Origin of the sequence: Streptosporangium sp. NPDC050855, from assembly GCF_044456585.1 — a bacterium.
Classification (GTDB): domain Bacteria; phylum Actinomycetota; class Actinomycetes; order Streptosporangiales; family Streptosporangiaceae; genus Streptosporangium; species Streptosporangium longisporum.
Map to the genome: position 1 here is coordinate 131,228 of NZ_JBITFY010000012.1, position 57,671 is coordinate 188,898.

Genomic DNA, 57,671 nt, shown 5'->3' on the forward strand with positions numbered 1-57,671 from the left:
CGCAGGACGGTGCCGGCTCGCAGGACGGTGCCGGCTCGCAGGACGGTGCCGGCTCGCAGGACGGTGCCGGCTCGCAGGACGGTGCCGGCTCGCAGGACGGTGCCGGCTCGCAGGGCGGCTCCGATCTCCTGCAGGGCACCGTCGACGGGAACGTGCCGGTGATCTCGCTGGAGGGCGTCGCCGACGGCCCGTCCGTCGGTGACACCACGACGTCCAGCGGGGACACGGCCACCGGCCTCCGGGTCCCGAGCTCCGCGAGTTCCGCGAGCTCCGCGAGCCCGGCGAACCTGGCGTACGTGATCTACACCTCGGGTTCGACCGGCCGCCCCAAGGGCGTGCAGGTCGAGCGGCGGGCGCTGGACGCGCGGGTGGCGTGGATGCGCGCCGAGTACGGTGTCGGGCCCGACGACCGGGTGCTCCAGTTCGCCTCGGTGGGCTTCGACACCCACGCCGAGGAGATCTACCCCGCGCTCACCTCGGGGGCGGAGCTGGTGCTCGCCCCGGACGAGCCGCTCCCCGACTTCCTGCGGACCCCGGCGGGCGCGTCGCTGACCGTGATGGACCTGCCCACCTCCTACTGGCAGGAGCTGGTCGCGGCCCGGATCGCCTGGCCCGCGGCGCTGCGCCTGCTGATCCTGGGCGCCGACCCGCTGCCCGCACCGGTGCTCGCCACCTGGTACGAGACGCACGGCGAGCGCGTCACCCTGGTCAACAGCTACGGGCCGACCGAGACGACGATCATCGCCACCGCCGGGGAGCTCGACCCCTCCGAGGCGTCCAGGCGGCCCACCGTGGGCCACCCGCTCTCCGGCACCCGCGTCCACGTGCTGGACCGCGACGGGGCACCGGTCCCGGTGGGCGTACCGGGTGAGCTCTGCATCGGCGGCGACGGCCTCGCCCGCGGCTACCTGGGCTCGCCCGCGCTGACGGCCGAGCGCTTCGTTCCCGACCCGTACGGCCCGGCCGGGGCGCGTCTCTACCGCACCGGCGACCGGGCCAGGTTCCGGCCGGACGGCCGCCTGGAGATCCTCGGCCGCCTCGACCGCCAGGTGAAGATCCGCGGCTACCGCGTGGAGCCCGGTGAGATCGAGGCCCGGCTGCTGGCCCACCCCCGGGTGGCGCGGGCCACGGTGACGGTCAGGGAGGACACCCCCGGCGACCGCCGCCTGGTCGCCTACGTCGTCCCCCGGGACCTCGTCCCCGGCGAGCCCGTCCCTGACGGGTCCGTCCCTGACGGGTCCGTCACGAGCGGGCGCCCCCCGGGTGAGCCGGACGCGGAAGGCCCGGAGACCGCTCCGCCGGTCGGCGGACGGCCCGGTGGCGAGGACCTGCGCGAGCACCTCACCGCGGAACTGCCGCCGCACCTGGTGCCGAGCGCCGTGGTGGAGATCGCGCACATCCCGCTCACCCCGAGCGGAAAGGTCGACCAGGCGGCGCTGCCCGCCCCCGAACACCGCTCCGACGAGGGGTACCTGGCCCCGGAGAGCGCCACGCAGGAACTGGTCTGCGCGGTCTGGGCCGAGGTGCTGGGCGTCGAACGGGTCGGGGTGCTTGACGACTTCTTCCAGCTCGGCGGTCACTCACTGCTCGCGACCAGGACCATCGCCAGGCTCTCCGCCGCGACCGGGCTGGACGTCCCGCTGAAGCTGGCCTTCAGCCACTCGTCCGTACGGCGGCTGGCGCAGGCGCTCGACGAGCTGGCCCAGGAGGGTCCCGGCACCGCCGCGGGGCCCGGCCCGGTCCGGCGTCCGGAGGGCACGGCACCGCCGCTGTCGTTCGCGCAGGAACGGCTCTGGTTCATGGAGCAGTTCAGCCCCGGCACGGGCGCCTACGTCCTGCCCGCGGCGGCACGGCTGCGCGGGCCGCTGGACCTCGCGGCGCTGACCGCGAGGCTGGACGCGGCCGTGACGCGGCACGAGAGCCTGCGGATGCGTTTCCCCGCCGCCCCCGACGGGCGTCCCGAGGTGAGGATCGTCCCCGCGGACGACCCCGCGGCGCGGGTCACGCTCCGCGTCGTCGAGGCGGTCCCCGCGCCCGGAACCGGGACGAAGGCCGGAGCGGGCACGGAGACCGGACCGGGCACGACGACCGACACCGGAGCCGGAGCCGGCACCGACACCGGAGCGGGCACGACGGCCGACGCCGGAGCGGAGGCCGAGGCGCGCCGGATCGTCAGCGACGACGCGGCACGCCCCTTCGACCTCACCGAGGGCCCTCCGCTCCGGGCGACCCTGGTCAGGCTCGGCCCGGACGACCACGTGCTGCTGGTCGCCGTGCACCACATCGTGGCCGACGGCTGGTCGGCGGAACTCCTGCTGGACGAGCTGCTCTCCGGCCGCACCGGCCGCGCGGACCCGTCCGTCGGGTACGGCGACTACGCGCTCTGGCAGCGGGACCGCCTGACCGGGGAACGCCTGGAGGGGCACCTGGAGTTCTGGCGGCGGGAGCTGGCCGCGCTGCCCCCGCTGGAGCTTCCCCTCGACCGGCCCAGGCCCGCCCGGCAGGGGCACCGGGGAGCCTGGTACGACCTGCGGCTGGACCCCGGGCTCACCGGCGACCTCGGCGCGCTGGCACGCGAGAACGGCGCCACCCTCTACATGGTGCTGCTCGCCGCCTACCAGGCCGTGCTCTCCCGCTGGTCGGGACAGCGGGACTTCGCGGTGGGCTCGCCGGTGGCCGGACGGGACCGGGCCGAGTTCGAGGACGTGGTCGGGTTGTTCGTGAACCTGCTCCCGCTCCGGGCCCGACTGGAGGGCGACCCCACGTTCGCCGACCTGCTCGCCCGTACCCGTGAGGCCGCCCTGGAGGTGTACGCCCACCAGGAGCTGCCGTTCGAGAAGCTCGTCGCCGAGCTGGACCTGGCCAGGGACGCCACCCGGTCGCCCGTGGTGCAGGCCCTCTTCGCGCTGCAGAGCTACCTGGGCGGCACGGTCCCGGCCGTGAAACCGTCCGCGACGGTGGCCGGGACGGCGACCGGGACGGCGACGGTGACCGAGCCGTTCGCGCCCGACACCACCTCCACCCGCTTCGACCTGGAGCTCTACGTCTCGGAGACCGGGGGCGCCCTGGCCGCGAGGTTCGTCTACGACCGCGACCTGTTCGCGGCCGGGACCGTCGAGCGCATGGCCGCGTCCTTCGAGACGTTCCTGCGTTCGGCCGTCGCCGCCCCGCACACCCGGGTCGGCGACCTCGAACTCCTCTCCCCCGCCGAGCGGGACCTGGTGCTGACCGGCTGGAACGCCACCGGCACCGCGTACCCGCCGCCGGAGACGTTGCACGGCCTCATCGAGGCCCAGGTGACGCGCACCCCCGGTGCCCCCGCCGTGGTCTTCGAGGGGGAGACCCTCACCTACGCCGAGCTGGACGACCGGGCCGAGGCCCTGGCCGCGCGGCTCCGCGCCGCGACGGGCGCCGACGGCACCGGGAACGCCGGGGTGTTCGCCGTACGGGCGGAGCGCTCGCTCGACCTGCCGGTGCGGCTGCTCGCCGTGCTCAAGGCCGGGGCCGCCTACCTCCCGCTCGACCCGGGCCTGCCCGACCGGCGCGTGGAGGCCATGCTGGCCGACGCCGGGGCCGTGGAACTCGACCGCGCCGTCCGCTCCCCCGCCCCCACCGGCGCCGGGGAGGAGGACCGCCGGGCGGGGACCCCGCCGGACGCGCTGGCGTATGTGATCTTCACGTCCGGGTCGACCGGGCGTCCCAAGGGGGTCGGGGTCTCGCACCGGGCGATCGTCAACCGGCTGCGCTGGATGCAGGAGACCTACCGGCTGGACGCCGGTGACGCGGTGCTGCAGAAGACCCCCGCCGGGTTCGACGTGTCGGTGTGGGAGTTCTTCTGGCCGCTGATCAGCGGCGCGCGCCTGGTGCTCGCCCGCCCCGACGGCCACCGCGACACCGCCTACCTGCGCGACCTCGTCACCGCGCAGGCGATCACCACGATGCACTTCGTCCCGTCGATGCTGGCGGCCTTCACCGCCGAGGAGCGGATCGAGGAGTGCCGCTCGCTGCGCCGGGTCATCTGCAGCGGCGAGGAGCTCACCGCCGCGGCGGCGGAGCGGCTGACCGGCCGGCTGCCCGGGGTGGAGCTGCACAACCTCTACGGCCCCACCGAGGCCGCGGTCGACGTCTCCTGGCACCGCTACGCGCCGGGCGAGCCGACCGTGCCGATCGGCCGTCCGGTGGCCAACACCCGCCTGTACGTGCTGGACGGTTCGCTGCGCCCGGTGCCCGCGGGGATGCCGGGCGAGCTGTTCATCGGCGGGGTGCAGGTGGCCCGCGGCTACCTCGGCCGCCCCGCCCTGACCGCCGAACGCTTCCTGCCCGACCCCTACGGACCCCCCGGCTCCCGCCTGTACGCCACCGGAGACCGCGCCCGCTGGCGACCCGACGGCGAACTCGACTACCTCGGCCGCCTCGACACCCAGACCAAGATCCGCGGAATGCGCGTCGAACCCGGCGAGATCGAGGCCGCGCTCGCCCGTCACCCGGAGCTGGGCGCCGCGGCGGTCGGCGTGACCGACGGGCCCGGCGGGGCCCGGCTGGTCGGCTACGTCGTGCGCAGGCCCGCCCCCGACGTGCCCGGCACCCCCTCCGGGCGGGCACCGGGCGGCGGGCAGGGCGGGATGGACGCGGACCTGCACGAACGCCTCCGGGACCGGCTCCGCGAGGAGCTGCCCGAGCACATGATCCCCTCCCTCTGGGTCGAGCTGGAGGCCCTCCCGCTCACCCCGAACGGCAAGCTCGACCGGGCGGCGCTGCCGTCGCCGTCGCAGCACTCCGGCGGCCCGGCCTGGGAACCCCCGCGTCCCGGCGCCGAACAGGACGTGGCCGAGGTCTGGCAGGGGGTGCTCGGCCTGGACAAGGTGGGGCGCCACGACGGCTTCTTCGCCGTCGGCGGTGACTCCATCCTCAGCCTCTCGGTGGTGGCGGGACTGCGCCGCCGGGGCTACACGCTGGACCTGCAGCGGCTGTTCACCCACCAGACCGTGGCCGAGCTGGCCTCCGTACTGGACACACCAGGCGCAGAACCCGCCGCCGAGCCGGAGCCGGAGACCCCTGCCGGGGCGTTCGGCATGCTCAGCGCCGCGGATCTGGCCAAGCTCAGGAAGGGCGAACGATGATCGAGGACGCGTACCCGCTGGCGGCGCTGCAGGCGGGGATGCTGTATCACAGCGAACTCGAACCCGGCAGCCCCACCTACCACGACCTGATGACCGTCACGCTGCGCGGCGCCCTGAACGTCCCGGCGCTGACCGGGGCGCTGGCCGGGGTCGCGGCCCGGCATCCGGTGCTGCGCACCTCCTTCGACCTGACCGGGTTCAGCGAGCCGCTGCAGCTCGTGCACGACACCGTGACGATCCCGCTGGAGGTCGTGGACCTGCGTGACGGCGCCGCGACGACGGTCGTCCCCGGCGCGCCCGGCACGGGTACCGGCGCGGCCGTCGCGAGCGGTACGGGCGTCGGCGGGAAGAGCCCGCGGGAACGGCTGGCGGCCTGGCGGGAGGCGGAGAAGCACAACGCGTTCGACTGGTCGTCCCCGCCGCTGCTGCGGGCGTACGCGCACGTGCTGGACGACGAGGAGTTCGCGCTCAGCCTCAGCTTCCACCACGCGATCCTGGACGGCTGGAGCGTCGCGGCGCTGGTCACCGAGCTGCTGGGCCGCTACGACGCGGGCTGCGCGCAGGCCGGCGGTTCCGCGCCCGCGCCCGAGCCGGCCCCGCCGCGTGCCCTGTTCCGCGACCTGGTCGCGGCCGAGCGGGCGGCCACGGCCTCGGCGCAGGCGCGGGAGTTCTGGCGCGAGCGCGTCGAGGACGCCCCGGAGAGCCGGTTGCCCCGGCTGCCCGGGTACCCGACCGGTGGCCCGCGTGCCGCGCAGGTGGTGGCCGTGCCCGTACCGGACGGGACCGTGGCGGAGCTGGAGCGGCAGAGCCGCGAGCTGCGGGTGCCGCTGCGCACCACGCTGCTGACGGCCTACCTGACGGCGCTGGGGCACGTCACCGGGGAGCGGGACGTGATGGCCGGCGTCCTCGGCCACGGCCGCCCGGAGAACGAGGGCGGCGGCGAGGTGCTGGGGCTGTTCCTGAACACGCTGCCGCTGCGGGTGCGCCTCGACGCGGGCGACCGGGCCGGGCTGATCCGGCGGGTGTTCGACGCCGAGGTGGCCGCGGTGCCCCACCGGCACTACCCGCTGTTCGAGATCCAGCAGGCCGCCGGGCGCTCGCCGCTGCTGGACACCCTGTTCGACTTCCGGGACTTCCACGTGTACGGGGGCCGGTCGGCCGACGGCGTGGCCATCACCGGGCAGGAGTTCTTCGAGCAGACCGACATGCCGTGCACGGTGGCCTTCGTCCGCCTGCCCGGGGGCGGCCTGACCCTCACGCTGTCCTACGACGCCTCGCAGTTCCCGCGCGAGCAGATGGAGTCCCTGGCCGGACGGGTGATCGCCGCGCTGACCGGCGAGCCGGGCGAGGACCCGGCGGAGAACGAGACGATCGACCGGTGGAACGCCACCGGCCGCGCCCACCCTGCGGGCGGCACCCTGCACGGCCTGTTCTTCGCGCAGGCCGCGCTGACCCCCGACGCCCCGGCGGTGGGCTTCGAGGGCTCCTGGGTCACCTACCGCGAGCTGGCCGCGCGCGCCTCGGCGATCGCCGCCGAGCTGTACCGGGCCGGGGTGTCGCACGACCGTCCGGTGGGGGTGCTGCTCGAACGGAGCGCGGACCTTCCGGCCGCCCTGCTGGGCGTGCTCGCGGCCGGGGGCGCCTACCTGCCGCTGGAGCCGGGCCATCCGGTCGCCCGGATGCGCGGCATGCTCGACGACGCCGGGGCCTCGGTCCTGCTGACCTCCGCCGACCTCGCCGACGAGGCGCCGGAAGGGGTGCGCGTCGTCGTGCTGCCGCCCGTGTCGACCGGCCGGGCCGCCGATCTCGCCGACCCCGCCGACCTCGTCGCCGGCCTGGCCGAGGACCTGCCGGACGCGCTGGCGTACGTGATCTTCACGTCCGGGTCGACCGGGCGTCCCAAGGGCGTCGGGGTCTCGCACCGGGCGATCGTCAACCGGCTGCGCTGGATGCAGGGGACCTACCGGCTCACCGCGGCCGACCGGGTGCTGCACAAGACGCCGATCTCGTTCGACGTGTCGGTGTGGGAGCTGTTCTGGCCGCTGCTCACCGGCGCGGGCATGGTGGTGGCCCGGCCGGGCGGGCATTACGAGCCCGGTCACCTCCTCGACCTCATCGAGACCGAGAAGGTCACCACGGCGCACTTCGTGCCGTCCATGCTGGACGCGTTCCTCGACACCCCCGACCTCGGCGCGGACCCCGTCCCCGCCGCCGGCGCGGACGCCCAGGGCACCCGGGACACCCGGGACACCGGGAACGTCGGGGAGACCGCGACCGCGCTCCTGGTGGACATCGCCAAGGCGTCCGTCGCGGACGCGCCGGGCGAGCCGGGCGACGCAGGCGAGCCGGTCGAGCCGGCCGAGCCGGTCGCTGCCCGTACGGGCAGCCTGCGCCGGGTGGTGTGCTCGGGCGAGGCGCTCCCCGCCGACCTGGTGCGGCGCTTCGCCGAGCGGCTGCCCGGGGTGGAGCTGTACAACCTCTACGGCCCCACCGAGGCCGCGGTCGACGTCTCCTGGCACCGGTGCGACCCGTCCGAGCCGACGGTCCCGATCGGCCGCCCGGTCGACAACACCCGCCTGGAGGTGCTCGACGAGCGGTTCGGCCGGACCCCGGTGGGAACCCCCGGGCAGCTGTTCATCGGCGGGGTGCAGGTGGCCCGCGGCTACCTCGGCCGCCCCGCTCTGACCGCCGAACGCTTCCTGCCCGATCCCTACGGACCCCCCGGCTCCCGCCTGTACGCCACCGGAGACCGCGCCCGCTGGCGACCCGACGGCGAACTCGACTACCTCGGCCGCCTCGACACCCAGACCAAGATCCGCGGAATGCGCGTCGAACCCGGCGAGATCGAGGCCGCGCTGCTGGCCGAGCCCGAGGTCCGGGCCGCGGCCGTCGTCGCCGAGGGCGACCGGCTGATCGGTTACGTGGTGACCGCCGAGACCGTCGACTGGCGTGCCCGGCTGCGTTCCCGGCTGCCCGAGCACATGATCCCCTCGGCCTGGGTGACGCTGGACGCGCTCCCCCTCACCCACAACGGCAAGCTGGACCGCAAGGCCCTGCCCGCGCCGGAGCGGACGGGCGGCGACGCCTTCCGGGTGCCGCCCAGGGACCCGGTCGAGGGACGGGTCGCGGCGATCTGGGAGGAGCTGTTCGACGTCCCCATGGTCGGGGTGTTCGACGACTTCTTCGACCTGGGCGGGCACTCGCTGCTGGCGCTGCGGCTGGCCGTGCGGATCAGGCGGGAGTTCGGCAGGGACCTGCCGGTGGCCACCGTGCTGGCCTCGCCGACCGTGGCGGGCCTGGCGGACGTGCTGCGCCGCCCCGAGGACCTGAGCGAGCAGCGGCTGGTGACGCTCAACGCCGAGGGGGACCGCCCGCCGATCGTCCTGGTGCACGCCCTGGGCGGGCAGGTCTTCCGCTACCAGCCGATGGCCCGCAGGCTCGGTCCCGACCAGCCCGTCTACGCGATCGCCGCCGCCGGGCTGGCCCCGGGCGAGGACCCGCACACCACCATGGCCGACATGGTCGAGGACTACGTCGAGCGGCTGCGCGCCGTCCGGCCGCACGGCCCGTACGTGCTGGGCGGTTTCTGCATCGGCGGGAACATCGCGATGGAGATGGCCCGGCGGCTGCGCGACCTCGGCGAGGAGGTCCCGCTGCTGGTGCTGTTCTACTCCGACGCCGACGAGCCCGTGATCAACAGCTCGCTGGAGGACGACGCCTCCCTGATGACCCACGCGCTGGCCGGGGGGCCGCTGGAGGCCGACGCGGCGGAGTTCGCCGGGCTCGGCCCGGAGGAGATGCTGGTGGCCGTCATCGCCGCGGCGAGCCGGGAGCAGCGGCTGGCCCCCGACACCGCCGACGTCGAGCAGGCCCGGCGCTTCCTGCGGGTGTTCCGGGCCAACGCGCACGCGGTCGGCCGCTACCGGCACGAGCCGTACGACGGTGACGTGGCGCTGTTCGCCCCCACCGGGGACCGGCCCGACCTGGGCTGGGGCGACGTGGTGAAGGGGAACCTCGCGATCGAGGCGATCCCCGGCGAGCGCGTGGTCATCCTGTTCGAACCCCTGGTCGCCGAGGCGGCCGCCAAGCTGAGGAGTTGGATCGACCATGGTGTCACCGGACACTGAGAGCACCCGGGGCGCCGGGAACGCGGGACCGCCCCGGCTCGCGGACGGCGCCGAGAGCCCCGGCGGCGCCCCGTCCGCCGGACCGGCCGCGCCCGCGACCGTCACCGGCCCTCCCGGGGAGCCCGCGGGACCGGCCGCGCCCGCCGGGGTCGTCGGCCCCGCCGGAGAGGCCGCGGGACCGACGGACCCGGCCGCGCTCGGGGACGGCGGCGCTCCCGGCGCTCCCGGCGGCCCCGACGGGCCCGCGGACCCCAAGGACACCGGGGAGGGCGAGCGACCCGGTCAGGGCGGCGGAAGCCTCTGGAGCAACCAGGACTTCCTCCGGCTGTGGACCGGCCAGACCCTCTCCCAGTTCGGCTCGCAGATCTCCTACCTGGTGATCCCGCTGATCGCCATCGTCACGCTGGGCGCGAGCTCGACCGAGATGGGCATCCTCGGCGCGCTGCTCCGGCTGCCGATGCTGGGCTTCCTGCTGTTCGGCGTCTACATCGACCGGATGCGCAAGCGGCCGGTGCTGATCTGGTCGGACCTGGGCCGGGCCGCGGTGCTCGCCCTGGTGCCGCTGCTGTACGTGATGGACTCCCTCACGCTCGGCGTGCTGTACGTCGTCGTGTTCTTCCTGAGCCTGCTGTCGGTGCTGTTCCAGGTCGCCTACCGCTCCTACTTCCCGCTCCTCGTCCCGCTGCACCAGCTCGGCGAGGGCAACGGCAAGCTGCAGCTGAGCGAGTCGCTGGCGCAGACGGCCGGTCCGGGCGTCGGCTCGGCACTGCTCAAGGTGGTGGCCGCGCCGCTGCTCATCATGATCGACGTGCTCACCTACCTGTTCTCCGCGATCGCGATCATGCTCATCCGCAAGCGCGAGGACGCCCCCGTCCCCGACGAGGAGACGGCCGGGAGCGTGCACCGGGCGATCTGGGCGGGCTTCAAGTGGATCATGGACCAGCCGATGATCCGGCCGCTGGCCATCGCCAGCGGGCTGTACTCGTTCTTCGTCATGGGCGCGATGCAGTCGATCTACGTGCTGTTCCTGCTGCGGGGCGGGCCGAACCTGCCCCCGGAGTGGGTGGGCATCGTGATGGCGACCGGCGGTGTCGGCGCCATCCTCGGCGCGACCATGTCGGTGAGGACCATGCGCGGCATCGGGATCGGCCCGACGCTGCTGTGGAGCACGGTCGTCGGCAACTGCGCGTTGCTGCTGATCCCGTTCGCGTCCGGGCCGGTCTGGCTGGCCGCCGGGATGCTCGGCCTCTCCCAGTTCATCGTCTGGGCGAGCAACCAGGTGTTCTTCGTCAGCAACATGACCCTGGTCCAGTCGATCACGCCGCCGCACCTGCAGGCCAGGGTGATCGGCACGATCTACTCCCTCGGCCTGATCCCTGCACCGCTGGGCGCCCTGGGCGCGGGCCTGCTCGGCGAGACCCTGGGCCTGCGCACGGCCATCCTGTTCGCGGTCGTCGCCGGGGCCATCCTGCCCATCCTGCTGCTGGTCTTCTCCCCGATCCCGAAGGTGAAGGAGATCCCCGGCACCTGACCGGTCGCGGGCCCTTCCCACCGGGAGGGTCCGTCACCGGCCGGTCCTCCCCACCGCGGGAGAACCCGTCACCGGCCGGTCCTCCCCACCGCGGGAGGGGCCGTCACCGGCCGGTCGTCCCGGCGGCGCGCCGGTGGGCCGGTACGATGCACGCGGCCGGCCGGCCCGGCCGTCCCGGCCGCCGTGTCCCGCGCCACCCCGTCAGGAGACCCATGACCACCCTCGCCGACAGGACCGTCGCGGCCCTGCGCACCACCCATGACGACCTGACCGCCTTCGTCCGCGACCTGGACGCCGCCGACCTCACCCGGCCCTCGGCCTGTTCGGAGTGGACCGTCGCCCAGGTGCTCAGCCACCTGGGCAGCGGCGCGGAGATCGGCCTGGCCACGCTGCGCGCGGCACAGGAGGGCCGGGACGCCCCGGACTCGGACTTCATGAACTCGGTCTGGGACCGCTGGAACGCCAAGGGCCCCAAGGAGCAGGCCGAGGACTTCGCGCCCGCGGACGCCGAGCTCGTCTCCGCGTACGAGAGCCTGGACGCCGCCGCCCGCGAGGAGCTGCGGATCAAGCTGGGCTTCCTGCCCGAGCCCGGTGACGTCGCGCTGGTGGCCGGGATGCGCCTGAACGAGACCGCCCTGCACACCTGGGACGTGCGGGTCGCCTTCGACCCCGCGGCCGCCCTCGCGCCGGAGACCGCCGGGGTGCTGACCGACCTGCACGCCGGGCCGCTCGGTTTCCTCATCGGTTTCATCGGCAGGTCCGACGCCCTGGACCCGCGCCTGGCCACCACCCTGCGGGTGGAGACCACCGGCCCCGAGCGCGTGCTGGGCCTGACCCTCGGCGAGACCGTCGGCTTCAGCGAGGCCCCCGAGCGGGCCGACGTGGTGCTGTCCCTGCCCGCGGAGGCGTGGATCCGCCTGCTCACCGGCAGGCTGGCGCAGGAGCACACCCCGGCGTCGGTGACGGTGACCGGCGACGGGGTCACCCTGGAGGACCTGCGCCGGGTGTTCCCGGGCTTCTAGCCCGTCCAGGCCGGAGGTCTCCCAGGATCGCTACACGGCACCGATGCCGTGAGGTCCGCGGGAGTACCGGGCCGTCAGGGGGTGGCCGTGCCCCCGTCCACGCCGATCGGTGAGAGCGGCCGCGTCGCCTTGGCCGCCGTCCCCGCGTCGGGCCCGCACGCCGCCTCCAGCAGGTGGTCCCCGATCGCGAGGTCGATGGCGTGCGTGACCGGAGCACCGTTCTCGTCGAGCCGCTGGTAGTTCCTCAGGTTGACGCCGAAGGCGAACTGGCGGCCGCCGCCGGCATCGGAGAACGCGAAGGTCTGCATGCCGGGGACGCTCCCGTCGTGCCCCCAGAACCTGCCGCACGGCAGGTCGACGGGAAAGATCCCGAGACCGTAGTCGATCACGGCGCCCGAGAACGACCGGATGGACACGGTCTTCTGCATCTCGGCGAGCAGGGCCGCGTCGAGCAGTTCGCCGCGCAGCAGCAGCCGGAAGAAGCGGTTGAGGTCCTCCATCGTCGAGACGACCGCACCCGAGGTCCAGGCCCAGGACATGTTGTAGACGCTGTAGTCCCTGGGCGGGTCGAAGAACCCGAAGAGCGCCTCGTACGCCTTGGAGTTCGGCCCGGGCAGGTACGGCGTCCGCGGGAACGACGTGTGCCGCAGCCCGGCCTTCCGGAAGACGTGGTCGGTGATGTACCGCTCGGCGCTCATGCCCGTCACCTTCTCCAGCAGCAGGCCGGCGATGACGAAGTTCGTGTTCGAGTACGCCCCGGGTGTCACCCCCGGCCGCCCGGTCGCGGGGGCGCCGAGCCCCGCCCGCGCCAGCTCCTCCGGCGGGAAGGCACGGAAGCGGTTGGCGTCCAGGCTCTCGACCGTCGGGAAGATCACCCCGGTGTGGTTGGCGATGTGGCTGGTGTGGTCGAGCAGCATGCGTACGGTGATCTGCCGCCCGCGCTCACCCGGGATCACATCCGGCAGATAGCGGCCGACGGGGGCATCGAGCTCGATCGTGCCCTTGCCGACCTGCTGTAACACGGCCACCGCGACGAACGACTTGGTGATGCTCCCGGCCCGGTGCACCATCTCGGGACGCATCGGGCGGCGGGTCTCGACGTCGGCGACGCCTGCGGCGCCCTTCCAGCTCCGCCGTCCGTCCACGACGTTCGAGTGGATGCCGTACATGCCGGCCTCGTGCACGGCGTCCAGCGTCCGGCGCAGCCGCTGCCGGTCGAGGCCGCCGTCCGCGACGGCGACTGCGGGGTCCGCCGCGAGCAGCGCGGCGGCCAGGGTCGCGGCTCCCAGCCGCGAGGCGAACGTACCGGGTCGACGAATGGTCATGGCGCCCAGCATGCGTCTTCCGCTTCATGTACCGGCTTGCTCCGCGGCGCGACTGCCGTAGGCACGTGGTAAGGCGGGCTTACCCGGCGGTCAGGCGGGCCTGCTCACCGCGCGCCACCGGCCGCACGGTGGTCGATGTCACGGACTTGTACGCGTTCGGCCACGCTGTTCATCACGGTGGCCCGGTGCCGTCCGGCGCGGCAGCTGGACGGCGGTTCGCGACGGGGCGAACGTCACCTGACGCGGCACTGGGCCGTGTGTCACAAGTGGCGTTCGATACGACGGACCCAGGTGTCGATCATGTTGATGATTACGATGGTTTCGTACCGCACGGCAAGTCTGTCGTAGCGGGTCGCCACGCTGCGGTGTTGTTTGAGCAAGTTGATGCCGCACTCGACGGCGTGTCGTAGCCGGTAGGCGACCTTGTCGAAGGCTGGTGGTCGCCCACCCCGTGAGCCACGGGTGCGGCGGTGGGCGACCTGGTCGGCCTTGATCGGGATGACGCAGCGGATCGACCGTTGGCTCAGGTAGGCACGGTTGGCCCTGCTGCTGTACGCCTTGTCAGCCAAAACCCGGTCCGGGCGGCTGCGCGGCCGACCACCACCAACGCGCGGGACCCGGATCCGGCCGAGCACCGTGATGAATTGCGGACAGTCTCCGCGTTGTCCGGCAGTGAGCACCATCGACAGCACCTTGCGCCCCTGCTCGCAGGCCAGGTGCAGCTTGGTCGTCCAACCGCCCCGAGGCCGGCCCAACGCGTGATCGTCCGGCTCCGCGCCACCAGCACCACCCGGCGGCTCACCTTGCAGGTGCGACTGTCGCCCGGCGCCGGCGGCGTGCTGATGCGCCCGAGCGATCGTGGAATCCACACTTATGTCCCAGTCGATCAGACCCGACGTGTCAGCATGACCCCGCAACCCGGCCAGGATCCGAGTCCAGATACCCTCGCGCTGCCACCGCCGGAACAGCCCGTACACCGTGCGCCGGTGTCCGTGACAGGCCGGCACGTCCCGCCACGGCGGACCAACCCGGATTCGCCACCGGATTCCGTCGATCAGCTGTCGTCTACTCCACTTCGGTGGTCGGCCAGGCTTCTTCCTCTTGGGCAGCAGCGGTTCCAGTACCGCCCCTGCGCGTCGGTCACATCGAACCGCCTCGTCACCGCCACGCCGGCCACGCTGAATGGCACGTCGAGCCGTACCGCAGGCGCGGTCAGTGCACGATCTTGTTCGATGGGTACCACTCCTCGCCGGCGGGCTCACCCGCGAGATTCCAGCTCCACGACACGGTCGGCGTGATGCGCAGGTAGGTGCCGGGGCCGATCAGGCCGACCCGCTCGAAGGGCTGCTCGGCGTCGCCGTACACGCGGATGCCCTGGGCGATGAACGGTTCGAGCGACACGAGGTCGTCGACCACCAGCGCCACCTTGTGGTTTCCGGAGGCGATGTTGCGGAACTTGCGGGTGTCGCGCACGGTACCGGCACCGCCGACCCACAGGAAGGTCCCGTCGAACTCGACGGCCACGGGTACGACATCGGGCTGTCCGCCCTCGCCGAGGGTGGCCAGCCGTCCGAGCGGCTGCGAGCGCAGGTACGTGATCTCTTCATCGGTGAAAGCCATTACGGCAAACTACACCGTTCAGTTTAGTCTTGCGCAATGGGTGAGAACCGCTCCGACCGTAAGCACCGTGCCATCCTCGACGCCGCGACGGAGGTGTTCCTGCGCAACGGCTACCTGGGCACCACCGTGGAGGAGGTGGCCGCGGTCGCCGGGGTGTCGAAGCCGACCGTCTACAAGCACTTCACCGACAAGCGGCGGCTGTTCCTCGAGATCGTCGCCGCCACCGTCGACGAGGCCGGCCAGGTCGTCCAGGACGCGGTGTCCGGCCTCGCCGACACCCAGGATGTCGAGGCGGACCTGCGCGAGCTGGCCCGGCGGCAGCTCGCGCTCGTGCTGCGCCCGCGCGTCCTCCAGCTCCGCCGGCTGGTGATCGGCGAGACCTCTCGCTTTCCCGAGCTCGGCCGCACCTTCTACGAACGCGGTCCCGGACGAACGATCGCGGCGCTGGCCAAGGCGTTCGCCGACCTCGACGCCCGGGGGGCGCTGCTGGCAGCCGACCCGGTCACCGCCGCGACCCAGTTCAACTGGCTCGTCATGTCCGCACCGGTCAACCAGGCCATGCTGCTCGGTGACGACCGCGCTCCCACCGCCTCGGAGCTGGACCACCATGTCGAGGGCGCGGTACGGGTCTTCCTCGCCGCGTACGGCCCGGCGGCACGCCCACGGGAATCACCTCGCTCATCTGAAGACGTTCACCGCGTCGGATCCGGGATCGTCCGCACGGAACACCAGCGGTAGTCGCCGTAGCCGTCGAGCCGGACGAGAGACGGCCGCCCGTCCAGAGGCGCCTGTCCGCCGATCCGGAACCTGCCGTGTCCACTGTCATCACGTCAGGCGGGCAACTGTCCCCAGCCACTTACGACACACGGCCTAGACCGCCTCGGCGGGCGCGATCGCCGACGGCGTTCTCAGGGAGCGCAGGCCTCGGTCGGTGAAGGCGATCAGCCACTCGAAGCTCTCGTCGACGTCGGCGCTCCACTGGAAGCCGCCGGCCACCTGCAGCGTGGCGAAGCCGTGGAAGAGGCTGCGGAGCATGCGCAGGGCGTGGTCCATCTCGGACTCCCCGATCTCGTAGCCGCGCAGGACCGCCGTGAACGCGCCGAGCGCCCGCAGACCGGCGGTGACCAGCGGGTCGTCCGGGCCGGACGGTTCCACGCCGATCGTCGCGGCGTACCGGCCGGGGTGCTTCAGGACGAAGGCGCGGAAGGCGCGCGCCGCGGCAGCCAGTGCGTCGCGGCCCGCGTACCCCTGGACCGCGTCGCCGATGGCGTCGGCGGCCTCGCCCAGCGCCAGGACCGCGATGCGCCGGTTGAGGTCCTCCAGGCCGTCCACGTGCTTGTACAGGGACGGGGCGCGCACGCCCAGCCGCTCGGCCAGCGACCCCATCGTCAGGCCGGTGAGGCCCACCTCGTCGGCGAGGGCGGCCCCGGCCGCGACCACGGCCGCCGGGTCGAGACCGGCCCTAGGCACGGGCGCCCTCCGATCGGAGGAAGGCCAGCACGAGCTCGGCCACCCGCTCGGGGAACTGGTCGTGCGGGTAGTGCCCGGCGCCCTCGATCATCTCCAGGCGGCCGAGGCCGGGCGGCAGGGCGTCGACGATCGCCGACCCCTCGGCGTGCGGGTCGGTCCAGTCGGGGTCGAGCGTGCCCATCACGACCAGGACCGGGCAGCGGACGTTGCCGAGCTGCGCACCGGCGTCGGCCGGGGCGCTGCCGCCCATGCCCCGCAGGGCCTTCATCCGGCCCGGCTCGCGCAGCAGGGAGTCGATGCGGTCGAGCCGCCCGGCCCAGCCGGCCGGCTTCACGCCGGGGTAGGCCACGTCGAGGTAGGAGCGCCAGAGCGCCACGCTGCCGAACGCGGCCGTGCCGAGCAGACGCAGCATGCCCCGCCGGAAGCGCTTGACCCGCAGGTCGCCGAGGCGGATCGACTGCCTGCGGGTGAACGGTGCCAGCTCGACGACTGCGGTGACCAGCGAGGGCTCCGTCGCCGCGGCGATGGTGGCGGCGCCGCCGGAGATCGAGTGGCCGACGAGCACGGCCGGGCCGCCCAGGTGGCGGATCACGGCGAGCAGGTCCCCGGCGATGTCGGTGCGGCTCCAGGCCGGCCAGCCGACGCTGGACTCGCCGCAGCCGCGCAGGTCGACCGCGGCGACCCGGTACCCCGCCGCCACCAGCCGCGGGATCACGGCATGGTACGCGGCCCGGCTGTCGCCCATGCCGTGTGCGAGGACGATCAGCGGGCCGGACCCCGCCACCTCGTAAGCGATCGTGCCGCCGTCGACGGCAAGGTGTTCGGTCACGACGTCCTCCAGGTTTGGCTAATTCGATTAGCTAAAAGCTACTGTCATTAGCCAAACCTGTCAACGCCGACGCCCCGGCACAGCCGGAAGTGACGGCCTCCTCCTCGGGGAACGTTCCCTGAGCCGACTCCGACGACCCGGGTCCGAAACCATGTAAAGAGCCTTGACAGCGAATGTCAGTGCAATCACCCTTGCTGCGGGAGCGCTCTCTTCACGGTTAAAAATAAGTGGTGATCCATGTCCCGGGGGATGTCCCGGAAGCCCCATCGCCACTCGCCGCGCCCACCGGCGGGCATGCCGGTCGCCCCCGCCTCACACCCCCCGTGTCCGGAAGGAATCCCCGTGCGAAGACCACAGGTCCTGTTGCGCACTCTGACGGCGGTCGTGCTCGCCGCCGGCGGCGCCGCCGCCCTCACCCATCCCGCCGCGCAGGCCGCCACCGCCGTCGTCCAGGCGGAGTCGTACGCCGCCCAGTCCGGCGTGCAGGTGGAGGCGACCGCCGACACCGGTGGCGGCCAGAACGCCGCCTACCTCGCCTCGGGTGACTGGATGCGCTTCGACGGCGTCGACCTGGGCACCGGTCCGCTGACGGTCTCCGCCCGCGTCGCCTCCGCCGTCGGCTCGGGCACGGTCGAGCTGCGCACCGGGTCCCTGACCGGGCCGCTGCTGGCGAGCCTCCCGATCACGACGAACGCGGGCTGGCAGAACTGGGTCACCGCGACCGCGACCGCCGCCACCCACCCGCCCGGCGCGCAGACGGTGTTCGCCGTCATGCGCAACACCACGGCCGGCGACTTCGTCAACATCAACTGGTTCTCCTTCGCGACCGGCGCCCCCTCCGGCAACGGCTGGGTCGGCATCGACCAGGCGGCGTGGAACGCCCAGCTCACGGCGTTCAGGGCGATGACCCCGGCCCCGGTGCCCGGCCACGTGGTACGGGTGCCGGAGTTCAACGCCACCTGCGCCTACAGCCACTCCAGGCCCGACGACCCGATCGTCTTCCCCGGCCTGCCCGGCGCCTCCCACATGCACACCTTCGTGGGCAACCGCGGCGCCGACGCCTCCACCACCACGCAGAGCCTGCTCGCCGACACCGCGACGAGCTGCGCACCGGCGGCGAACCCGTCGGCGTACTGGATCCCGACCCTGTACGAGCGCGACAAGGCCATCGAGCCCAAGGACGTGATCGTCCACTACGGCTCGCGCCTGGCGGACGCGACGAAGACCGTGCCGTTCCCGACGGGCTTCCGCATGATCGCCGGAAGCGCCACGTCGCAGGTGCCCACCCCCAAGGGCTCGGTCAACCAGTTCTACTGCGCCGGACCCGGCGGCGAGATCGGGCGCAGCGCCGACGGCAACTGGCCGGTGTGCGCCCCGACCGCCAACCTGATGTTCCAGCTCGTCTTCCCCGACTGCTGGGACGGCGCCCACCTGGACAGCCCGAACCACAAGTCGCACGTGGCCTACGCCCACACCGGCGCGTGCGGCGGTGACCACCCGGTCGCCATCCCCTCGGTCTCGTTCGTCATCTCCTACCCGACCAGGGGCAGCGCCGACGGCTTCCGCCTGGCGTCGGGCATGGCCTCCTCGATGCACGGCGACTTCTTCAACGCCTGGAACGAGAACGCGCTCGGCCACCGGGTCAGGGACTGCATCGTGCAGAGCGCCAAGTGCAACACCGCGGGAACCTTCTGAACCACCCTGCGGCTCTGAACCACCCCGCGGCCGGGGTCCTGCCCCCGGCCGCGGCCCCCGCCTGAGCGGGCGAGGTGGGGTCGTGCCCGGGTTCCGTATCTGTCGGTGGCGGCAGGCAGCATGACGGCATGACCATGCAGCCCCCCGACACCTCCTGGCTCCGCGGCGAGTACGGCGAGGAGTGCTACAGCTTCGTCTACGTCCGTGCCACACCGGAACAGGTGGTCACCCGCCTCGGCGGCCGATGGCAGGACTTCACCCCGGGCCCCTTCCCCGACGACCCGGACCACCACCCGCACCCCGGAGAGCCTCTCGGCGTCACCTCCATCGGCGACTGGACGTTCGTCTTCGACTCCGGCTGGCTCTGCACCCTCGAAGACGTGATCACTCGGCTCTCCGAGGGCACCCGCCTCGTCTCCCAGGCCGCCCTCGCCATCAAGGGCCTGGACTACTTCACCTGGTGCGAGAACGGCGAGATCCGGTTCTCCTGGGGATTCGACGAGGAACATCCTCCGGAGGACCCGGGCGAACTCCTGGGCACGCTGGTGGAGATCGGCAGGCTCTACCCGTCGTTCTCCTACCTGTACGAGGGGCCGGCGTTCCTGCTCGTCGAGCACCTGACCGGGATCAGGGTGACGGAACGACTGCTGAAGGGCTCCACGTTCATGTGGGGCGTCGTCCCGGCCCCGGCCCCGGCCCCGGCCACGTCGTGACGTCGTCCGGCAGCGGGCCCTTTCCGTCCCGAAGCCGCAGCTCGGAGCAGGTGGAGCGGCAGACCTGACCACCGCCGCGTGGCGCAGGAGCTCGCTCGGCGGAGCCGACGGTGACCGCGTGGAGGTCACGCACCTGGAGGACGTCGTGGCCGCCCGCGATTCAAGAAACCCGGCGGCCCCGGGGTCGTCCTCACCCGCGCCGACCGGTCGGTCCTCGGGGCAGGACCTGAAAGCGACGCGTGAGTCCCGGCGGGGCCCCTCGCCGTCAGGACCGGGGACGCGCTCGAACGCCGCGTGTTCTCCCGGTGTCCCCCGCCGTCACCGGAGCCGGTGTCCGGCGGTCCGACGACGGCGGGGGCCGAAAGGTCAGGTCACCAGGTCGGCGACCAGTTCGAGCTGTTCCATGCGCAGCCGCAGGGTCGGGGTTACCAGGCCGACGACCAGGCTGGTGGCGCCCGCCTCGCGGTAGGCGGCGACGCGCTCGCGGAGCTTGCCGGGCGGCCCGCACATCGTCATCGCGTCGACCAGGCCGTCCGGGAGCAGCGACATGGCCTCGCCCTGGCGTCCGGCCAGGAACGCCTCCTGGATCGCCTCGGCCTCCTTCTCGAAGCCCAGGGAGCGGGCCAGCCGGTTGTAGAAGTTGGTCCGGCGCGAGCCCATGCCTCCCAGGTAGAGGGCGAGCATCGGCCGCATCATGTCGAAGGCCAGCTCCTCGTCCTCGTCGACGAGGGTGAGGATCATCGGCGCGACGTCGAAGCCGTCCAGACTGCGGCCGGCCCGTGCCGCACCGGCGCGCAGGTGCGCCGTGCGCTCGGCCAGGTGCTCGGGCGGGAAGTGGATCGCCAGCCAGCCGTCGGCCAGCTCCCCCGCCAGGGCGGTCGTCTCCGGGCCCATCGCGCCCAGGTAGACGGGAAGGTGCTTCTGCACCGGGGAGACGCCCAGCGAGAGCTCCTTGCCCTGGCCTCCGGGGAGCGGCAGCGTCATCGTCTCGCCCGCGTAGCTCACCGGACGGCCCTCCAGGGCCAGGCGCAGGACCGACAGGTAGTCGCGGGCGCGGGCCAGCGGGCGGTCGAACCGCTCGCCGTGCCAGCCCTCCACCACCTGCGGCCCGGACACGCCCACGCCCAGGCGGGCCCGGCCGCCGGAGACCTGGTCGATGGTGGCGGCCGTCATCGCGGCCACCACGGGCTTGCGGCCCGACATCTGCAGCACGCCGGTGCCGAGCCCGATCCGCTCGGTCTGCCCGGCGATCCAGGCCATCAGGCTCGCCGGGTCGGTGCCGTAGGTCTCCGCGGCCCACACCGACTCGTAGCCCAGCCGCTCGGCCTCGCGGACCAGGGCGAGGTGGTCGGCCGGTCCGAGACCGGCCCCGCCCCAGTAGCTCATGCTGTAACCGAGACGCATCCGATCTCCTCTGCTATGACGGCGGCGAGCAGGTCGGGGACCTCCTCGGCCAGCCAGTGTGACGCCTCCAGCTCGCGCAGCGCGAGCGGCCGGGCGCTCTGCCTGCGCCAGCCGAGCAGCCCGCCGCGCGACACCGAGCCGTCGCGGCTGCCGTACAGGACGGTGATGGGGGTGGGCAGCGGCGGCCCGGGGCGGTGCCGGTACCCGGCGAGCATGCCGAAGTCGGCGCGCAGGGCGGGCTCCAGGAGGGGCCGGAGCACCTCGCGCTCGGCGACCTCCGCCGGGACCCCGCCCAGCTCGATGAGCTGGTCCCAGAACAGCCAGGAGGGCAGGGACGGCAGCCTGCGCAGCAGCAGCGTGACGTCCGGCGCGGCGAAGGAGCCCACCAGCAGCCGCACCGGCCCGGCACCGGCCGGAGCCTCGCCGGCCCCCGGTGCCGCCCCGGAGACCGGACCCGAACCCGGACCAGGGGACGGCGCGAGCTCGGCCAGGCGGCGGCAGACCAGGTAGGCCAGCAGCGCGCCGCTGCAGTAGCCGAACAGCGCGTACGGCTCCCGTGCCGTCGCCAGCAGGTCGCGGGCCAAGGCGTCGACGAGCGCGTCGAGGTCGTCCGGCGGCGGTTCGGCCAGCCTGGCCTGGCGGCCGGGCAGGTTCAGCCCCCACACCTCGACCTCGTCGGGGAAGCGCTCGGCCAGGCCGGTGAGCGAGGCCGGGCCGCTGCCCGCGTTGGGGAAGGTGTACAGGCGGATGCGGCCCTCCCGCCGCTCCCCCACCGGCACGAACCACGGGGAGGAGGTCACGACCTGGCCCCTTCCTGGATGTAGGCGGCCAGTTCGGCCGGGGTGGGATGGTCGAAGACCGCGCGCACGCCGATCGGGTGACCGGCGAGGTCCTCCAGGGGGGCGATGAGCCGCACCGCGAGCACCGAGTGGCCCCCGTTGAGGAAGAAGTTGTCGTGCTCGCCCAGGTTCGGGCGGCGCAACGCCTCCCGCCAGAGCCGCAGCACCCCCTCGGCGAGCTCCGAGCTCGCCGGGGCCTGCGGGGCGGCGGGCGAGTCGTCCTCGGGAACGGTCAGCGCCCGATGGTCGATCTTGCCGTTGGCCGTCATGGGGAGCTCCCCGGCCAGCACGATCCCCGAGGGCACCGCGTAGTCCGGCAGCCGCGTCCCGGCGTAGCGCCACAGCTCCTGGTGCAGGGCCGCGCCCGTCTCCTCGTCGGGCATGGACGTGGGCTGCACGAACGCCACCAGCCGCTCGTCGTGCACGATGACGGCCGCGACCTTGACGGTGTCGTGGTGGTGCAGCACCGCCTCGATCTCGCCCAGCTCGATCCGGTGGCCGCGCAGTTTGATCTGGCGGTCGTCGCGGCCCAGCAGTTCCAGGGCCCCGTCGTGCCTGAGCCGGGCCATGTCCCCGGTGCGGTAGAAGCGCCCGTGGCGGGGGTGCTCCCCGAACCGCTCCGCGGTGAGCTCGGGCCGGTTGACGTACCCGGCGCTCACCCCGTCGCCGGCCACGCACAGCTCGCCCGGCACCCCCGGCGGGGCCTCGCGCCCGTCCGCGTCCCGGACGAACAGGCGCGTGTTGGCGAGCGGCACCCCGATCGGCACCGGGTCGGACGGCGGGGCGGTGATCTCCGCGGCGGTGGACCAGATGGTCGTCTCGGTCGGGCCGTAGACGTTGAACAGCCGGCAGCCCAGGCCGAGCAGGTCGGCGGCGAGCGCGGCGGGCATGGGCTCGCCGCCGCAGAGCACGATCCTGCCGTCCAGCTCGTCGCCCGCCTCCGGGGCGATGAGCCGCCACGCCGTCGGGGTGGCCTGCACCACCCGTACGTCCCGGGCCGCGATGAGCTCCAGGAACCTGCGCGGCTGGAGCTGGTCGTCGTCGGAGGCGACGACCAGGGTGCCGCCGACGACCAGCGGCAGCATCAGCTCCAGCGCGGAGATGTCGAACGAGGTGGTGGTGGACCACAGCACCGCGTCCGACGCCCCGGCCCCGAGCCGGTCGGCGAAGTCCAGCACGAGGTTGGCCAGGTTGCCGTGGGTGACGGCGACCCCCTTGGGACGGCCGGTGGAGCCCGAGGTGTAGATCACGTACGCGACGGAGCCGCCGGTGATCGCCGCGGCGAGCTCGGCCGGGTCCGGCCGGTGCGCGGACGCGCCGTTCGCACCCCCCGCGTCCTGGGCGCCGGTCACCGGGGACGCGGGCATCGCGATCACCGGGACCTCCCCCGCCCAGGGGGCGTCGGCGTCGGAGATCACCAGCCGGGCGCGGCAGTCCTCCACCTGGTAGGCCAGGCGCAGCTCGGGCTGGCGCGGGTCCAGCGGCAGGTAGGCGGCCCCGGCCGCCCAGACCCCCAGCACGGCGGCGACCGTCTCGGCCGAGCGGGGCAGGCCGAGGGCCACGATGTCGCCGGTCCCGACGCCGTGCGCGGCCAGCGTGTCCCTGACCGTGACCGCCCAGGCGAGCAGTTCGTCGTAGCCGACCTCCCGCTCCCCGTCGCGGATCGCGGTCCCGGTACGGGCGGCGATCCTCTCCGGCAGCGTGGGCGGGCCCTGCCAGGTACGCGCGGTGTCGTTGAGCCGGTCGAGCAGGTCGCGGTCGGAGGCGGCCATCGCCTCCAGTGCCCGCTGCGGGCGCCCGCCCTCCTCGGCGGCCCGGCGCAGCAGCGCGGTCATCCTGGCGACGAACGCGGCGATCTCGGCCTCGTCGTGGACCTCGGTGCTGTGCCAGACGCGGATGGTGAGCCTGCCGGGCTCCTGCACCGCGATGCACTGCAGGTCCAGGCGGCTGCGGTCGAACAGGTCCTCGACGTACTCGGGGACCGAGCCCTGGATGCTCACCTGCTCGTCGGTCCACGGCCGGTAGTTGAACATGTGCCGGAACAGCGGCACCCGCCAGTCACCGGTGTCGTGCCCGCGCTCGACCAGTACCGCCTCCACCGAGGCGTCGGCGTGCTCGACCGCCTCGAAGAAGGCGTCCTCGACCCGCCGGACCAGGGCCGGGAAGTCCTCGTCCGGGTCGGCGAGCACCCGGATCGGCAGCGTGCTGACGCCGTAGCCGACGTGTCCGCGCATCGCGGCCGTGCGGGTGGTGACGGGCATCGCGGCCACCAGGTCGGGGCCGGCGCCGTGCGCGCGCAGGGTGAGCATGAACGCCGCCGCCAGCACGATGTTGTCGGTGGTGCGCAGGCCCGTCCGGAGCGTGTCGAGGGCCCGGCGGGTGTCGGCGTCCACCTCCCACGAGCAGGTGTGCCCGGCGAAGGTGGGCCGGGCGGGCGAGGGCCTGCTGCCGGGCAGCACCATCGCGGCGGGGTCGACGTCGCGGAGCCGGTCCAGCCAGTACTCCAGCGAACCGCGTGAGGCCCGTCCCGGCTCCAGCATGGGCGCGGTGCCGGTGAGCGCGGCCGGGAGCGGCTCCTGGCTGGTCTGCGCGTCGTAGAAGCCGCCCAGCTCCTCCACGAGGAACTGCATCGAGGTGGCGTCCACGATGATGTGGTGCGCGACCAGGCAGACCACGCTGCCGCCGCCGTCGGGCAGCGTGAAGTGCCCCGCCCGGAACAGCAGGTCGCGGTCCAGGTCGAAGGGCACGTCCAGGAACGCCTGCAGGTCGGCGACCAGCGTCTCCTCGGTGGTGGCCGCGTTGACCAGCTTGATCTGCGCGTCCTTGGGGGCGGTGAGGTGCCGCACGGGCGCGCCGTCCACCTCGGGGAACCGCAGGCGCAGCGCCGGGTGCCGCTTGAGCAGCCGGTTCACCGCGATCTGCAGCGGGAGCCTGCGCAGCGGCTCGCGGGTCCTGAACGCCACCGCGAGGTTGGACACCCCGCTCGACCCGGCGAGCTGCTCCAGCACCCAGAACGAGTACGGGACCGCCTCGGGCCTGCGCAGCGGCTCCTCGGGTTCGGGCAGACCCTCGGGCGAGGGCAGCGGGGGCCCGGCAGTCGCGGGCCGCTCCCCCGGCTCCAGGCCGGAGTCCCCGGCCGTCCCCGCGTCCCCGGTCTCGCGGCCGGTCGGGGCGGGCGCGGGGGCGACGGTCCCCGGTGCCGCGGCGGGCACCCGGGCCGGTACGGGGTCCGGCGTCCGGGCCGGTGCGGCGGTGCCGTACCGGCCGGGGACGGGCAGGCGCTGCAAGGGGTGGTCGGGGTCGAGCGCGACCCAGTCCACCGGGCAGCCGAGGGTCCACAGCCGGGCGACGGCCGCGAGCAGGCCGTGCCGGTCGTCACCGCAGTCGAGGGTCGTCCCGGCGGCGGCCCGTCCGGCGCGCTCCCCGGCCGTCCCGACCAGCAGGGACGGTGACGTCGCCGGATCCGCGGCGGAGGTCCCGGAGGTGGCGACCGGCCCGGGGACCGGTGTGGAGGAGGCCAGGCGGGCGATCGCCTCGTCGAGGTCCACGGCTCCGGACAGGACCGCGGCGGTGAGCTCGCCGACGCCCTCCCCCGAGCAGGCGAGGGGGGTGATCCCCCAGCCGGTCAGGGTCGCCGCCAGCGCGTGGGTGACCGCGAACGTCACCGGGTCGTCGTCGCGTTCCCCGGCGAGCCAGGCGTCGTGGAGGTCGACGCCGTGCCGCTCGAAGCCCTCCAGGCAGACGTCCATGGCCTCGCTGAACAGCCGCTCCGTCCCGTAGAGGGAGGCGCCCAGCCGTCCGGCGCCACCGGAGGGGAAGACGAAGGCGGCACCGGCCGCGCCGTCCGCCACTCCGGCGGAGGCCGAGGCCAGGGCCCGCGCGGCCTCGGCCGGGGTCGCGGCCACGACCGCTCCCCGTACCGGGTGCGCGGTGCGGCCCCGCTGCAGGACGGCCACGGCGTCGGCGAACCGGTCGGCCGGCAGGGCGGCGAAGAACTCCGCCAGCCCGGCCCGTACGGTCTCGACCTCCTCGTCCGTGCGGCCCGACCACACCACGGCGCGGGGCCGGGAGTCGGCGGGCAGGTGGACCGGCGGGAAGCCGTCCCGCACGGTCGGCGACGCCCCGGACGCGGACGGCTCCCGGCCGGACGATCCGGGCCCGCTGCGGGCGGGACCGGAACCTGTCGGGGAACCTGCCGCGGAACCGGAACCGGAACCGGAACCGGAACCGGAGCCGGTCACGGTGTCGATCGGGACGTCGATCACGGCGCGTACCAGGTCGCCGTCGAGCAGGGCGTCGTCCAGGCGCCGGAGCACGATCCGGACGCCCGGTCCGGCGACGCCGCGCAGGTGCGGCCCGGCCGGGGCCACCGCGAGGTCGCAGGCGCCCGAGGCCAGGGCCAGGCAGGCGGCCTCGGCGGTGTCGTGCAGCGCGAGCACGCCGGGCGGGCGGGCCGGGTCGTGCCCGGCGTCCTCCAGGGCGGCCTCCACGGCCGCGTCCAGGACCCCTGGAGCGTTCTGCGGCCCGTTCCCGGCGCCGGTGGCGCCCGTGACGCCACCGGCCCCCCGGGCGTCCTGTCCGCCCCCTGCGTTCCGTACCGCCGCGGTGTCCCCCGCCGTCCCGGCGCCGCGTACGGCCTCGGCCGGGTCGGCGGGGAGCGACGCGTGTGAGCCCGTGCCGATCACGGCGATCGGCGAAGTGTCCGTCACCGAGGCGACCCGCCGTCGCGGCGGATGCGGGAGCGCACGTCCCGGCGGCTGCCGCCGACGGGACGCAGGCGCGGGGGCTCGCTCTTCACCGGTTCCTGCGCGCCCTCGACGAGGCGGCTCAGCGCCCGCACGTTGGGCCGGGTGAACATCGACGTGACCGGGAAGTCGAGGCCGAGCACGCCCGTGAGGTCGGCGTGCAGCTCGACCAGTGCCATGGAGTTCAGCCCGGCCTCGAAGAAGTTCTCGTCGGGGTCGACGGGCCGTCCCAGGCGCGCCTCTATCATCTCCGCGACCGTGTCGGCGGCCGAGACGCGGTGCCCGGGGAGGCCCGGCGGTCTGCCCGCCGCCTCTTCGCGTCGCGACTCCGCTCCTCCCGGCCGACTGCCCTGGATCATCCGGTGCCTCTCGTTCAGTTCGTGGGGCGGCCCGATTCCGGGCACGCCATGGACCGATCCTCTGACACCTATTCGGACACGACAAGGGTATATTTTTCGCCTTTTTGAATCGTGACCGGACGGAGGCCCTCGAACACGCGTACGGCCACCGCCGAAGCGGTGGCCGTACGGGTCGGAAACGGGTCGGAGCGGGTCGGAAGGAATCAGGCGGGGTTGGAGACCGCCGCACCGATGGTGTGCACGCGCAGGGCGTTCGTGGAACCGGCGGTGCCGGGAGGTGAGCCGGCGACGATGACGACCTTGTCGCCCTTCTCCAGGCGGGAGTTGGCCAGCAGCGAGGCCTCCACCTGGCGGACCATGTCGTCGGTGTGGTGCACGAACGGCACCTCGAAGGTCTCCACGCCCCAGGTCAGCGCGAGCTGGTTGCGGACGTGGGGGGCGGAGGTGAAGGCCAGCAGCGGGATCGGCGAGCGGTAGCGGGCCAGGCGCCGGGCCGTCTCGCCCGACATGGTGAACGCCACCAGCGCCTTGGCGCCGACGATGGCGCCGACCTCGGCCGCTGCGCGGGCGATGGCGCCGCCGGTGGTCTCCGGCAGCCGGTGGAGGCTGTGCGTGGCCTGCAGCGAGCTCTTCTCCGCGGTCGTGGCGATGCGGCTCATCGTCTCGACGACCTCGATGGGATAGTTGCCGACCGAGGTCTCCCCGGAGAGCATCACCGCGTCGGCGCCGTCCATGACGGCGTAGGCGACGTCGGACGCCTCGGCGCGGGTGGGGCGCGGGGCGGTGATCATGGATTCGAGCATCTGGGTGGCCACGATGACCGGGCGGGCCTTCTCGCGGCAGAGCTCGATGGCGCGCCTCTGCACGATGGGCACCTCCTCCAGCGGCAGCTCGACGCCGAGGTCGCCGCGGGCGACCATGATGCCGTCGAAGGCCTCGATGATCTCGGGGAGCCGCTCCACGGCCTGCGGCTTCTCGATCTTGGCGAGCAGCGGGAGGCGGATGCCCTCCTGCTCCATGATGTTGCGCACCACGTCGGCGTCCGAGGGGCGCCGGACGAAGGAGAGGGCGACCAGGTCGAAGCCGGTGCGCAGGGCCCAGCGCAGGTCGGTCTCGTCCTTGTCGGTCAGGACCGGGGCGCTGACGTTGACGCCGGGCAGGTTGAGGCCCTTGTTGTCGGAGATCATGCCGCCGACGACCACGCGGGTGGTCACGCGCTGGCCGTCGACCCGGGTCACCTCGAGACGGACGCGGCCGTCGTCGACCAGGATGTTGTCCCCGGGCCTGACGTCCTTGGGGAGTCCCTGGTAGGACGTGGAGACCTGCTCGCGGTCGCCCGGGACCTCCTCGGTGGTGATCGTGAAGACGTCACCGAAGCCGAGGCGGACCGGGCCGTCCTCGAACTTGCCGACCCGGATCTTGGGACCCTGCAGGTCGGCCAGCAGCCCCACGCCCCGCCCGAGCTCGGCGGCGGCCTCCCTCAGCCGGTCGTATACCTCCCTGTGCAGCTCGTGGCTGCCGTGGCTGAGGTTGAAACGGGCCACGTCCATCCCCGCCACGATCAGTTCGCGTAGGCGTTCGGGAGAGGAGGTGGCAGGGCCGAGAGTGCAGACGATTTTCGCGCGACGAGTCACGGATCCCACCCTAATTGGTACAGACCACTTGGTCGTGACGTTGGTCAGAGCGCCGATGAAAAAATCGGTGACATCACGCTACCGTCGGTGAACGCCAGGTTGCGAATCGACGCCGGGCACCCGCGGCGACCTGCCCGTACGCCGGCCGGGCCCTCCATGGGGACCGGCCCTGCCGGCAGCCGGGGCGCCCGCGGGAAACGTCCCGCCCCGGAGGCCGTGGCGCGCGCGAGGACCCGGGCACTCCGGAAAGGAACGCGAGGCGGTGCGGGCGCGTCAGTCGCGGGTGATCTCCTCCACGACCAGGCCGGTGCCGATGCCCAGCAGCCAGACGTCCTTGGCGATCGTCAGGCCCTGCTGGGAGGGGCGCAGGGTGCCCTCCTCGCGCATGCCCGGTGTCCTCAGGTACAGGCCGAGCAGTCCCCCGGCGAACGCGGTCAGCGCGGCGCCCGCCAGCAGCGACGGCACCACCGGGACCAGCAGCGCGGCCCCGAGGGCGATCTCGGCGGTGGAGAGCAGCCGCACGAACCTGGCCGGCTCCAGGTCCTTCAGGAAGGGGTAGGTGCCCGCGGCCATGCCGTGCAGTCCCTCGGCGGCCTCGGGCCCGGCGGAGCGTTTGGCCAGCCCGGAGTTCAGGATGATCACACCGGCGGCGATCCTGGTCGGGAGCTGGTGCGGGCGCGACAGGAGTCTCATGGGTCCCCCAGTGACGAGACGGAGCCGGAACCGTTCTCCTTCCCGCTCACGCCCGGGGCATCCGCCCGTTGGTCCTCTCTTGAACCTGGCGCCCCCGCCGGGCGCGCGGGGTGACGACCCCGCGCGCCCCGGAACTCAGCGGGACTCAGCGGGCGACGGTGGCGGCCGCCTTGGCGTTGACGATGCCGTGGCCGTAGAAGCCGTTGCGCGTCGCGGGCCCCTCGCACCGGTGCGTCTCGTCCTTCACCAGGTCGATCTTGTACGTGTAGGCGCGCGGGGAGGGGCAGGCCTTCTCCGTGGCGGTGGAGTACAGCAGGCGCTGGACGTCCCCGGGGGCCATGGTGACGCCGTCCTTGGCCTTCTTGCCGAAGCGGCCGATCAGGATGGCGGCGACGCCGGTGGCGTGCGGGGCGGCCATGGAGGTGCCGACGAGGTACTGGTAGTAGGCGCAGGTGCCGTTCGCGCACTGCCGGACGACCGAGTCGTCCTTCGGCGTGCCGTCGGCGCCGATCTGGCCCTTGGCCTGGAGCGCGTTCTTCGGCGCGGCGGCCAGGATGCCCTTGGCGGGGTCGTAGGTCCTGCCGCCGTCGAACTCGTCCCCGCCGGGGGCCGACAGGTCGGTCTGCTCGAGGCCGTAGTCGGAGTAGTAGGCCTTGCGCGTGGTCGGGCCGACCGAGGAGACCGAGATGACGCCCTTGGACTCGGCCGGGACGTTGAGGCAGGAGTTGTCGACCTTGCGGGTGCGCTCGGTGTCCTTGGGATAGTCGGGGCTGGTCGTGTCCTTGCTGGGCCTGCCCAGGTCGGTGGAGCCGTTGCCGATGGCGCTGATCAGGGTGACGCCCCGCTTGCGGGCGTAGTCGAGGGCGCGCTGCATGCCGGTGATGATGCCGCGCTGCTCGGCCTGCTCGGCCTTGGAGTCGCCGGGGTTGGCCTTGCAGTTGAACAGCCACGGGTCGACGTAGAAGCTCATGTTGACCACGTCGATGCCGTTGTCGGCGGCGTAGGTGAGCGCGTCGATGCTGGGCTTGAGGAAGAACAGCCCGGAGTCCTGGCCCGCGCGCAGGTTCACCAGGGAGACCTTGGGGGCGACGCCGGCGATGCCCACGCCGTTGATCGGGGAGGCGATGGTGCTGGCCACGTGGGTGCCGTGGCCGTCGTCGTCCCGGTCGACCGGGTCCTTGCAGCTCGCGACCTCGCACGGCCCGTCCAGGACCTTGCCGTTGGGGTCCTTGGGCCGGTCGGTGACGAAGTTGCGGCTCAGGGCGCGGTTGAAGTTGGGCGCGATGTCGGGGTGGGTGCCGTCGATGCCGGTGTCGATGACGCCGACCAGCACCTCCTTCCTGCCCGGCGCGGTGGCGTAGGACCCGCTGGTGGTGGCGCCGATCAGCTTCATGTCCCACTGGCGGCCGGCCAGCGGCTCCGGCGCGGTGCCGGCCGAGGTGGAGCCGCCGGGCGTGCCCGCCTGCCCGAGGATGTCGGACGGCGGGAAGGACAGCGGCGCACCGCCCCCGGAGGTCGCGGAGACCGCAGAGACGACCGTGGAGGTTCCGGTGGACGTGGCGGGGGTGAGCCCGGTGGTGAGCCCGGTGGTGAGCGCTGTGGCGGTGCCGATCCTGCGGTCGGAGGAGACGCCCTCGACGGCGGCGCTGGCCGCCAGCCCCTCCACGAAGCGCGTCCCCGGGCCGCCGGCCACGAGGTAGCCGAGCCTGGGGTCGCCCGACAGCACCGTGCCGCCGTTCGCGGCGATCGCGGCGGCGGCGCCGTCACGGGCGCCGTCGGCGTAGAAGACCAGGTACTCGCGGGTCTGGCCCGCCGCGGCCGTGGCCTCGCCGCCCAGCGCTCCCGCCGTGAGGGTCGCCGCCAGGGTCAGCGTGGTCGCCGCCCCCGTCAGGCCTCTGATACCGCGCTTCATCCGTCCTCCGCACCTGGCCCGACCAAGATATTTATTTTTCCGTCATATTCATCATAAATAGCGGAAGTCGTACTTTACGCGCTTTCGTCGGTGGGGCGCTCCGGACGCGCGAGGGGCCGGCCCGGCGAGCGGACCGGCCCCCGCACGATCTAGACCATCGGCCGCGCGGTCGGCGGGATCGCCACCGGCAGCGCCGTACGGCCGGTGAGGTAGCCGTCGGCGGCCGAGGCCGCCGAGCGTCCCTCGGCGATCGCCCAGACGATCAGGGACTGGCCCCGGCCCATGTCACCGGCGACGAAGACGCCGTCGACCGAGGACATGTAGCCCCTGTCCCTGGCGACGTTGCCCCGGGCGTCGAAGAACTCGCCCCCGGCGGCCTCGGCGAGCTCGTCCAGCAGGCCGCCGCGCTCCGGGCCCACGAAGCCCATGGAGAGCGTGACCAGCTCGGCCGGGATCTCCCGCTCGGAGCCGGGCACCGGCTTGAACCCGTTCGCCGGCCCCTCCACCTCGACCAGGCGCAGCGCCCGGACGTTGCCGTCGGCGTCGCCGACGAACTCGGTGGTGGAGACCGCGTACACCCGGTCGCCGCCGCTCTCGGCCAGCTCCTCGTGGGCGCTCTCCATCTTGAACAGGATGGGGAACGTGGGCCACGGCTGGCTGCCGGGACGCGCCTCCGGGGGCCGGGGCATGATCTCCAGCTGGGTGACCGAGGCGGCCCCCTGGCGGATCGCGGTGCCGATGCAGTCGGCGCCGGTGTCACCGCCGCCGATCACCACGACGTGCTTGCCCTCGGCGCTGATCGGCGAGACCGGGAAGTCGCCCTCCTGGACCTTGTTGGACGGCGGCAGGTACTCCATCGCCTGGTGGACGCCCTTGAGGTCGCGCCCGGCGACCGGCAGGTCCCGCCACTGGGTCGCGCCACCGGCGAGGATGATCGCGTCGAACTCCTCGCGCAGCCGCGCCGCCGTGATGTCCACGCCGACGTTGACGCCGGTACGGAACTCGGTGCCCTCGGCCCGCATCTGGGCCAGGCGGCGGTCGATGTGGCGCTTCTCCATCTTGAACTCGGGGATGCCGTAGCGCAGCAGGCCCCCGATCCGGTCGGCGCGCTCGAACACCACCACGTCGTGACCGGCCCGGGTGAGCTGCTGGGCGGCGGCCAGGCCCGCGGGGCCCGAGCCGACGACCGCGACGCGCCTGCCGGTCTTGGACGCGGGGATCTGGGGGGTGACCCAGCCCTCGTCGAAGGCACGGTCGATGATCTCGACCTCGACCCGCTTGATCGCGACCGGGTCGGAGTTGATGCCGAGCACGCACGCGGCCTCGCACGGGGCCGGGCACAGCCTCCCGGTGAACTCCGGGAAGTTGTTGGTGGCGTGCAGGCGCTCGATGGCCTCGCGCCAGTCGTCCCGGTAGACCAGGTCGTTCCACTCGGGGATCAGGTTGCCCAGCGGGCAGCCGTTGTGACAGAACGGGATGCCGCAGTCCATGCAGCGCGCGGCCTGCTTGGCCAGCGCGGGCTTGGGGAAGTCCTGGTAGACCTCCCGCCAGTCGCGGATGCGCACGTCCACCGGGCGGCGGGCCGGCAGCTCGCGTCCGTGAGTGAGAAAACCCTTGGGGTCAGCCATCGGTCGTACCTCCCCGATATCCCTTTTCGAGCTGGACGGTGTGGACCCGGCGGGAGCGGCCGCGCGCGGCCGTTCCCCTCGCCGGTCCGGAGCCGAGGGGGCGGATCCGCCCCGGTGCCGGCCTCATGCCTGCACCGCGGCGGTCATGACGGCCTCGTCGATGTCGCGGCCCTCCAGCCGGGCGGACTCGGCGGCCCGCAGGACCCGCTTGTAGTCCGTCGGCATGATCTTGCGGAAGCGGGACGGGTCCCAGTCGGCCAGCAGCGCCTTGGCCACGGTGGAGCCGGTCTCGGTCAGGTGCGCCTCGACGATCTCGCGCAGCGCCTCGGAGTCGGTCTCGTCGAGCTCCTCGACCTCGACCATCTCGCGGTTGACCCGGTCGGTGTCCAGGTCGAGCAGGTAGGCGACGCCGCCCGACATGCCGGCCGCGAAGTTGCGTCCGGTCGCGCCCAGGACGACCACCTTGCCGCCGGTCATGTACTCGCAGCCGTGGTCGCCGACGCCCTCGACCACCGCGGTGGCACCGGAGTTTCGGACGCAGAACCGCTCCCCCGCGACGCCGCGGATGAACGCCTCGCCGGAGGTCGCCCCGTACAGGCCGACGTTCCCGGCGATGATGTGGCCCTCCAGCGGGGCCACGTCGTGCGGGGCGACCGAGATCCGGCCGCCGGACAGGCCCTTGCCCACGTAGTCGTTGGCGTCGCCGGTCAGCCGCAGCGTGATCCCCCGGGGCAGGAAGGCGCCGAAGGAGTTGCCCGCCGAGCCGGTGAAGCGGACGTCGATGGTGTTGTCGGGCAGGCCCGCGCCGCCGTACCGCTTGGTCACCTCGTGGCCGAGCATGGTGCCGACCGTGCGGTTGACGTTGCGGATCGGCAGGTCGAGGGTGACCCTGCTGCCGGTCTTGAGCGCGCCCTCGGCGAGCTGGATCAGCGTGTTGTCCAGCGCCCGGTCCAGCCCGTGGTCCTGGGCCACCGTACGGCGCAGCGAGGCGCCCTCGGGCAGCTCGGGCATGTGCAGGATCGGCGCCAGGTCCAGCCCGGCGGCCTTCCAGTGGTTCTCCGCCGGGGTGGTGTCGAGCAGCTCGGCGTGGCCGACGGCCTCCTCCAGGCTGCGGAAGCCCAGCGCGGCCAGGTACTCGCGGATCTCCTGGGCGACGAACTCGAAGAAGTTGACCACGAACTCGGGCTTGCCGGTGAAGCGCCGGCGCAGCTCGGGGTTCTGGGTGGCGACGCCGACCGGGCAGGTGTCCAGGTGGCAGACGCGCATCATCACGCAGCCGGAGACGACCAGCGGTGCGGTGGCGAAGCCGTACTCCTCCGCGCCCAGCAGGGCGGCGATGACCACGTCGCGGCCGGTCTTGAGCTGGCCGTCGACCTGCACCGTGATGCGGTCGCGCAGCCCGTTGAGCAGCAGCGTCTGCTGGGTCTCGGCCAGGCCGAGCTCCCAGGGCGAGCCCGCGTGCTTGAGCGAGGTCAGCGGGGAGGCGCCGGTGCCGCCGTCGTGGCCGGAGATGAGCACCACGTCGGCGTGCGCCTTGGACACGCCCGCCGCGACCGTGCCGACCCCGACCTCGGCCACCAGCTTGACGTGCACGCGGGCGGACGGGTTGGCGTTCTTCAGGTCGTGGATGAGCTGGGCGAGGTCCTCGATGGAGTAGATGTCGTGGTGCGGCGGCGGCGAGATGAGGCCGACGCCCGGGGTGGAGTGCCGGGTCTTGGCGATCCACGGGTAGACCTTGTGGCCGGGCAGCTGGCCGCCCTCGCCGGGCTTGGCGCCCTGCGCCATCTTGATCTGCACGTCGTCGGCGTTGACCAGGTACTCCGAGGTCACGCCGAACCGGCCGGAGGCCACCTGCTTGATGGCCGAGCGGCGGGCCGGGTCGTGCAGCCGCTCGGGGTCCTCGCCGCCCTCACCGGTGTTGGACTTGCCGCCCAGCCGGTTCATCGCGATGGCCAGGGTCTCGTGCGCCTCCATCGAGATGGAGCCGTACGACATGGCGCCGGTGGAGAAGCGCTTGACGATCTCGCTGATCGGCTCGACCTCGTCGATCGGGACCGGCTCGCGGACGCCCTCCCTGAGCCTGAACAGGCCGCGCAGCGTCATCAGCTTCTCCGCCTGGGAGTCCACCAGGCCGGTGTACTCCTTGAAGATCTCGTAGCGGCGCGAGCGGGTGGCGTGCTGCAGCTTGAAGACGGTCTCGGGGTTGAACAGGTGCGGCTCGCCCTCGCGGCGCCACTGGTACTCGCCACCGACCTCCAGGCGGCGGTGGGGGTTCTCCGCCCGGGGGTAGGCGCGGCGGTGCCGCAGCGCCGCCTCCTCGGCCAGCACGTCGAAGCCGACGCCGCCCAGCCGGGAGGTGGTCCCGGTGAAACAGGCGTCGACGACCTCCTGGCTCAGGCCCAGCGCCTCGAAGATCTGAGCGCCGGTGTAGGAGGCCACCGTGGACACGCCCATCTTGGACATGACCTTCAGCACGCCCTTGCCGTACGCCTTGATCAGGTTGCGCACCGCCTTGTGCCGGTCGGCCTGGAGCACGCCCGAGTCGACCATGTCCTCGACGGTCTCGATGGCCAGGTACGGGTTCACCGCGCCCGCGCCGTAGCCGATCAGCAGCGCCATGTGGTGCGCCTCGCGCGCCTCGCCGGTCTCGACGACCAGGCCGACCCGGGTACGGGTCTTCTCGGCGATCAGGTGGTGGTGCACGGCGCCGGTCAGCAGCAGCGACGGGATCGGCGCGAGCGCCTCGGACGAGCCGCGGTCGGAGAGCACGATGATCCGCGCCCCGCCCTCGATCGCCGCCGAGACCTCGGCGCGGATCTCCTCCAGGCGGTGCAGCAGCGCCTCGCCGCCGCCCGCGACCGGGTACAGCCCGGAGATCACGCGCGGGTGGAAGCCCGGCAGCGCGCCCTCGTCGTTGATGTGGATGATCTTCGCGAGCTCGTCGTTGTCGATCACCGGGTAGGGCAGCACGAGCTGGCGGCAGGAGGCCGGGCCGGGTTCGAGCAGGTTGCCCTCGGGGCCGATGGTGCTGGCCAGGGAGGTGACGAGCTCCTCGCGGATGGCGTCCAGCGGCGGGTTGGTGACCTGCGCGAACAGCTGGCTGAAGTAGTCGAACAGCAGCCGGGGCCGCTCGCTGAGCACCGCGACGGGGGTGTCGGTGCCCATCGAGCCGATCGGCTCGGCGCCCGCCTTCGCCATCGGCGCCAGGATGATCCGCAGCTCCTCCTCGGTGTAGCCGAAGGTCTGCTGCCGCTTGATCAGCGCCTCGTGCGTGGGCACCTCGTGCGCGCGGACCGGCAGCTCCTCGAAGCGGACCAGCCCGGCGTGCAGCCAGTCCGCGTACGGCAGCTCGGCCGCGAGCTCGGCCTTGATCTCGTCATCCTCGATGATCTTGCCGAGGGAGGTGTCGATCAGGAACATCCGGCCGGGCTGCAGGCGGCCCTTGCGGACCACGTCCTGCGGCGCGATGTCGAGCACGCCGGCCTCGGAGGCCAGCACGACCAGGCCGTCGGCGGTGACCCAGAACCGTCCCGGGCGCAGGCCGTTGCGGTCGAGGACCGCGCCGACCAGGGTGCCGTCGGAGAAGGTGATCGAGGCGGGGCCGTCCCAGGCCTCCATCATCGTGGAGTGGAACTCGTAGAACGCCCGGCGCGCCGGGTCCATCTCGGTGTGGTTCTCCCACGCCTCCGGGATCATCATCAGCACCGCGTGCGGCAGCCGGCGACCGGCCAGGTGCAGCAGCTCCAGCGTCTCGTCGAAGGAGGCGGTGTCGGAGCCGTCCGGGTCGCAGATCGGGAAGAGCCGCGCCAGGTCGCCCGGCAGGTTCGCGGTCTGCAGCATGGCCTCGCGGGCCCGCATCCAGTTGCGGTTGCCCTTGACCGTGTTGATCTCGCCGTTGTGCGCGACGTAGCGGTACGGGTGGGCCAGCGGCCAGGAGGGGAAGGTGTTGGTGGAGAAACGCGAGTGGACCAGCGCGATGGCGGACTCGTACCGCTCGTCGGTCAGGTCGGGGAAGAACCGCTCCACCTGCAGCGGGGTGAGCATGCCCTTGTAGACGATGGTCCGGCAGCTCAGCGAGGGGAAGTAGACGTCCGCCTCGTGCTCGGCCCGCTTGCGCAGGCAGAAGACCAGCCGGTCCAGCTCCAGGCCGGTCTCACCGTTCGGTGAGGTCACGAACAGCTGGGCGAAGAAGGGCATGACCGCGCGGGCGCTCGGTCCGGGCAGGTCGGGGGTGGTCGGCAGGTCCCGCCAGCCGAGGACCGTCAGGCCCTCCTCTGCGGCGATCTCCTCGATCAGCCGCACGGCGGTCCCGCGGGCCTGGGCGTCGGCGGGCAGGAACGCCGTGCCGACCGCGTAGGCACCGGCCTCGGGCAGCGGGAAGTCCGCCACCACCCGCAGGAAGGTGTCCGGGATCTGCGTGAGGATGCCGGCCCCGTCCCCGGTGTCCGGCTCGCTACCCTGGGCCCCCCGGTGGTCGAGATTGCACAGCGCGGTCAAGGCCTTCGCGACGATGTCGTGACTGCGGCGACCGGCCACGTCGGCGACCATGGCGACGCCACAGGCGTCGTGCTCGTGCGAGGGGTGGTACAGGCCCTGAGGCTCGGGAAAGCCGAGGTGGGCAGCAGGCATTGAATCCCTCCCGTCGTCTTGCTTCTTTGGAACAAGCAAGGGACGACGTTGGCCCTGCTGCGTGGTGGGTAGAGGTTACCGTACCCTGCCGGATAACTGCCTACCCGGTCTTGGTAGCGCGAATTAAGGGCGATTCGCCCGTTTCATTGAACGCGCTCCGGCGGCACGACATTCCAGGTCGGGGCTCTAAGGTGGCCTGATGGAACCGAGCGTCCCCGTGCCGTCGGGCGAGCCCGCCGATCTGACAACCGCCACCACCGCGGGCCCCTCGGGCGTGTCGGGGAACGCCCCGGACTCCGCCTCGGGTCCCGCGCCCGATCGGGCCTCCGCGTCCGATCCCGATCAGGTCTCCGCGTCCGGTTCCGGCCAGGCCCGCCCTTCCGATCCCGATCGAGCCCCCGCCGCGCCCGGTCCCGCTCCGGCGCTCGCCGCCCTCGCGGCCTCCGCCGCCGCCGGCCCTCCCTGCGCCTCCGGGCCCGGCGAGGGGGCCATGGCGCTCGTCGCGCGGGCGGGCATCGACGGCAGGCGGCTGCGGAACGCGCTGGTGGCGCTGTCGGACGGCCGCTGGTGGACGCTCGCCGACCTGGTCAGGGAGACCGCGACGTCCCGGCGGACCGTCGAGGAGCTGCTGCGCGAGGTGGACGAGCGGCTGGAGAGGTCCGGGGCCCGCTTCCGGCTCCCCTCCGCGCCCGCTGCGCCGTCCGGGACGCCGGGCACATCGGGGACGCAGAGGACACAGGGGCCGGGGCCCGGCGCCGTCTCCCCGGCGGACCCGGTCGCGCATCTCCTGCCCGGCCACGCCGACCTGGTCGCGCTGATGGACGAGCTGATCGCCAAGGCGCCCCGGGGCCGCCACGCGCTGGACCACGTCGCCGCCACCGGGGAGACCGTGGTCCGGCGGGCCCTGCTGCTGGACGCCCGGTTCTGGCTGGACGGCGCCCGGCTGCTCTGCGTGGGCGACCACGACCTGACCTCGCTGGCCACCGCCCTGCTGCACCCGGGCGTCGAGGTGACCGTGGCCGACATCGACGAGCGCATCCTCGCCTACATCTCCGACCAGGCCGACCGGCTGGGCCTGGCCGTGCGGACCCGCTGGGCCGACCTGCGGCTGGGCCTGCCCGCCTCGGCGCACGCCTGGGCGGACCTGGCGATCACCGACCCGCCCTACACCCCCGAGGGGGTCGCGCTGTTCGTCGCCCGCGGCGCCGAGGGGTTGCGCGACCGCGACCGCGGCCGGATCCTGCTGGCGTACGGGGCCAGTGAGCGCACCCCCGCGCTCGCGCTGAAGGTGCAGCAGGCCCTGTCCGGGCTCAACCTCGTCAACGAGGCGATCTACCCGGACTTCAACCGCTACCTCGGCGCCGAGGCGATCGGCTCGGCCGCCGACCTGTACGTCCTGCGTCCCACCACGAAGACCTGGCCCGCCGTGGCGTCCCGCGTCGAGGCCGCCGCCACCGCGATCTACACCCGGGGCCCGCAGTCGGTGGAGTCGGCCGGCTCCCCCGGCGCGTCCTCCCCCGCCACGGCGCCCCCTTCCGCGCCCGCCTCCGCCACGGCCGCCGGCGGGCGGGACCCCGGCGCGGACGACGGTTTCGTGCCGGAGGTGCTGGTGGGCGACTGGCCGCGGGACGTGCTGCCCAGGCTCCCCCGGGCGCGCCTGACGACCTGGCTGGCCAAGCCGTACGCCAGCGACCCGGCCCGGGTGGCGATCTCCGTCCCGGCCGGGCTGGAGGCCGCGCTGCCCCGGCTGCTGCTGGCCACCCGGGCCCGGGAGGTGCGCGTCACCCTGGCCTCGGCCGTCCGCGAGCTCCCCGCCGACCTGCTCTCCCCCGTCTACCGGCTCACCGCCGAGGGCACCGGCGTCCGCGCCGTACGGGTGGCACCGCCCGTCCCGGGAGCCGGAAGGCCCGGGAGCACCACGACCGCGCCGGACACCGCGCGGGACCGGGACGCCGAACCGGCCGGGGACACCGCGCGGGCCGGGAACGCCGCGCGGGCCGGGAACGCCGAGCCGGCCGGGGACGCCGAGCGGATCCTGCGCCGGATCCTGGACAACGCGCACGGCAAGCTCGCCAACACCTGGCGCGAGGCCCTGATCGGCGCCCGGGGCGACCTGACGAAGAAGCAGGCCAGGGCGGTCGTCACCGCCGTCGCCCCCTGGGCGGCCGACGTCACCGTGCTGGAGCTGCCCGCCCACCGCCTGCTGGAGCTCCCGGCCGCGGTGCGGGACTCCCTCAGCGCACCAGCCGTCGCTGGATCACCAGGCTGAGGCCGTCCAGCGCCACCTGTGGGTAGGTGAGGTCGGGCCGCTTCCCCTGCACCACGGGGCCCACCCAGCTCACCGTGACGAAGTGGCCCAGCGCACGGACCTGGGCCCAGCCGTGCGCGCCGTCGAGGCCCCCGGGCGCGCCGGGGGCCGGGCGGACGAAGCCGTCGCGCCCGAGCGCCGCCACCAGGGCGTCCGCGGCGGCCGAGTCGGCGAGGTTGAAGATCACGAACTGGCCCCAGACCGTGCCGTCCTCGGTCTCGTACCGGGCCCGCAGCACCTGGGTGCAGCCGCCGAGCGCGTCCCGCGCGCCTCCCCAGGCGGCCTCGGCGCAGTCGGCGAGGTCCTCGGTGCCCTGGAGGGCGAGCCGGGTGGTGCCCGCCGACACCGTCGGCCGGTCGAACAGCTCGGCGACGGTCAGCGGCCGGGGGTCGAGGACGCGGGTGGCGATGGGCGCGTAGTGGGCGGTGCCGGTCTCGGCGCGCAGGACGGCCGCGCGCGGTGCGGGCTCGTCCCCCAGCCACAGGAAGATCCCGGCCCCCGCGACCACGGCCAGGACGACGACGGTGATCCACGTGCGCATGACGACAGAGCCTACTGTGACGCGCGGTGCATCGGTGACTACCTGGAGGGAGCCGGGACCGGGGCCACGGCGACGATCCGGCGGAAGATCGCCTTCTCGGTGCCGCGGACCGTCAGGGCCAGGGAGACGAAGTCGTCCCTGGGGGTCGGCTCGGCGCCGTCGGCCCGGCTGAACCAGACCAGCCCGGCGTAGTGGCCCATGGCGTGACCGCTGGACTCGGTGTGGCCACCGGAGGGGAACGCGGCCCTGGCCGACTCCAGCGGCCGTACCCAGCCGCCCCGGTGCAGGGTGGTCAGGCCGTTCACCAGCGCGTCGGCCGAGGCGGCGTCGCGGAGGTTGAACAGCGTGTACTGGGCGACGTATCGGCCGTCGGCGCTGGCGTACAGGCCCCTGGCCACCTGGGTGCAGCCGCCCCGGACGAGCAGGTCGACGACCCCCTGCCCCCAGACCGCGCCCGCGCAGTCGCTCTCCAGCCGGGTGCCCGCCAGCCGCAGCGTGGTCCTGCCCTCCTTGAGGGTCCGGGCGGGGAAGAGCTCCTTGAGCGTCAGCGGCCGGGGGTCGGCCTTGCTCTGCGCGATGGGCCCGAACACCGCCGAGGAGGGCCAGCCCCGGTAGGCGTCGGGCCGCGGCTCGGTGCCGATGACCGAGGCGGTGGCCCGCTCGGGCTCGAAGTCGTTGCCGATCGCGGAGATCCCCATGGTGAGGGCGACCGCGGCGATCAGCACGCCCGCCACCGAGCCGAGGATCAGCAGCAACCGCTGCTGGGTGCGGGTCAGGCCCCACTCCTCCAGCCGGGGGATGCTCCACGACTCCGCGGGGCCGGAGGAGCGGCGGCGTTTGCGGGCGGGGGCGGGAGGGGGGGTGGCGGGGGTGGTCACAGTCCGGTTCCTCCCAGCAGGGTGCCCAGGGCGAAGGTCAGGGCCGCGGCGACCACGCCCACCACGAGCTGGCGCAGCCCGCTGTACCACCAGCTGCGCGCGGTGACCCGGGAGACGAGCGCGCCCGCGCCGAACAGCGCCAGGCACGAGATCACCGCCGAGGCCACCAGGCTGGTGACGCCCAGCAGGTACGGCAGGAGCGGCAGGAGCGCGCCCACGGCGAACGACAGGAACGAGGAGACGGCCGCGGTCCTGGGCGAGGGCAGGTCCCGGGAGGTCACCCCCAGCTCGGCCTCGGAGTGCACCTCCAGCGCCGTCTCCGGGTCCATCGAGATCTGCCGGGCCACCTCGGCGGCCACGGCCGGGTCGACGCCCCGGTCCCGGTAGAGCTTGGCCAGCTCCTCCTGCTCGGCCTCGGGGTGGCGTTCGAGCTCGCGCCGCTCGATGGCGATCTCGGCCAGGGCCAGCTCGCGCTGACTGGCCACCGACACGTACTCGCCTCCGGCCATGGAGAACGCGCCCGCCGCCAGGCCCGCGACGCCCGCCAGCACGATGACCCGGGTGCCGGCGCCGCCGCCGGCGACCCCCGCGATCAGGGCGAAGTTCGAGACCAGGCCGTCCATCGCGCCGAACACCGAGGGACGCAGCCAGCCGCCGTTGACGTCACGGTGCTGGTGGTGCATCTCGGCGCCCTGCCGGGGGGCCTCCTCGTTCATCCCGCCCTCCGGCGCGCGGGGCGCCCGTGCCGTGCCCGGCACGGGAAGGTCCCCGCGCCGGGCGATCCGGTGACCCGGACCATGGATGGACGGAACGTCAACGTCGTTCTTTCCCGCCCTCGGGAACGGTCTCGGCCGCGTCCTGCTCACCGCGGTCGCCCCCGGCCACGGCCGGTACGGCGTCACCGCGCACCGCCCCGGAACCGGTGGCACCGTCGGCCGTGGCGGGACCCGCGACCGTGGCGGACCCGCCGGTCCCCGCGGGACCGTCGATCCCAGGGGTGCCGGCGATCCCGGCGGAGCCACCGGCCGTGGCGGGACCGCCGGTCCTCGCGGGCCCGTCGATCTCGGAGGCCTCCGCCTGGTCGGCCGGGTGGGCCGGATCCGCGGACGCCGGATCGGCGGGGGTTGCCGGGACGTCTGCGGCGAGCGTGCCCGGTGACGGCACGGACGCGCTCGAAGCGGACGCGGGCGTCCCCTCCCGGGCCGCCGCGCTCACGGCCTTCTCGGCGGGCTCGGCCTGGTCGGAGGGGTGCGCCGGGTCGACGAGGCCCTCCTCGCCGGGAGTGGCCAGGGCCGTGGCGGTGCCGGTGGTGCCGGTGGTGGTGCCCGGAGAAGTGCCGGTGGTGCCGGTGGTGCCGCCTCCCGGGGGCGTCCCCGTGGCGGTGTCGTCCCCGGCGCCCTCCCGGACGCCGCCGGCGGTGAGGTCCTCGGGGTTCTCGTGGTCCTCGCGGTCCTCGTCCGACGCCACGGCCCCGTCCGGGACGCCCCCGCCGGTCCCCGCGGGGAGCACCGGCTCGTCGTCGGTCCTGTTCCTGGCGTACCAGAAGTAGATCATCGCCCCGATGAACACGATGATCGAGGTCCACTGGTTGAGGCGCAGGCCGAGGATGTGGTGGGCGGTGTCGACCCGCAGCCCCTCGATCCAGAAGCGGCCCACGGTGTAGCCGGCGACGTAGAGCGCGAACAGGCGCCCGTGGCGGAGCGCGAACCTGCTGCCCGCCCAGATGAGGATGACCCCCAGGCCCAGGTCCCAGATCGACTCGTACAGGAACGCCGGGTGGTAGGTGTCCTCGCCCGGCACCGTGCCCGGCCGGTCGGGGTCGATCTCCAGGCCCCACGGCAGGTCGGTGGGGCTGCCGAACAGCTCCTGGTTGAAGTAGTTGCCCCAGCGGCCGATGCCCTGGGCGATCACGATGCCGGGGGCGATGGTGTCGGCCACCGCGGTGAGCGAGAGGCCCGCCCGCCGGCAGGCGATCCAGACGCCCACGCCGCCCAGCGCGACCGCGCCCCAGATGCCCAGGCCGCCGTTCCAGATGAACAGCGCCTCGTACGGCTCGTTCGGCGCGTCCGCCCCGAAGTAGAGCTGCCAGTCGGTGAGGACGTGGTAGATGCGCCCGCCGACCAGGCCGAACGGCACGGCCCAGACGGCGAGGTCCACGATCGTTCCCGGCTGGCCGCCGCGGGCTCGCCAGCGGCGTTCACCGATGACGACCGCGACGACGACGCCGAGCACGATGCACAGTGCGTAGGCCCGGATGGGGACCACGCCGAAGAGGTGCCAGACCCCCTGGGAGGGGCTGGGAATCGAGGCGAGGGGCATGTCAGGTGACGTTACCGTGTCGCGCGCTACTTGGCGGCATCCAGAACGGCCTGGCGTAGCTCGGCGGGTTTGAAGGCGACCTCGATGTCCACCTCGCTGCCGTTGAGCTTCAGCGTCGGCGTGCCGCTGAGCTTCTGCCCCTCCATGACCTTGGTGCTGTAGGCGGCGTGCGCGGCCGCCTTCTCCTGGCTGGTCACGCAGGCGTCGAACCCGGCGTCGGTCACGCCGGCCTCCTTGCCCCAGGCGATCAGGTCCGGGATCGCGAAGCCCTCCGCGGTCTCCGAGGGCTGCTCCTTGAACAGCTTGTCGTGGAACGCGCTCCAGGGGGCTCCCCCGGGGATGCAGCGGGCCGCGGCGGCGGCGCGCACCGAGTTCGCCCGGGTGACGCCCTTGTTGGTCTGCTGCGGGAAGATCGTGATCGGGTGGAAGACGACCTTGGCCTTGCCCTCGGCCGCCAGGTTCTTGATCGTGGGGCCGCTGGTCTCCTCCAGCGCCCTGCAGGCCGGGCACTGGAAGTCCTCGTAGACGTCCAGGACCGGCTTCTCCACGCCGGGCCTGGCCATGACCACCGAGCCGTCGGCGGCCACGGTGATCGGCGCGAGAGTGGCGGCGACCTGCTCGGACCTGCTGCTCTGGGCGGCGAACCACCAGCCGCCGCCGACCGCGGCCAGCGCGATGACCGCAACCGTCCCGGCCGTCAACGCCCGCTTGCGCCGGTCCTTGTTCCTCTGTTCCTCGCGCTGTGACTTGATGCGATCACGCGCCGACTGCTCCCGCGCGGCCTTGCCCATCAGTCCGTCTCCTTTTCGTGGGGCTCCTCGTCGTCGTCGCCCTCGAAGTCGTCGTACGGTTCCTGGCCGGGGGTCAGCCCCAGCACGGAGTCCAGCGCGAAGCGACCCGGCGGGAACCAGGCGACGAACACGCCGAGCGCGAAGAGACCGAAGTCACGCAGGATGTCGATCAGGTAGTCGGGTTCCACGCCCGCCGCCAGCCGGCCGCCGCCGCCGAAGCAGCCGCAGTCGATGCGCAGCCCGCGCGCCCACGCCGAGGCGATGCCGATGACGAACGCCAGCATCAGCAGTGCCGAGACGACGGCCGCCGTCCGGGTGAGCAGCCCGACAACCAGCAACACCCCCACGACGATCTCCAGGATCGGCAGGCCGTAGCCGACCACCGTGGCGAGCGATTCAGGGAGCAGCTCGTATGCCTCGACCGCCTGGACCGAGAGCGCCGGGGTGCCGATCTTGCCCCAACCCGCGACGATCAGCACGCCCGCCAGCACCAGCCGCGAGACGGTCGTCACCCAGCGTAGCGCCGAAATCACGATACGCGACCTATTGGGCGCGGGCTGTTTGCGGTCACGACCACCATTCTCCTTTTCCGGGGACCGGGCACGAACGGCTCCGGCGAACGCACGGTACCGAGGAAAACCTCATCACGGACCGGATAAGCGTTGAATAAGCCTGCCCGACGGACACGGAGCGTGACAAGGGCCCGGTCCCCGCGCGGAGGTGACACCGGCGGCCCCGGACGGGGCCGGTGCCGTACGCGCGGGACCGGGCGGTCGCGCCCGTGACCTTCGGGTCCGTCAGCCGCGGACGCCGGCCGCCAGCTCGGCGCCCAGCTCGCGGACCGCGGCCAGGCCCGAGGCCTCGTCGGGGGCGTCCAGCACGCGGCGGATGAACGCCGAGCCCACGATGACGCCGTCGGCGTAGGCCGCGACCTCGGCGGCCTGGCGGCCGGTGCCGACGCCCAGGCCGACGCAGACCGGGAGCGAGGTGTGCGGGCGGGTGCGCTCGACCAGGCCCTGGGCGGCCTCGCCGACCGAGTCGCGGGCTCCGGTGACGCCCATCAGCGAGGCCGCGTAGACGAAACCGGTGCAGCTGTCGGCGACGGCCTGGATGCGCGCCCGGGTGGAGCTGGGCGCGACCAGGAAGACGGTGTCGATCCCGGCCGCGGCGCTGGCCTCGCGCCAGGGCCCGGCCTCCTCGGGGGTCAGGTCGGGCGTGATGGTGCCCACCCCGCCCGCGTTCGCCAGGTCGCGGGCGAAGCGCTCGGCGCCGTAGCGGTCGATCGGGTTCCAGTACGTCATGACCAGGGTGGCGGCGCCCGTCCTGGCGACGCCCTCGACCGTGCGCAGCACGTCGGCGATGCGGGTGCCGTTGGTCAGCGCCCGGTGGACCGCGTCCTGGATCGTCGGGCCGTCCATGAGCGGGTCGGAGTAGGGCAGGCCGATCTCGATCACGTCGCAGCCCGCCTCCACCATCGCGGTGGCGACGGCGACGCCGCCCTCCTTGGTGGGGAACCCCGCGGGGAGGTACCCGATGAGGGCGGCGCGGTCGTCCGCCTTGGCCTTGGCGAACACCGTCTGGAGAGTCGTCATCGTTGCTTCCGTTGCGGGTCGTCCTCCCCGGCCGTGGCGGAGGGGAAGAGGGTCGGTCGTCAGAGGTTGAAGTACTTCATGGCGGTGCCCATGTCCTTGTCGCCCCGGCCAGAGAGGTTGACCAGGATGGTGGCGTCCGGGCCCATCTCGCGGCCGAGCTTGAGGGCTCCGGCCAGCGCGTGCGAGGACTCGATCGCGGGGATGATGCCCTCGGTACGGGCCAGCAGCGAGAAGGCGTCCATCGCCTCGGCGTCGGTGATGCCGTGGTAGGTGGCGCGGCCGGTGTCCTTGAGCCAGGCGTGCTCGGGGCCGACGCCGGGGTAGTCGAGCCCGGCCGAGATCGAGTGCGACTCGACCGTCTGGCCCTCGTCGTCCTGGAGCACGTACGTGCGCGAGCCGTGCAGCACACCGATGGAGCCCTCGGTGAGGGTCAGGGCGTGCTCGCCGCTCTCCAGGCCGCGCCCGCCCGCCTCGTAGCCGTGCAACTGGACGTCGCGGTCGCCGATGAAGGCGTGGAAGATGCCGATGGCGTTGGAGCCGCCGCCGACCGCGGCGGCGACCGCGTCCGGCAGGGCGCCGGTGAGCTCCAGCATCTGGCGGCGGGCCTCGACGCCGATGATGCGGGCGAAGTCGCGGACGATCTCGGGGAACGGGTGCGGGCCGGCGATCGTGCCGAACAGGTAGTGGGTGCGGTCGACGTTGGCCACCCAGTCGCGGAACGCCTCGTTGATGGCGTCCTTGAGGGTCTGGCTGCCGTTGGTGACCGGCACGACGGTCGCGCCGAGCAGCTTCATCCGGGCGACGTTGAGCGCCTGGCGCTCGCAGTCCACGGCGCCCATGTAGATCACGCACTCCAGGCCCATCAGGGCCGCGGCGGTCGCGGTGGCGACGCCGTGCTGCCCGGCGCCGGTCTCGGCGATCACCCGCGTCTTGCCCAGCCGCTTCGTCAGCAGGGCCTGGCCGAGCACATTGTTGATCTTGTGGGCGCCGGTGTGGGTCAGGTCCTCGCGCTTGAGGATGATCCGGGCGCCGCCCGCCTGCTCGGCGAAGCGGGGCACCTCGGTCAGCGTGGTGGGACGCCCGGCGTAGGTGCGCAGCAGGTGGTCGAACTCCCGCAGGAAGGCCACGTCGTTCTTGGCCCTGTCGTACTCCGCGGCGACCTCGTCCAGGGCGGGGATCAGCGCCTCCGGCACGTAGCGCCCGCCGAAGACGCCGAACTTGCCGTGCACGTCGGGGTCGTCGCCGTGCACGCCGTTGCCCGCGAGGTCCGCGGTGGTGAGGACGGTTCCGTCGTGAGTCGTCACTGCTTACTGCCCCTCGGGTCGGGATGCGGGATGGGCACCGGCGGTGACCAGGTCGACCACGGCGGCCCGCGGGTCCTTGCCGGTCACCAGGCTCTCGCCGACCAGGACGGCGTCGGCGCCGGCCCTGGCGTAGGCGAGCAGGTCGTGGGGGCCGCGCACGCCCGACTCGGCGATCTTGATGACGCCCTCGGGGATCTTGGGGGCGAGCTTGGCGAACACCTCGCGGTCCACCTCCAGCGTCTTGAGGTCGCGCGCGTTGACACCGATGAGCCGGGCACCGGCGGCCAGCGCCCGCTCCAGCTCCTCCTCGGTGTGCACCTCGACCAGCGGGGCCAGCCCGATCGACTCGGCCCGCTCGATGAGCGAGACCAGCGCGTTCTGGTCCAGGGCCGCGACGATCAGCAGCGCCAGGTCGGCACCGTAGGCGCGGGCCTCCCACAGCTGGTAGGAGGTGACGATGAAGTCCTTGCGCAGCACCGGGATGTCGACGACGGCGCGTACCGCGGCCAGGTCGTCGAGGCTGCCGCCGAAGCGGCGCCGCTCGGTGAGCACGCTGATGACGTGGGCGCCGCCCGACTCGTAGTCACCGGCCAGCGCGGCGGGGTCGGCGATCGCCGCCAGGGCCCCCTTGGACGGGCTGGAGCGCTTGACCTCGGCGATGACCGCCACCTGGTCGCCGCCCAGCGCCGCGTACGCGTCGCGCGGGGCGGGCGCCTTGGCGGCCCGCTCCTTGAGCTCGGCCAGCGACACCCGCTCCTGCCGCTCGGCCAGGTCGGCGCGGACTCCCTCGAGGATCTCTTCGAGCACGCTCACTTGCCCTCCCCGCGAAGCTCGGAGGCCAGGCTCGCGAACGCCGTCGTGTCCGTGGTTCGCTCGCTCCGCTCGCTCACGAGTAAGGCCCCTCCCGATCGACTGCCCTTGTCCCGCCGATGGTATCGGCCCGGCCGCACTCACCCGGCCACGGGGTGAGACCTATAGGTGACTATGGGGCTAGGAATTCCCCAAAAGGAAGATTTCGTGCTATCCAAAATGCGAAGGTCACGGCGAGCAATGACCACGCGTACACGGGTCGCACGGATATCCCGGACATCCGGGATATTCTGGGATATCCGGGATATCCGGGATACCGCCCGCCGTCCGGGTCCGGGGCGCCACCGCGCCAGGCGCGCAGCGTCCACCGGCCCCAGAGGGCGGCCAGCACCGGGATCATGATCACGACCAGCGGGTTGAACCCCAGGGCCGCCGGCAGATCGCCGTGCGCGAGCGCGTGCACCGCCCGCAACCCGCCGCAGCCGGGGCAGTACAGCCCGGTGAGCATGAGGAACGGGCAGGGGGGATAGTGGCCCGGCTCGCCGGGGTCGACCGCGGCCACGAAGGCCACCGCGGCGCCCGCCAGCGCCGCGACCCCCAGCGCCGCCGCGCGCGATCCCGCCGTACGGCTCGTCGGCACGATCCGTCAGCACCTCCCACCGGTGATCGGCTCCCGGCCGGCCAGCCTACCCGCGCGGGGTCCCGATGCCCGTGAACCGGGACGTCCGCGACTCCCGGCCCGCGTCCCCGGTCCACGTCCCGGGCCCGCATCCCCGGGTCCGCGTCCCCGGCCGTGTCGGGGGCTCGCGAGGATCCCTCCTCAGCCGCCGCTCAGCAGGGCGGCACCGCCGAGAGTGCCGACCAGCACCAGCCACAGCAGGGCCAGACCCAGCCAGCACACGACCCCGAAGTAGGACAGCGCCAGCCCTGCGACGGCCATGCCCCGCCCCTCCTCGCCGGTCCGCTTGATCTGCCCCATCGAGATGTGGCCGAGCACGACGCCCACGATCGAGGGGAGGCCGCAGGAGAACAGCCCGACGATGCCCATGACCAGCGCGGCGATGGCCATGCCGTTGTTGCCCCGCTGCTGCGGCGGGCCGTAGCCGCCGTAGTTGCCGTAGGGGTCGTACCCGCCCGGCCCGTACTCCCCGCCGGGCCCGTAGCCACCCGGCCCGTACCCGCCGGCGGGGTCGTATCCCCCGGCCGAACCGTATCCGCCCGGGGAACCGTAACCGCCCGTGGAGCCGTAACCGGAGGAACCCTTGTCCGGGGAGCCATAGCCGCCGTTCTCCGGAGGCTGCCCATAACCACCGGACTGATTGCCATAGCTCATAACGACTCCCGATTATCCGAGTTGCGGGCGAAATACTAGCCAAAATACGTTCGGTACGGCGGGGTACGGCCGACAGGACGAGCGGCCGGTGAGCATGTCACGGCCTTCGGGTACCGGAACGGGGCCCGCTCAGCTTTCCCGGGGGTCCGGGCCGGCCGTCGGGTCGGTCCCCTCGTCGAGGGCGTCCCAGAGCGCCCGCTCGCTCGGGACGCCGCGCGCCGAGGAGGCCGGGGCGGGACGGCCGGTGGCGGGGCCGGCCCCCGGACGGTCGTAGCGGCCGGACATGCCCGGCCAGAGATCACCTTTCAGGAGCGCCACCAGCCCCGCGACCAGCAGGAGCGCTCCCCCGGCTCCGGCGACGATCGGCCAGGCCGGGACCGCGACGACCTGCGGGACCGTGCCCGCGGCCGTCGGCGCCCGCTCGGCGGCGAGGCGCAACGCGGCGTCCGTGCCGCTCCCCGACCAGGAGGCGGCGATCACCCCGGCGCCGCAGAGCGCCAGCACCGCGCCGACGAGGGCGCGCCAGAGGCCGCCCGTCGCGAGCACGGCGACCGCCGCGGCGAGCGCCGCCCAGGCCGCGGGCCCCAGCGCGGGGACCAGCTCGGCGGCGGACAGGGCGACCTGCCGGGTGCCGTACGTCACGGTGAACCAGTCGCGCCCGGCGGCGAGCAGCACCGGCAGGGCGCCCGCCACGCAGGCCGCCGGCCAGATCCACCGCCCGCGTCCGGCCGTCATGCCCGGGTCACCGCCAGCTCCCCGGCGTCGAAGCAGGTCCGGTCGCCGGTGTGGCAGGCGGCGCCCACCTGGTCGACCTTGAGCAGGAGGGTGTCCCCGTCGCAGTCGAGCGCGGCGGACCTCACGTGCTGGACGTGACCGGAGGTGTCGCCCTTCACCCAGTAGGAACCGCGGCTGCGCGACCAGTAGGTGGCCCTGCCGGTGGTGAGCGTGCGGTGCAGCGCCTCGTCGTCCATCCAGGCGAGCATCAGCACCTCGCCGGTGTCGTACTGCTGGACCACGGCGGGGACGAGCCCGTCGGCGGTGCGCTTCAGCCGGGCGGCGATGGCGGGGTCAAGGGGCATGCCGCAATTGTGCCGCACCGGCGGGACGGTCCGGCGCCCGGCACGTCCACCCCCGGACGAGCGCCCGGCACGTCCGTCCCCGGGCGGGCACCCCGCGCCCCCGTCCCGGACCGCGGCCCGGCGTGTCCGTCCGGGAACCCGCACGTCCCGCCCGGACACGGCCCGGTACGGATGGACGGCGGACGCGGGTGCTCAGTTCGAGCGGTCGTCGTCGAGCACGTCGGCGGCGTGGACCACGATCTTCGGATCGGGGGAGCCGACGACCTTGTGGTCCTTGTTGTCGTACTCGAACAGGCTCAGGACGTGCCGCATGGCCTCGATCCTGGCGCGCTTCTTGTCATTGCTCTTGATCACCGTCCACGGAGCCTCCTCCGTGTCGGTGTTGACGAACATGTCCTCCTTGGCCTCGGTGTAGTCGTTCCACTTGTCGAGCGACTTCAGGTCCATCGGCGAGAGCTTCCACTGCCGCACCGGGTCGACCTGCCGGATCACGAACCGGGTGCGCTGCTCCGAGCGCGACACCGAGAACCAGAACTTCACCAGGTGGATGCCGTCGCGGACGAGCATCCGCTCCAACGCCGGAGCCTGTTCCAGGAACTCCAGGTACTCCTCGGGGGTGCAGAACCCCATCACCCGCTCGACACCGGCGCGGTTGTACCAGGAGCGGTCGAAGAAGACCATCTCCCCCGCGGCCGGCAGGTGGGCGATGTAGCGCTGGAAGTACCACTGGGTGCTCTCGCGCTCGTTCGGCTTCTCCAGCGCCACCACGTTGGCCCCGCGGGGGTTGAGGTGCTCCATGAAGCGCTTGATCGTGCCGCCCTTGCCGGCCGCGTCCCGCCCCTCGAAGAGGACGACCAGCCGGCCGCCGTTGTCCTTGATCCAGTACTGCAGCTTGAGCAGCTCGATCTGGAGCAGCCGCTTGAGCCGGTCGTACTCCGCCCGGTCCATCCGCTCGGAGTAGGGGTACCTCTCCCGCCAGGTGTCGACCGGAGATCCGTCCACCCGCACCAGGACGGGATCGTCGTCATCGTCGTCGTCGACCCGCAGGTCCGCCAGCTCGTCGAGCAGGTCGCTGCGCTCCATGACCTCTCGGACGTCCGGGACGGGCGGCTGCCCGCCCATGGGCTCTTCGCCCACTGCCTCTGTCATCGGTCCCTTCCCCAGGACGGAACGTGGGATCCGTCCGTCCCTGCCTCTACCTCACCGTGACCAGGCTAATCCTCGACGCGGGGACGGTCTTGACCGGCCGTGCCCCGTCACCGGGACCGGCCGTGACCCTGCCACCGGTCCCGGGAGCCGGGACCGGCCGCGGGGCGTCCAAGGGGCGTCTAGGAACGGGCCGAGGAGGCCCAGGAGGCGTACAGGTCGGCGTAGACGCCGGGCTGCCGCAGCAGCTCGGCGTGCGGGCCGCGCTGCACGATCCGGCCGCGGTCGAAGACGAACACCTCGTCCGCGGCCTCGGCCGTGGAGAGCCGGTGGGCGATGGAGACCGCGGTACGCCCCCGGGTGGCGCCCTCCAGGGCGCGGGCCAGCCGCACCTCCGTGGCCGGGTCCACCGCCGAGGTGGCCTCGTCCAGCAGGAGCAGGTCCGGGTCGGCCAGGTAGGCGCGGGCCAGCGCGACGAGCTGGCGCTCACCCGCCGACAGCGACTCGCCGCGCTGGCCGACCCTGGTCCCCAGGTCGGCGGGCAGCCCCTCCAGCCAGTCGGTGAGCCCCAGCTCGGTGAGGGCCAGCCGGATCTCCGCCTCGGTCGCCGAGGGCCTGCCGAAGGCGATGTTCTCCGCGAGGGTCCCGTCGAACAGGAACCCGTCCTGGGGCACCATGACGATCCTGCGGCGCAGTGAGGAGAACCGCACGTCGCGCAGGTCGTGGCCGTCGACGGTGATCCGCCCCGACACCGGGTCCATCAGGCGGGTGAGCAGCTTGGCGAAGGTCGTCTTGCCCGAGCCGGTCTCCCCCACCACGGCGACCCGCGAGCGCGGCGTGATGTCGGCAGAGACCCCGTGCAGCACCGGAACCCCGCCCGGGTAGGAGAAGCCGACGTTCTCGAAGGAGACCGAGATGGGGCCGCGCGGCAGGTCGACGCCGTCGTCGCCCGGGTCGGCGACGTCGGCCGGGGTGTCGAGCACGCCGAGGATGCGCCGCCACCCGGCGACGGCGTTCTGCGCCTCGTTGAGCACCTCCGTCGCCATCTGCATCGGCGAGACGAACAGCGTGATCAGGAACAGGAAGGCCACCAGGCGTCCCTCGCTGATGTCGCCCGCCAGCCCGATCCTGACCCCGACCAGCACCAGCGCGGCCAGCGCGACGGCCGCGACGATCTCGGTCAGCGGGAACACGGTCGCCACGATCCGCTGGGTGCGGGCCTGGGCCGCCTTGTTGGCCTCGATCGCGGCGTCCAGCCGCTCGGCCGTACGGGCCTCCGAGCCGTGCGCCCTGATCACCGCGGCGCCCACCACGGCCTCGCTGACGGCCGACAGCATGTCGCCGGTGCGCTCGCGCACCCGGGTGTAGGCGCCCGACAGCCACCGCTGGAAGCGCGGCAGGACGACCATGAGCGGCAGGAAGCAGGCCCACACCACCAGGGCGAGCTGCCAGGAGTAGACGAACATCAGCACGGTGGCGACCAGCAGCTGCCCCAGGGCGATGATGATCATCAGCCCGCCCCACTGCATGAACGTGCTGATCTGGTCGACGTCGCCGGTCACCCGGGAGACGAGCGCGCCGCGCCGCTCGGAGTTCTGGGTGAGCACCGACAGGTCGTGCACGTGCCGGAAGCCGCGCACCCGCAGCGTGGCCAGCGAGGACTCGGTGACCCGGTACAGGCGCACGTTCATCAGGTACGCGCACAGCGCGGTGAGCACCACGGCGGCGGCGCACACCAGCACCGTGGCGCGGACGTAGGCCAGGTCGGGGGTGGGCCCGGCGAGCCCGGTGTCGATGGTCTGCTGGACGGCGATCGGCACGATGATCTTGCCGACCGTGGCGACCACGGCCAGCGCGAGCGTCCCGGCCAGTCCCCGGCGGAACTCCGGCGTGAGCGACAGCCCGTGCCGGACGGTGGCCAGGCCGGAGCGCTCGATCCCCTGGAACGCGCTCATCGGAGCCCCCCGTCCCGCGGGCCGTGGGCGGCCGGGTCCCGGTCGTACTCCCTCACGCGCTGACCTCTTCCTCGTGTTCCGCGGCGAGCGCCTCGCGCTCGGCGCCCTGACGTTCGTAGGCGGTGACCAGGTTGCGGTAGCCCTCGCAGCGCGCGAGCAGCTCCTCGTGCGAGCCCCGGTCGGTGACCCGGCCGTGGTCGAGGTAGACGACCTCGTCGGCCAGGGCGATGGTGGCCATCCGGTAGGCGATCACGACGACCGTGGAGACCTGGGCCGCGTCCCGCAGCCCGAACAGGATCCTCGCCTCCACCTGCGGGTCGACGCTGGAGGTGGCGTCGTCCAGGATCAGCAGCCTGGGGCGGCGCACCAGCGCGCGGGCCAGGGCGATCCGCTGGCGCTGGCCACCGGACAGGGTGGTGCCGCGCTCGCCGACCATGGTGTCCAGCCCCGAGGGCAGGGCGCTGACGAACCCGTCGGCCTGGGCCAGCCGCAGCGCGGCCCAGATCTCCTCGTCGGCGACCGGCAGGCCCAGGGCGACGTTGCCGCGCACGGTGTCGTCGAACAGGAACGTCTGCTGTGGCACCAGGGCGACCGCGCCGCTGACGCCTCCCCTGGCGACCTCGCGCAGGTCGGTGCCGTCCACCAGGACGGCGCCCGAGGCCGGGTCGACCAGGCGGACGAAGGTCTGGGCGAGCGTGGACTTGCCCGAGCCGGTGGGGCCCACCAGGGCCACGGTCCGGCCGGGCTCGACCTCCAGGCTCACCTCGTGCAGGACGGGGAAGTCACCGTCCCCGTAGGCGTAGGCCAGCTCGCGCACCTCCAGCCGGGCCGGGTCGGTGCCGGGCAGCCCGGCCGTGCCGTGCTCCATGGACCCGCTGGCGTCCAGCACGGCCCGGATCCGCTCGTAGCCGACCACCGAGCGGGGCAGCTCGGCGAGCACCCAGCCCAGCGCCCGGATCGGGAAGGCCAGCAGGGTGAACAGGTAGGCGACCTGGACGAGCACCCCGGAGCCGATCGCGCCGCTCTCCAGCCGCATCGCGCCGATCATCAGCACCGCGAGCACGCCCAAGGTGGGCAGCGCCTCCAGCACCGGGTCGAACAGGCCGCGGACCCGGCCGACGGCGATGTTGGCGTCGCGCAGCTCGTGGGCCTTGGCCGTGAACCTGGCGGTCTCCTCGTCCTCGCGGCCCAGGGTCTTGACGACCAGGGCGCCGTCGAAGCTCTCGTGGGCGATCTCGCTGACCTCGGCGCGCAGCTGCTGGGCGCGGGTCGCCAGCGGGTTGAGCCTGCGCTGGTAGACCAGGTTGAGCACGGCGATCGCCGGGAAGACCAGGAAGCCCACCAGGGCCAGGACCGGATCGGTGATCACCAGCGCGACCGCGGCGGTGACGAGCATCACCACTACGCCGACCGCCATCGGCAGCGGGGCCAGCGGCGCCCAGGCGGCCTCGACGTCGGAGCTGGCGTTGGACAGCAGCTGCCCGGTCGGGTGCCGGTGGTGCCAGGCCAGCGGGAGCCGCAGGTACTGGCGGGTGACGTCCCGGCGGGAGCGGGCCTGCATCCGGTACTGCATGACCCCGGCGAAGTAGCGCCGGCCGGCCACCCCCAGCGCCTTGAGCAGGGACACGCCCAGGATGAGGAGCGTCCCGGCCACGAGGGTGCCGGTGGTGATGTCCCCCTGGCGGAAGGCGGGGAGCACGACGTGGTCGGTGGCCCAGCCGAGCGCCCACGCCGCGGCGACGGTCATCACGCCGTACAGGGCGCTGGACAGGACCGCCGCGGTGAAGATCGACTTCTCTGCGCGGACGGCCACCCCGAGGACACCGAGCCCCCGGCGCATGACTGCGGTGGTCACCTTGCTCGACACGCGGGGGATGTCCCTTCGGAGAAGATTGTTTCAAGCCTGTTTCTACCTAAGTCCCTATCACAGATGATCATGCGGTTATTCCCGACCTGTTCGGCGAGTTCCCCACCCCGCGCCTCGGCCCCCCGTACGGCGGCGTTGGTAGAATGATCGATCGACCTCCTCCCTAGTGCCGCAGGCGGGGGTTCGAGCCCCGGAGCCCGCGCTCCGGACCGCCACGGAGGTATCCGATGTCCCACGCCAGCTCCGAGCGCGCCGCGCTCGCCGACCTGTTCACCCGGCTCGGCCCGGACGCCCCCACCCTGTGCGAGGGATGGACCACCTTCGACCTCGCCGCCCACCTCGTGCTCCGCGAGCGCCGCCCCGACGCCGCCGGGGGCATCCTGCTCAAGCCGCTGGCCGGGCACACCGCCAGGGTGCAGGAGGCCCTCAAGTCCACCAAGGGCTACACCGGCCTCGTCGAGCTGGTGCGCTCCGGACCGGGCGGGCTCTACCGGGTGCCGGGCCTGGACGGGATGGTCAACACCACGGAGTACTTCGTCCACCACGAGGACGTACGGCGTGCCCAGCGGGTCTGGGAGCCGCGCGAACTCTCCGGCGACCTCGAGGAACGGTTCTGGAAGCAGGTGCGCGCGGGCATCCGGGTGTTCCTGCGCCGCTCCCCCGTCCGCGTGATCCTGCACCGCATCGGCGGGGGCGTGGCCATCGGCGGCCCCAGGGACGCCACGCAGCAGGTCGAGGTGACCGGCCGGGCCGGGGAACTGCTGCTGTTCTGCTTCGGCCGCCAGTCGCACGCCAAGGTCGACGTCAGCGGCGACGACGATGCCGTCGCCCGGCTGATGGACGCCCCCCTGGGCGTCTGAGACCGCCGTGAAAGCATCCCGGCTCGCGCGTTAGGACCCCTGCCTCCCGGGAAATCGGTGGCGATGAGCCTCACGAGCGATGACTACAGCGTCCACATCGACGGCCACACGGTGGAGGTGACCGGCAAGACCGGTCCCGTCCACGCCCGCTGGACCCTCCTGGTCGACGGCCGGGAGATCGACAGCGCCAAGGCGGCCGGAGACTTCACCCTCAAGGGCACCATGCCGGACGGTTCCGCCGTCCACGCCGAGGTGCACCAGAGCCTGATGGGCCCCACGGAGGTCGTGGTATACCACCGTGACCAGGAGGTCACGCGGTTCCACGGCTTCGTCGCGTGACCCCTGCCCCCACGACGGACCGTCCGGGCGGCGGGCTCCGGCCCGCCGCCCCCGCCCGGAGCCGCGCGCGGGCCACCGGAGCCCCTCGCGAGCGTCCCGGATCGGTCACGGTCCCCCCGGAGGCGTAGCCCTACCGGTATACCTGGCAGTGAACATTGGACAGGATCGCCTCGCGACCGCACCATGGCGGGTGTGACCTATGCCAGACTCACGACCGGACCACGGCTCGTCCCCGTGGGCCGGGTATGATCATCAAAATCCGGGAGCCACCCGGGCCGCAGATGCCAAAGATCGATAAAATTCGGGTATATACGGCTGGGATTGGAACTGCCAGGAGGCCCCCATGCAGGTCAAGAAGGTCCTCACCTACCTCGCGGTAGCGTTCGTGGTCTTCTATCTGTTCACCAAACCCGCCGAAGCGGCGAGTGCGGTCAACGGAGTCTTCGACGGAATCGTGACCGGAGCGGATCGATTGGCTCTGTTCGTCACCCGAGTGCTCAACTGACCGTCGGGCGAGGCCCGGCCCCGCCCTGAACCATCGTCACCGCGCTCCCGGCCGATCCACGGGGGAGCGCGAACCTCTCCCGGACCCCGGACCGCCACACGATCGCCCAGCCCTTCCCGGAAACGACGCGCGGCCACCGCGACGACGGCACTCCGGCCGGTGACCCCGGTACCAGGCCACACCCCCCTCCGCCGCCCGAAGCCGCGCGGCCCCACCGTACAGAGCGGTACGGACACACCTCGCACGACGTGACATCGTCACCCGTACGGCGAACGCCCTGACCCGATCATGGGTGACCGCGGAGGGCATCGAGGCGCTCCCTTGATGATCTCTCCGGCATCGTGAGGGCAAGGTCCGTTTCTCGTACGGGGGATCGTCCATGCGGGGCAGTCAGGGTTTCTTCCGAGCCGGAATGATCATCGCCGGAGTCCTGGCGTACGGCCCCCCGGCCGCCGCGACGACCGTGCCACCGGCCACCGGCCGTCCCACGATCCCGGCCCCCGCCGCCCTTCAGGCCCCCCTCCAGGTCCCCCGCCCCGTCCCCGCCCCGGACCCGGACCCGTCCCTCCCCTTCCCCGGCTCCCCGGCCACCCCGGTACCCCCGACCACGATGGCCCCGACCGCCCCGACGCCTCCGACGAGGTCACGCCCCAGATCCCTCTCCCGGCCCGTCCCCCGCCCCCCGGCGGCCCACCCCGTCCTCGGCCGTTTCGGCGCCCCCGCCGGGCGGCCCCTGAGGGGCAGGATCA

The 57,671-nt window shown here is 73.3% G+C and carries 43 protein-coding genes (1 of these 43 cut by a window edge); 13 read left to right on the forward strand and 30 right to left on the reverse strand.

The annotated features are described in order from the left end of the window. The 4 genes from ACIBCT_RS24070 to ACIBCT_RS24085 form a co-directional block, all read left to right on the forward strand. Window positions 1-5,120, forward strand: a 5,120-nt coding sequence (locus tag ACIBCT_RS24070; protein ID WP_399192041.1) for an amino acid adenylation domain-containing protein, incomplete at its 5' end; no start/stop codon positions are given. Continuing rightward, window positions 5,117-9,247 (forward strand): AMP-binding protein, encoded by a 4,131-nt coding sequence (locus ACIBCT_RS24075; RefSeq protein ID WP_399192043.1) that lies wholly within the window; start codon window positions 5,117-5,119, stop codon window positions 9,245-9,247. The genes ACIBCT_RS24070 and ACIBCT_RS24075, both read left to right, overlap by 4 nt. Continuing rightward, window positions 9,228-10,778 (forward strand): MFS transporter, encoded by a 1,551-nt coding sequence (locus tag ACIBCT_RS24080; RefSeq protein ID WP_399192045.1) that lies wholly within the window; start codon window positions 9,228-9,230, stop codon window positions 10,776-10,778. The genes ACIBCT_RS24075 and ACIBCT_RS24080 overlap by 20 nt, the downstream gene beginning before the upstream one ends. 212 nt (window positions 10,779-10,990) lie before the next feature. Next, window positions 10,991-11,800 carry a maleylpyruvate isomerase family mycothiol-dependent enzyme gene (locus ACIBCT_RS24085; RefSeq protein WP_399192047.1) on the forward strand — a complete coding sequence of 270 codons (810 nt, stop codon included), beginning with the start codon at window positions 10,991-10,993 and terminating at the stop codon, window positions 11,798-11,800. A gap of 74 nt (window positions 11,801-11,874) precedes the next feature. Here ACIBCT_RS24085 and ACIBCT_RS24090 read toward each other — a convergent pair whose 3' ends face one another. From ACIBCT_RS24090 to ACIBCT_RS24100, 3 genes are all read right to left on the reverse strand, one after another. Next, window positions 11,875-13,125 carry a serine hydrolase domain-containing protein gene (locus ACIBCT_RS24090; protein WP_399192049.1) on the reverse strand — a complete coding sequence of 417 codons (1,251 nt, stop codon included), beginning with the start codon at window positions 13,123-13,125 and terminating at the stop codon, window positions 11,875-11,877. 260 nt (window positions 13,126-13,385) lie between these two features. Beyond that, window positions 13,386-14,387 carry an IS5 family transposase gene (locus ACIBCT_RS24095; protein WP_399192051.1) on the reverse strand — a complete coding sequence of 334 codons (1,002 nt, stop codon included), beginning with the start codon at window positions 14,385-14,387 and terminating at the stop codon, window positions 13,386-13,388. Further along, a complete protein-coding gene (locus ACIBCT_RS24100; RefSeq protein WP_399192053.1) occupies window positions 14,338-14,745 on the reverse strand; it encodes a PPOX class F420-dependent oxidoreductase in 408 nt (135 codons plus the stop codon). The genes ACIBCT_RS24095 and ACIBCT_RS24100 overlap by 50 nt, the downstream gene beginning before the upstream one ends. A 36-nt stretch (window positions 14,746-14,781) precedes the next feature. Between ACIBCT_RS24100 and ACIBCT_RS24105 the strand changes: the two genes are divergently transcribed. Beyond that, window positions 14,782-15,483: a TetR/AcrR family transcriptional regulator gene (locus ACIBCT_RS24105; RefSeq protein WP_399192055.1), complete on the forward strand. Its 702-nt coding sequence runs from the start codon at window positions 14,782-14,784 to the stop codon at window positions 15,481-15,483. Between the two features lie 132 nt (window positions 15,484-15,615). Here ACIBCT_RS24105 and ACIBCT_RS24110 read toward each other — a convergent pair whose 3' ends face one another. Then, window positions 15,616-16,215 carry a TetR/AcrR family transcriptional regulator gene (locus tag ACIBCT_RS24110; RefSeq protein WP_399192057.1) on the reverse strand — a complete coding sequence of 200 codons (600 nt, stop codon included), beginning with the start codon at window positions 16,213-16,215 and terminating at the stop codon, window positions 15,616-15,618. Continuing rightward, a complete protein-coding gene (locus ACIBCT_RS24115; protein ID WP_399192059.1) occupies window positions 16,208-17,044 on the reverse strand; it encodes an alpha/beta fold hydrolase in 837 nt (278 codons plus the stop codon). Before ACIBCT_RS24115 ends, ACIBCT_RS24110 begins: the two co-directional genes overlap by 8 nt. 342 nt (window positions 17,045-17,386) lie before the next feature. Between ACIBCT_RS24115 and ACIBCT_RS24120 the strand changes: the two genes are divergently transcribed. The 3 genes from ACIBCT_RS24120 (at window position 17,387) to ACIBCT_RS24130 (ending at window position 19,921) form a co-directional block, all read left to right on the forward strand. After that, window positions 17,387-18,739: a DUF1996 domain-containing protein gene (locus ACIBCT_RS24120; RefSeq protein ID WP_399192061.1), complete on the forward strand. Its 1,353-nt coding sequence runs from the start codon at window positions 17,387-17,389 to the stop codon at window positions 18,737-18,739. Window positions 18,740-18,867: 128 nt separating this feature from the next. Next, window positions 18,868-19,452 carry a DUF6461 domain-containing protein gene (locus tag ACIBCT_RS24125; RefSeq protein WP_399192063.1) on the forward strand — a complete coding sequence of 195 codons (585 nt, stop codon included), beginning with the start codon at window positions 18,868-18,870 and terminating at the stop codon, window positions 19,450-19,452. Between the two features lie 64 nt (window positions 19,453-19,516). Next, window positions 19,517-19,921 carry a DUF397 domain-containing protein gene (locus ACIBCT_RS24130; RefSeq protein WP_399192277.1) on the forward strand — a complete coding sequence of 135 codons (405 nt, stop codon included), beginning with the start codon at window positions 19,517-19,519 and terminating at the stop codon, window positions 19,919-19,921. On the opposite strand, the gene ACIBCT_RS24135 is transcribed toward ACIBCT_RS24130, so the two are convergent. The 9 genes from ACIBCT_RS24135 to gltB form a co-directional block, all read right to left on the reverse strand. After that, the gene (locus tag ACIBCT_RS24135; RefSeq protein ID WP_399192065.1) at window positions 19,819-20,856 is read right to left on the reverse strand and encodes an LLM class F420-dependent oxidoreductase; all 1,038 of its coding nucleotides are present in this window, start codon (window positions 20,854-20,856) and stop codon (window positions 19,819-19,821) included. The genes ACIBCT_RS24130 and ACIBCT_RS24135 overlap by 103 nt on opposite strands. Continuing rightward, entirely contained in the window at window positions 20,835-21,656 is an 822-nt protein-coding gene (locus ACIBCT_RS24140) for a thioesterase II family protein (protein WP_399192067.1), read from the reverse strand. The genes ACIBCT_RS24135 and ACIBCT_RS24140 overlap by 22 nt, the downstream gene beginning before the upstream one ends. Next, complete coding sequence (locus tag ACIBCT_RS24145) at window positions 21,653-26,404, reverse strand: amino acid adenylation domain-containing protein (RefSeq protein WP_399192069.1); 4,752 nt, start codon at window positions 26,402-26,404, stop codon at window positions 21,653-21,655. Before ACIBCT_RS24145 ends, ACIBCT_RS24140 begins: the two co-directional genes overlap by 4 nt. Beyond that, window positions 26,401-26,688 (reverse strand): acyl carrier protein, encoded by a 288-nt coding sequence (locus tag ACIBCT_RS24150; RefSeq protein ID WP_344904340.1) that lies wholly within the window; start codon window positions 26,686-26,688, stop codon window positions 26,401-26,403. Before ACIBCT_RS24150 ends, ACIBCT_RS24145 begins: the two co-directional genes overlap by 4 nt. Before the next feature lie 314 nt (window positions 26,689-27,002). Beyond that, window positions 27,003-28,433, reverse strand: coding sequence for a pyruvate kinase (pyk, locus tag ACIBCT_RS24155; protein WP_399192072.1), 1,431 nt, complete (start codon window positions 28,431-28,433; stop codon window positions 27,003-27,005). A 273-nt stretch (window positions 28,434-28,706) separates the two neighbouring features. Further along, on the reverse strand, window positions 28,707-29,126 hold the full coding sequence (locus ACIBCT_RS24160) for a hypothetical protein (RefSeq protein WP_399192074.1): 420 nt from the start codon (window positions 29,124-29,126) through the stop codon (window positions 28,707-28,709). A 145-nt stretch (window positions 29,127-29,271) separates the two neighbouring features. Then, window positions 29,272-31,038 (reverse strand): S8 family peptidase, encoded by a 1,767-nt coding sequence (locus tag ACIBCT_RS24165; protein WP_399192076.1) that lies wholly within the window; start codon window positions 31,036-31,038, stop codon window positions 29,272-29,274. Window positions 31,039-31,187: 149 nt separating this feature from the next. Beyond that, window positions 31,188-32,666 carry a glutamate synthase subunit beta gene (locus ACIBCT_RS24170; protein ID WP_399192078.1) on the reverse strand — a complete coding sequence of 493 codons (1,479 nt, stop codon included), beginning with the start codon at window positions 32,664-32,666 and terminating at the stop codon, window positions 31,188-31,190. A 123-nt stretch (window positions 32,667-32,789) separates the two neighbouring features. Beyond that, the gene (gene gltB, locus ACIBCT_RS24175) at window positions 32,790-37,295 is read right to left on the reverse strand and encodes a glutamate synthase large subunit (protein WP_399192080.1); all 4,506 of its coding nucleotides are present in this window, start codon (window positions 37,293-37,295) and stop codon (window positions 32,790-32,792) included. Between the two features lie 199 nt (window positions 37,296-37,494). Here gltB and ACIBCT_RS24180 point away from each other — a divergent pair, with 199 nt between their 5' ends. Continuing rightward, on the forward strand, window positions 37,495-39,564 hold the full coding sequence (locus tag ACIBCT_RS24180; protein ID WP_399192082.1) for a bis-aminopropyl spermidine synthase family protein: 2,070 nt from the start codon (window positions 37,495-37,497) through the stop codon (window positions 39,562-39,564). Here the strand turns inward: ACIBCT_RS24180 and ACIBCT_RS24185 are convergent. From ACIBCT_RS24185 to ACIBCT_RS24260, 16 genes are all read right to left on the reverse strand, one after another. Next, the gene (locus ACIBCT_RS24185; protein ID WP_399192084.1) at window positions 39,530-40,144 is read right to left on the reverse strand and encodes a hypothetical protein; all 615 of its coding nucleotides are present in this window, start codon (window positions 40,142-40,144) and stop codon (window positions 39,530-39,532) included. The genes ACIBCT_RS24180 and ACIBCT_RS24185 overlap by 35 nt on opposite strands. A gap of 38 nt (window positions 40,145-40,182) precedes the next feature. Next, on the reverse strand, window positions 40,183-41,022 hold the full coding sequence (locus ACIBCT_RS24190; RefSeq protein ID WP_399192086.1) for a hypothetical protein: 840 nt from the start codon (window positions 41,020-41,022) through the stop codon (window positions 40,183-40,185). Continuing rightward, window positions 41,019-41,738, reverse strand: a complete 720-nt coding sequence (locus tag ACIBCT_RS24195) for a VIT1/CCC1 transporter family protein (RefSeq protein WP_399192087.1) — start codon at window positions 41,736-41,738, stop codon at window positions 41,019-41,021. The genes ACIBCT_RS24190 and ACIBCT_RS24195 overlap by 4 nt, the downstream gene beginning before the upstream one ends. Before the next feature lie 97 nt (window positions 41,739-41,835). After that, window positions 41,836-43,341, reverse strand: coding sequence for a prolipoprotein diacylglyceryl transferase (lgt, locus tag ACIBCT_RS24200; RefSeq protein ID WP_399192089.1), 1,506 nt, complete (start codon window positions 43,339-43,341; stop codon window positions 41,836-41,838). Between the two features lie 26 nt (window positions 43,342-43,367). Further along, complete coding sequence (locus ACIBCT_RS24205) at window positions 43,368-44,132, reverse strand: thioredoxin domain-containing protein (RefSeq protein WP_399192091.1); 765 nt, start codon at window positions 44,130-44,132, stop codon at window positions 43,368-43,370. After that, window positions 44,132-44,665 carry a MauE/DoxX family redox-associated membrane protein gene (locus tag ACIBCT_RS24210; protein ID WP_399192093.1) on the reverse strand — a complete coding sequence of 178 codons (534 nt, stop codon included), beginning with the start codon at window positions 44,663-44,665 and terminating at the stop codon, window positions 44,132-44,134. The genes ACIBCT_RS24205 and ACIBCT_RS24210 overlap by 1 nt, the downstream gene beginning before the upstream one ends. Window positions 44,666-44,929: 264 nt before the next feature. Further along, complete coding sequence (gene trpA / locus ACIBCT_RS24215; RefSeq protein ID WP_399192095.1) at window positions 44,930-45,724, reverse strand: tryptophan synthase subunit alpha; 795 nt, start codon at window positions 45,722-45,724, stop codon at window positions 44,930-44,932. A 59-nt stretch (window positions 45,725-45,783) separates the two neighbouring features. Next, window positions 45,784-46,974: a tryptophan synthase subunit beta gene (gene trpB / locus ACIBCT_RS24220; protein WP_399192279.1), complete on the reverse strand. Its 1,191-nt coding sequence runs from the start codon at window positions 46,972-46,974 to the stop codon at window positions 45,784-45,786. Window positions 46,975-47,031: 57 nt separating this feature from the next. After that, complete coding sequence (gene trpC / locus ACIBCT_RS24225; RefSeq protein ID WP_399192097.1) at window positions 47,032-47,841, reverse strand: indole-3-glycerol phosphate synthase TrpC; 810 nt, start codon at window positions 47,839-47,841, stop codon at window positions 47,032-47,034. Between the two features lie 169 nt (window positions 47,842-48,010). Next, window positions 48,011-48,478: a DUF2752 domain-containing protein gene (locus ACIBCT_RS24230; protein ID WP_399192099.1), complete on the reverse strand. Its 468-nt coding sequence runs from the start codon at window positions 48,476-48,478 to the stop codon at window positions 48,011-48,013. A gap of 180 nt (window positions 48,479-48,658) precedes the next feature. After that, on the reverse strand, window positions 48,659-49,171 hold the full coding sequence (locus ACIBCT_RS24235) for a DUF4190 domain-containing protein (RefSeq protein WP_399192101.1): 513 nt from the start codon (window positions 49,169-49,171) through the stop codon (window positions 48,659-48,661). Between the two features lie 129 nt (window positions 49,172-49,300). Further along, a complete protein-coding gene (locus ACIBCT_RS24240) occupies window positions 49,301-49,906 on the reverse strand; it encodes a TIGR02234 family membrane protein (protein ID WP_399192103.1) in 606 nt (201 codons plus the stop codon). After that, window positions 49,903-50,250, reverse strand: a complete 348-nt coding sequence (gene hisI / locus ACIBCT_RS24245; RefSeq protein ID WP_399192105.1) for a phosphoribosyl-AMP cyclohydrolase — start codon at window positions 50,248-50,250, stop codon at window positions 49,903-49,905. Before hisI ends, ACIBCT_RS24240 begins: the two co-directional genes overlap by 4 nt. 192 nt (window positions 50,251-50,442) lie before the next feature. Beyond that, window positions 50,443-51,399 carry a polyphosphate kinase 2 gene (gene ppk2, locus ACIBCT_RS24250; protein WP_399192107.1) on the reverse strand — a complete coding sequence of 319 codons (957 nt, stop codon included), beginning with the start codon at window positions 51,397-51,399 and terminating at the stop codon, window positions 50,443-50,445. 179 nt (window positions 51,400-51,578) lie between these two features. Further along, entirely contained in the window at window positions 51,579-53,351 is a 1,773-nt protein-coding gene (locus ACIBCT_RS24255) for an ABC transporter ATP-binding protein (RefSeq protein WP_399192109.1), read from the reverse strand. Window positions 53,352-53,403: 52 nt separating this feature from the next. Beyond that, window positions 53,404-55,191, reverse strand: coding sequence for an ABC transporter ATP-binding protein (locus tag ACIBCT_RS24260; protein ID WP_399192281.1), 1,788 nt, complete (start codon window positions 55,189-55,191; stop codon window positions 53,404-53,406). Between the two features lie 254 nt (window positions 55,192-55,445). On the opposite strand from ACIBCT_RS24260, the gene ACIBCT_RS24265 reads away from it, so the two are divergent. The 4 genes from ACIBCT_RS24265 to ACIBCT_RS24280 form a co-directional block, all read left to right on the forward strand. Next, on the forward strand, window positions 55,446-56,078 hold the full coding sequence (locus tag ACIBCT_RS24265; RefSeq protein ID WP_399192111.1) for a TIGR03085 family metal-binding protein: 633 nt from the start codon (window positions 55,446-55,448) through the stop codon (window positions 56,076-56,078). Between the two features lie 63 nt (window positions 56,079-56,141). Beyond that, complete coding sequence (locus tag ACIBCT_RS24270; protein ID WP_399192113.1) at window positions 56,142-56,417, forward strand: hypothetical protein; 276 nt, start codon at window positions 56,142-56,144, stop codon at window positions 56,415-56,417. Window positions 56,418-56,760: 343 nt separating this feature from the next. After that, window positions 56,761-56,922 carry a hypothetical protein gene (locus ACIBCT_RS24275; protein ID WP_344904412.1) on the forward strand — a complete coding sequence of 54 codons (162 nt, stop codon included), beginning with the start codon at window positions 56,761-56,763 and terminating at the stop codon, window positions 56,920-56,922. A 610-nt stretch (window positions 56,923-57,532) separates the two neighbouring features. Continuing rightward, window positions 57,533-57,671 carry the beginning of a putative Ig domain-containing protein gene (locus tag ACIBCT_RS24280; RefSeq protein WP_399192283.1) on the forward strand. The gene runs 236 nt beyond the window's last position, so the window shows 139 of its 375 coding nt (coding positions 1-139); the start codon lies at window positions 57,533-57,535; its stop codon lies beyond the right edge, outside the window.

Excerpts from the sequence above, each read along its gene's own strand:
- ACIBCT_RS24265 (WP_399192111.1), top strand. The coding sequence starts at position 55,446 with ATGTCCCACGCCAGCTCCGAGCGCGCCGCGCTCGCCGACCTGTTCACC.
- ACIBCT_RS24275 (WP_344904412.1), top strand. The coding sequence starts at position 56,761 with ATGCAGGTCAAGAAGGTCCTCACCTACCTCGCGGTAGCGTTCGTGGTC.
- ACIBCT_RS24135 (WP_399192065.1), bottom strand. The coding sequence starts at position 20,856 with ATGCGTCTCGGTTACAGCATGAGCTACTGGGGCGGGGCCGGTCTCGGA.
- ACIBCT_RS24125 (WP_399192063.1), top strand. The coding sequence starts at position 18,868 with ATGACCATGCAGCCCCCCGACACCTCCTGGCTCCGCGGCGAGTACGGC.
- ACIBCT_RS24240 (WP_399192103.1), bottom strand. The coding sequence starts at position 49,906 with ATGACGGCCGGACGCGGGCGGTGGATCTGGCCGGCGGCCTGCGTGGCG.
- ACIBCT_RS24255 (WP_399192109.1), bottom strand. The coding sequence starts at position 53,351 with ATGAGCGCGTTCCAGGGGATCGAGCGCTCCGGCCTGGCCACCGTCCGG.
- gltB (WP_399192080.1), bottom strand. The coding sequence starts at position 37,295 with ATGCCTGCTGCCCACCTCGGCTTTCCCGAGCCTCAGGGCCTGTACCAC.
- ACIBCT_RS24090 (WP_399192049.1), bottom strand. The coding sequence starts at position 13,125 with ATGACCATTCGTCGACCCGGTACGTTCGCCTCGCGGCTGGGAGCCGCG.
- ACIBCT_RS24100 (WP_399192053.1), bottom strand. The coding sequence starts at position 14,745 with ATGGCTTTCACCGATGAAGAGATCACGTACCTGCGCTCGCAGCCGCTC.
- lgt (WP_399192089.1), bottom strand. The coding sequence starts at position 43,341 with ATGCCCCTCGCCTCGATTCCCAGCCCCTCCCAGGGGGTCTGGCACCTC.
- trpA (WP_399192095.1), bottom strand. The coding sequence starts at position 45,724 with ATGACGACTCTCCAGACGGTGTTCGCCAAGGCCAAGGCGGACGACCGC.
- ACIBCT_RS24270 (WP_399192113.1), top strand. The coding sequence starts at position 56,142 with ATGAGCCTCACGAGCGATGACTACAGCGTCCACATCGACGGCCACACG.
- ACIBCT_RS24150 (WP_344904340.1), bottom strand. The coding sequence starts at position 26,688 with ATGATAGAGGCGCGCCTGGGACGGCCCGTCGACCCCGACGAGAACTTC.
- ACIBCT_RS24235 (WP_399192101.1), bottom strand. The coding sequence starts at position 49,171 with ATGAGCTATGGCAATCAGTCCGGTGGTTATGGGCAGCCTCCGGAGAAC.
- ACIBCT_RS24170 (WP_399192078.1), bottom strand. The coding sequence starts at position 32,666 with ATGGCTGACCCCAAGGGTTTTCTCACTCACGGACGCGAGCTGCCGGCC.
- ACIBCT_RS24260 (WP_399192281.1), bottom strand. The coding sequence starts at position 55,191 with ATGCGCCGGGGGCTCGGTGTCCTCGGGGTGGCCGTCCGCGCAGAGAAG.
- ppk2 (WP_399192107.1), bottom strand. The coding sequence starts at position 51,399 with ATGACAGAGGCAGTGGGCGAAGAGCCCATGGGCGGGCAGCCGCCCGTC.
- ACIBCT_RS24195 (WP_399192087.1), bottom strand. The coding sequence starts at position 41,738 with ATGAACGAGGAGGCCCCCCGGCAGGGCGCCGAGATGCACCACCAGCAC.
- ACIBCT_RS24105 (WP_399192055.1), top strand. The coding sequence starts at position 14,782 with ATGGGTGAGAACCGCTCCGACCGTAAGCACCGTGCCATCCTCGACGCC.
- ACIBCT_RS24205 (WP_399192091.1), bottom strand. The coding sequence starts at position 44,132 with ATGGGCAAGGCCGCGCGGGAGCAGTCGGCGCGTGATCGCATCAAGTCA.
- hisI (WP_399192105.1), bottom strand. The coding sequence starts at position 50,250 with ATGCCCCTTGACCCCGCCATCGCCGCCCGGCTGAAGCGCACCGCCGAC.
- ACIBCT_RS24180 (WP_399192082.1), top strand. The coding sequence starts at position 37,495 with ATGGAACCGAGCGTCCCCGTGCCGTCGGGCGAGCCCGCCGATCTGACA.
- ACIBCT_RS24075 (WP_399192043.1), top strand. The coding sequence starts at position 5,117 with ATGATCGAGGACGCGTACCCGCTGGCGGCGCTGCAGGCGGGGATGCTG.
- ACIBCT_RS24080 (WP_399192045.1), top strand. The coding sequence starts at position 9,228 with ATGGTGTCACCGGACACTGAGAGCACCCGGGGCGCCGGGAACGCGGGA.
- ACIBCT_RS24085 (WP_399192047.1), top strand. The coding sequence starts at position 10,991 with ATGACCACCCTCGCCGACAGGACCGTCGCGGCCCTGCGCACCACCCAT.
- ACIBCT_RS24160 (WP_399192074.1), bottom strand. The coding sequence starts at position 29,126 with ATGAGACTCCTGTCGCGCCCGCACCAGCTCCCGACCAGGATCGCCGCC.
- ACIBCT_RS24165 (WP_399192076.1), bottom strand. The coding sequence starts at position 31,038 with ATGAAGCGCGGTATCAGAGGCCTGACGGGGGCGGCGACCACGCTGACC.
- ACIBCT_RS24185 (WP_399192084.1), bottom strand. The coding sequence starts at position 40,144 with ATGCGCACGTGGATCACCGTCGTCGTCCTGGCCGTGGTCGCGGGGGCC.